Genomic DNA, 57,671 nt, shown 5'->3' on the forward strand with positions numbered 1-57,671 from the left:
GATCGTGTCGGCCACGTACAGGTCGATGGACATGGGATGCAGCAGGCGCGACAGCGTGGCCGTGCGCAGGGTCGCAGCCGGCGCGCCCTGCGCCGCGTGGGCCGCGTTCAGGCACAGCAGGTCACTGTCCGAAAAGGACAGGAACACGATATCCGCCGGGGCATGTCCTAGGTCTTCCGCCTGTTCGCCGTCTTCCAGCGTGCGGACCTCACGCGCAAGCAGGTGCATGGTGGCTGCCCGTTTCCCTCAGTCGCCCGCCGCTAGGCCTGCGCCAGCGTGGCAGTGATGGCGGACTGGTCCATGCCCTTCTGGCCAATGACCACAAGGCTACCCGTGCGCGGCGCGTCAGGGGGCAGGGCGCGGTCGAACTGATGGCGGAACCGGCTGCCGACCCCCTGCACCGCAAGGCGCATCGCCTTGCCGCGTACCGTGGCGTAGCCCTTCATGCGCAGGATGTCGTGCTGTCCGGCCAGTGTTTTCAGGCGGGCGATGAAGCCCTCCACACTGTCCTGTTCAGGGATGGGGGCGACGAAGCTTTCAAAATCATCATGCTCGTGCTCGCCGCCTTCGGCGTCGTGGTGGGACGGGCGGGCTTCAAGGTCGTCTTCCGCCGCTGCGTCAAGGCCCAGCAGGATGGCGGGGTCCACCTGTCCGTCGGTCGCGCGCACCACCTTGACCACGCGCGGGATCTCGGCGCGGATGGACGCTTCCACCGCATCGGCCTGCGCCGGGGTCATGAGGTCGGTCTTGTTCAGCACCACCAGATCGGCGGACAGCAACTGGTCCTCGTACACTTCCGCCAGTGGGTTGTCGTGGTCCAGCGACGGGTCGGCGGCCTGCTGGCGGGCGACTTCGTCGGGGTCATCGGCAAAGCGGCCGGCGGCGACGGCGGGACCGTCCACGACCGTGACCACGCCGTCCACCGTCATGCGGGTGCGGATGGTGGGCCAGCCAAATGCCTTGAGCAGCGGCTTGGGCAGCGCCAGCCCCGATGTCTCGATCACGATATGGTCGGGTGGTGCCTCACGGTCCAGCAGGGCTTCCATCGTGGGCAGGAAGTCATCGGCCACCGTGCAGCACAGGCAGCCATTGGTCAGTTCCACGATATCCTCGTCACGGCACCCTTCCACGCCGCAGGCGCGCAGCGTGTCGCCATCAATGCCCAGCGTGCCGAATTCATTGACCACGATGGCGATGCGCCGACCTTTCGCATTGGCCAGCACGTGGCGCAGCAGCGTGGTCTTGCCCGCCCCCAGGAAGCCGGTGATGACAGTGACGGGTACCCTGGCGCGGGCCGTGGCGGATGGGGTCATGGCGATCAGGCTCCTGAAAAAAGGGATGCGGGGAAACGGCCGCGCACCATGTCCGACAGGCTGGCGGGGCGGCGGGATGGCATGACGGTGCCGCTGCGGGATGCGCCGTAGGCGGCGACATAGGTCATGAGGTCCGCTGCCTTTTCAGGGCCAAGTCTGGCCAGCAGCCAGCCCCATTTGCCCGGCATGGCCACAACGGCGGTGCAGCCGTCATTGCACGCGGCAAGGCAGTTGACTTCATGCACCACGACCTGCGGGTTGCCTGATGCCAGCGCCTGCATGGCATCAAACAGCTGGCGTCCGGGCGGGTTGTCGGAAGCGGGCAGGCCACGGCGGCAGGTCACGCAGACATGCAGGTGAACGGGACCGGCTTCCGAGGGTGCGGGTAGTGGGGGAGTGCTCATGACGGTGCGTGCCCTTTCGCGGCGTTGCTGCGCGCGGGCAGCGGTGGGCGGGGTGCGCGGTCAATGGCTTTGCGCGCTGCGCATGGGCAGGGCGGGCGCCTGTCGCGTGCCGGGCACCCCGCCGGCCATGCGATCGAATTCGGTCCTGTTATGTCCGCCTGCGGGCGGACATGATGGCAGGTCTCCTGGCTTGTGGCGGAGGGTGCTGGGGTCAGCACCCTCGATCCCGGCGGCCTTCCCGGTCCCGATCATGGGAACCAGTGGCGCATGTCGGCCCGCAGGACGCGGACCGGGCCGGGAGACAGCCACCTACAGTTGCGGGGGCAGCGACGGAATTGCCGGTATGGCGCACCGTCTTCCCTATTCTCCCCCACAAGGGGGAACCATCAGCGGCGGATTTAGACGATCGATCCCCGCACTGTCAAAGAAACCCGGCATGCGGGCGCATGTCATGCGGTCATGGCAGCGGTGCGCCACTGACAGCCACGCGCCATGCTGCATGACGGGTCAGGCATGTACGGGTCAGGGGCGCGATATCCAGTCGCGACAGCATGGCGGCCGTTCCGCCAAGGGCGGCGACCATGATCGCCCGGACAACCGTGGCGTCGGCCACCACCGTAACCCGTGCGGGCGTGGGGGACAGGGTTTCAAGCCAGCGCGCCACGCGGTGCAGGTGTGCGGTCCGGCTTTCCCCGCCCGGCGGGGCGAAACCGGCATCGGCGATCCAGCGCGCAAGGTCGGCGGGGGACAGGTCTTTCAACGACTGTCCGGCCCATGTTCCCATGCCGGGCGCGCGCAGGGCGGGTTCGGGCATGGCGTGGCGCGCGCCGAAGGCCGGCATGGTGGGGGGGAACAGGACCTGCCCGGCATCCACGACATGCCGGGCAAGGCTGGCGGGCAGGGGGCATGTTTCGCCATGCATCGGGAAAACGCCACGGCGCACGCAGTCGGGGGCAGGCAGCGCGAGACAGGTCAGGGTCTGGTTCATGCCCTGCTGCCCTGCGTGTGGGGGAGACGTGGGGTCTGCAAGGGAATGATTGACCTTCCGTGTCAATTTTGAAAACATGGACCCAGATCCGGTTATGGGAAGGACGGCCCGATATGGTGTGTCCCCTGCATGCTGCTCCGGGTCGCACGTGATCCATGGAGTTACCAGTATGAGCCAAGATACATCCGTTCTGTCCAGCGCCGCTGTCGCCGCACCGCAGGTTTCCATCCCGGTCCGCGACCTGCTGCCGTGGGGTGTGTTCGGGCTCGTCCTGGCGTCGCTGCTGATCTATTTCGTGGGTGCCGAGCAGGGTGCGACCTCCCTCATTTCCGGCCATTACGTGCATGAATTCGTGCATGATGGCCGTCACCTGCTGGGTTTCCCCTGCCACTGAATCAGGGCTGCGTGCCCGCTATGGCGCGACGGTGAATGAAGGACGGCATGCCCCGGTGGGCGTGCCGTTTTTTATTGTGCGTGTTGAAAGACCATTTCCTGAAATGCGGTCAGGAAACGCCGCCTTTTTTCAAAAAGGCGGCGCCCAAGGACTTTTGTTTATTTTCAATAACTTGATTTCAGACGGTTTCTGAAATCCAGTCCTGAAACGGTCTGTAAATCATAAGAAAGTTTTTGGTGAAGCTGTTTTCAGAAAGCTTCGGAAATTGCGATCCCGGTGCAGGAAGGGCGGCATCTCAGACCATATTGATGACGGTCCGCCCCCGGATATGACCGGCAAGGATACGCGGCGCGATCGCGATGGCGTCGGCCAGGCGGGCGTCATGCAGCATGCTGTCCAGTCGCGCGGGATCGATATCGCGCGCAAGGCGGGTCCATGCGGTCATGCGGCGCGGACGCGGGCACATCACGCTGTCGATTCCCTGCAGGCGTATGCCGCGCAGGATGAAGGGCGCCACCGTCAGCGGCAGCGCCAGCCCCCCCGCCAGCCCGCAGGCCGCCACCGTGCCCCCGTACTGGACAGAAGCGCACATGGTGGCCAGCGTCTCGCCCCCCACCACGTCGATTCCCCCCGCCCAGCGTGCGGTTTCCAGCACCTTTCCGGTGGGGCTGAGGGTATCGCGCGGCAGCACTTCCGTCGCTCCCAGCCCGGTCAGGTAGGTATGGAGCTGTGGCCGCCCTGTCACCGCCGCCACCTGATAGCCCAGCTGCGCCAGCAGCATGATGGCCATGCCCCCCACGCCGCCGCCCGCACCATTGACGACGATGGGGCCACTGGTGGGGGTCACGCCGCCTTCCTCCAGGCTCATGACACACAGCATGGCGGTAAAGCCCGCCGTGCCGATTCCCATGGCCTGCCGCGCGCTCAGGCCGGCGGGCTGTGGCAGCAGCCAGCGTCCCGGCAGGCGCGCCATGCGGGCCAGGCCACCCCAGTGGCGTTCGCCCAGGCCCCAGCCGGTGGCCAGCACCTGGTCGCCGGGGCGGTGGACCGGGTCATCGGAATGCAGCACGCGTCCGGCCAGGTCGATGCCGGGGATCATGGGAAACTGGCGCACCACCGGCGCGCCACGGGTCATGGCCAGCGCGTCCTTGTAATTCAGGCTGGAATGATCGATTTCCACCGTCACGTCCCCTTCGGGCAGGGCCGTGGGATCGACCTGCTCCAGCCGGGTCGTGACCACGCCATCCGCGCGGCTGATCATGAGGGCATCGAACATGCTGGCAGTCTTCCGTGATGATGAAGGGAAAAAGGAACGCGGGACCACGTTCAATGCATCCTTCATGCCCGAATTAGGTGCATCTTCCTATGTACAGCCGCGTGATTTCGCATGATCGTGAAGCGGCGCGGTCCGGAAAATTGTTGATTATACAAAAGGATTTTAAAACGGGTTGCGGTCGGGTTCCAGATCGCCCCTGTCATCCTGGTCCCTGATGCGGGCTGGCATGAAAAAGTGCAGGTCTGGTGTGACCTTCCCACGCTTCCCGCAGGGGGGACGGTGTGGTGTGCTGCTTTTTCAGCCACTATTGCACAGGCAGGAGGCATGCCGATGTCCGACGTCACAGTTTCTTCCTTTCCCGCCCTGTCTTCCATGAACGCGTTGTGGCAGGCGCGCTATGGCATCCGCCCGCCCGCCGGCGCCCTGCCCGAAAGCCCGGTGGCGCGCAGCCTCATGACCCATCGTTCCGTTCGCGCCTTCAGCCCGGCGCCATTGCCCGATGGTGTGGTGGAAGCGGCGGTGGCGGCGGCGCAGTCGGCCTCGACGTCATGCAACCTGCAGGCATGGAGCGTGATCGCCGTGCGTGACCCCGCCCGCCGCGCCCGGCTGGCAAAAATCGCGGGGGACCAGGATTTCATTGCACAGGCGCCACTGTTCCTTGCGTGGATTGCCGACCTGTCGCGGCTGGAACATGTGGGACAGGCGCAGGGTCGCGCACTGCCGGGAGCAGACTGTCTGGATACCTTTCTTGGCGCGGTGATGGATACCGCGTTCGCCGCGCAGAACGCGGCGGCCACGTTCGAATCCTACGGTCTGGGAATCGTGTATGTGGGCGGGGTGCGCAACCAGCCCGAAGCCATCGCCACGGAACTGGGCCTGCCTGCGCGCACATTTGCGGTATTCGGCATGAGCGTGGGCTACCCCGACCGCAAGAAGCCGACCGCCATCCGCCCCCGCCTGCCGCAGCATGCCGTCCTGCATGCCGAGCAGTACGATCCCGCCGCCGCCAATGACCGCGCCACCATTGCCGCCTATGACGAACGCCTGCGCGCCGCGCGTGCGGCACAGGGGCAGCCCGCGCTGGGATGGAGCGAAAGCGTGGTGGCAAGGCTGGGTGACATCAAGGCGCTGCATGGTCGTGAACACCTGCCGCAGGTGCTGCGGACCCTTGGCTTCATGCTGGGCGAGGCATGAAAAGCAGGGGTCATGCGCATGGGCCGGGGTTGACCGGCACAATGTTCTGGTGAACTTCTGCTCATATTGCCCGCGTCTGTTGGCGGGCAGGGGGCGCGCCTTATGTATCGCGCCAGCGCCATGATGAGAGAGAAACAACGGCTATGGACTGCGCCACTTCCCTTCCCTTTACGCTTTCCCCCAGCACATCACCGGTTTCGCCGCAGCGGCGGGCGGAGATCCTGGCCAATCCCGGTTTCGGGCGTGTCTTTACCGACAATATGGTCGTGATCCGTTATGTGGAAGGCAGGGGATGGCATGATGCCCGCGTACAGCCCTATGCACCGATTTCGCTGAACCCGGCGGCGGCCGTGTTGCACTATGCGCAGGAAATTTTCGAGGGGATGAAAGCCTATCGCACGGCCGAAGGCGGCATCACCCTGTTCCGCCCCTATGCCAACGCGGCCCGTTTCCGCAAGTCGGCCGAACGTCTGGCGATGGCCGACCTGCCTGATGAAGTGTTTGTCGAGGCGGTGCGCCAGCTGGTGCGCATCGACCACGCATGGGTGCCCGGCAACCCCGATGAAAGTCTGTACATCCGCCCCTACATGATCGCGAGCGAGACGTTCCTGGGCGTGAAGCCCGCGTCGGAATACATGTTCATGGTCATCGCATCGCCCGTGGGCGCCTATTTTGGCGCGGAGGCGGTCAGCGTGTGGGTGTCCGATTTCTGCCGCGCCGCCCCCGGCGGCACGGGGGAAGCCAAGTGCGGTGGCAATTACGCCGCAAGCCTGCTGGCGCAGCAGGAAGCCAAGGGCCATGGCTGTGCGCAGGTCCTGTTCCTTGACGCGGTGGAACGCCGCTGGATCGAGGAAATGGGCGGCATGAACGTGTTCTTCGTCTTTGATGACGGCACGCTTGCCACCCCGCCGCTGACCGGCACGATCCTGCGTGGCATCACGCGCGACTCGCTGCTGACCCTGGCGCGTGAGATGGGCCTGACCGTGCGTGAGGAACCCTATGCCATCGACCAGCTTTATGCCGATGCCGCGTCCGGACGCCTGAAGGAAGTGTTCGCCTGTGGCACGGCGGCGGTCGTGTCCCCCATCGGGCGTTTCCGCAGCCACAAGGGCGAAGTGGTGATCGGTGATGGCAAGGGTATTGGCCCCGTGACCGAAAAGCTGCGCAATGCCCTGATCGGCATCCAGCGCGGCACGGCGCCCGACACCCATGGCTGGGTGGAAAAGGTTATCTGATTTTTCGCTCATGGATCGGGTGTCCCGCATGCCCGGCCATGATGGATGATCATCATTCAGGGGCGGCCCATGCTGTTGCAGCGTGGGCCGCCCCGTTTGCATCCGTGCGGATAATGGAAAAGTTTTTGGTGAAGCTTTTTAAAAAAGCTTCAGAAAACGCTGATTTTCAAAAAACAGCACCCGGAACTTCTGGAATTTTTATCGTTACAGGGAAAGAACAGGATCGATGAGCGAGAAGACACTGGATGTGACAGGACAGTGGGACGGGCAGTTCAGCTATCCCCACACGCTGACACCCGAGTTTTTCTCTGCCTCGCTGTTCGAGAATGGTGGCCATGTGGGCGGCACGGTGACGGAACGCGCCACGTCGGGGGCCAATGCCGGTGAATGCTTCATCGCCACGGCGCGGGGGGAGCGGAGCGGGACGCGGGTACGTTTTACGAAAACGTACGAAGACGGCGTGCGCCAGCATGCCGTGCTGTACACGGGCACACTGAACGCGGATGGCAACGAGCTCGAGGGGGAATGGCGGATTGCCGGTTCCTGGTCGGGGCCGTTCCTTATGATCCGCCGCGCGGGGGGGCGTGCCGTCGCGCGGGACAGGGTAGCCGAAGCGCCGGTGTCCGATGCGGACTGCGTTACCATTTTCCGCTAGAAGATTACTTCAGGGGACAGAAGTTTTTGGGTGCCGCCTTTTTTCAAAAAGGCGGCGTTCCCTGAAGTTTTTTGAAAAAAGCTTCACCAAGAACTTCTGTATGTCTGGTGGTGGCAGGCTGCGTCTTATTGCGCAGGTGTTGCCGCTTCATCCACCGGCACATAGATCCGGTTGCCGTTGCTGCGGAATTCCTCCTTTTTCTGTTCCAGCCCCGCCTGCCGTGCGGCATTGGCCTTCAGGTCGTGGCTTATGCGCATGGAACAGAATTTGGGGCCGCACATGGAACAGAAATGCGCGTTCTTGTGCGCTTCGCGCGGCAGCGTTTCATCATGATAGGAACACGCCGTATCCGGGTCGAGCGACAGCTTGAACTGGTCATTCCAGCGGAAGTCGAAGCGCGCGCGGCTGATCGCGTCGTCACGGATGCGCGCCGCCGGGTGCCCCTTGGCCAGATCGGCGGCATGGGCGGCGATGCGGTAGGTCACGACGCCAACCTTCACGTCATTGCGGTCGGGCAGGCCAAGATGTTCCTTCGGCGTGACGTAACACAGCATGGCCGTGCCAAACCACCCGATCATGGCGGCGCCAATGCCCGACGTGATGTGGTCGTAACCCGGCGCGATATCGGTCGTGAGCGGACCAAGCGTGTAGAACGGCGCTTCGCCACATTCACGCAGCTGCTTTTCCACGTTGACCCTGATCTTGTGCATGGGCACGTGGCCCGGCCCTTCGATCATGACCTGGCAGCCTTTGGCCCATGCGATTTTCGTCAGTTCGCCCAGGGTTTCCAGTTCGGCGAACTGGGCCGCGTCATTCGCATCGGCAATGGAACCGGGGCGCAGTCCGTCCCCCAGCGAGAACGAGACATCATAGCGGCGCATGATGTCGCAGATTTCCTCGAAATGCTCATACAGGAAGCTCTCGCGGTGGTGGTGCAGGCACCATCCCGCCATGATCGACCCGCCGCGTGATACGATGCCCGTCACGCGGTCGACCGTCAGCGGCACATGCCGCAGCCGCACGCCGGCGTGGATTGTGAAGTAGTCCACGCCCTGTTCCGCCTGTTCGACCAGCGTGTCGCGGAAGATTTCCCATGTCAGGTCCTCCGGCACGCCGCCGACCTTTTCCAGTGCCTGGTACAGCGGCACCGTGCCGATGGGCACCGGCGCGTTGCGCAGGATCCAGTCGCGGATGTTGTGGATATTGCGCCCCGTGGACAGGTCCATGACCGTATCCGCGCCCCAGCGGATGGACCAGACCATCTTCTCCACTTCTTCCGCAACCGATGATGTGACGGCCGAATTGCCGATATTGGCGTTGACCTTCACCAGGAAGTTGCGACCGATCACCATGGGTTCCAGTTCGGGGTGATTGATGTTGGCGGGCAGAATGGCGCGGCCCGCCGCAATTTCGGACCGCACGAATTCCGGGGTGACGAAGGCGGGAATGTCGGCCCCGAAATCCTCGCCATCCGCGCGGCGGGCCTCGGCCCCTTCGTCCATGGTGGCGCGGCCAAGGTTTTCGCGGTGGGCGGCGTAGATCATTTCCTCGGTAATGATACCCGCACGGGCGAATTCGTACTGCGTGACCATTTGTCCCGGCTGGCCTTCATGCACCGCATGGGGCGCAGGGCAGGCGGGGACCAGGTTTTCACCCCTGGCAAAGCCATTGTCCTCGGGGCGCACGGTGCGTGGCGTGACCGTGGGCAGGTTGCGGGCCGCGATCCAGGGCGCGCGGATCGGCTCCAGCCCCGCGCGTACGTCGATCCGCACGGTCGGGTCGGTATAGGGGCCGGAGGTGTCATAGACCCGCACCGGCGGTTCGTTGGCGCTGGGTTCAAGGGCGATTTCGCGGAAGGGCACGCGGATATGCGCATGCCCTTCAGGCGTGGACCAGACCTTGGTGGACCCCATGATGGGGCCGGTGGTGACATGGTCGGGAGATGAAGGCGAAGCAACGGTGGTCATGACAATGCTCCTCGTTTTCTCTCCGACAGGGGGTGTGGGGAGAAAACCGGAACGCCACATGGGGATCATGTGCGCAGTGTCGTCAGATCTGACGCATCGTGCCGATTGTCTGCACCAGTCCCTCCGCCGGTATGAGCCGGATCAGGTTCCCCGGAACGCACGATGCGCCCGGAAGGGTCCCCGCGCGCATGGTCGGCCCATGCCAGCGGTATCTCAGCCCCTTGCCGGGACTCCCCTTGGTCATTTCAGGATCATGAAACGCCCGGCACTTGTCAACATTGTTGGAAGGGGTACGAACGGGCGGGATGAAAAAGAATTCGTGTGCCGATTTGCCAGCCGCACGGTTGTGATAGAGTGCGGGAAACATCCATCTTTTGTGGGGAAGCAGGGCAGCATGGCAGGTAGCGTGATTTCCGATCGGATTGCACAGGGCAGCGGACGGGTGGCGGCGGACACCGTGATCCGCAATGTCCGCCTGTTCGATCTGGTGACGGGCGAACTGCTGCCGACCGACATCGCCATATGTGGTGACACCATTGTCGGCACGCTGGATCATTACGAGGGCGCGACCGTGATCGACGGGCATGGCCGCATTGCCGTGCCGGGCTTCATCGACACGCACCTGCATGTCGAATCCTCGCTGATCACCCCGTTTGAATTCGACCGCTGCGTGCTGCCCCATGGTGTGACCACCGCCATATGCGACCCGCATGAAATGGCCAACGTGCTGGGCCGTCCGGCGCTGGACTATTTTACCGAAGCGGCCATGCGCACGGTCATGGACCTGCGGGTGAACCTGTCCAGCTGTGTGCCGTCCACCGCCCTTGAGACATCGGGTGCGACGCTGGGGGCTGCCGACCTGCTGCCGTATCGCGACCACCCCAAGGTCATTGGCCTGGCCGAGTTCATGAACATTCCCGGCGTCCTGAATGGCGACCCGGTATGCATGGAAAAGCTGGAGGCGTTCGCGGGGGGGCATATTGACGGCCATGCGCCGTTGCTGCGCGGGCGCAGGCTCAATGGTTACCTGTCCGCCGGCATCACCACCGACCATGAGGCCACGACGGCGGAAGAGGCGTTGGAAAAGGTGCGCAAGGGCATGATGGTGCTGATCCGCGAGGGGTCGGTGTGCAAGGACCTGCGTGCGCTGGTGCCGCTGCTCAATCCGGTTACGTCACCGTTCTTCGCCTTCTGCACCGATGATCGCAACCCGCTGGAAATCGCGCATGAAGGGCATCTGGATTACCTGATCCGCCTTGCCATCTCGCTGGGGGTGGAACCGCTGGCGGCGTATCGCAGCGCCTCGCTCAGTGCGGCCAACGCGTTCGGCCTGCGCGACCGGGGCATGATCGCGCCGGGCCGGCGGGCGGATATCGTGCTGCTTGATGACCTGCGCGAATGCCGGGTATCGGACGTGATCAGCGCTGGGCGGCTGGTGAATGACGCACTGTTTGCCGCGCGTGACATCATACCCCCCGTCGGCACCGACAGCATCAGCCTGCCCGCGCCCGTCAGTGCGCAGGACATGCAGATCAAGGGCAGCGGCACGCAGCGCCCGGTGATCGGTCTGCTGCCCGGCCAGATCATCACGCCTTTCCTGCATGCCGACCTGCCGGTGGTCGATGGTATTGTCCAGCCCGACCCGGCGCAGGATATCGCGCGTATCTGCGTGGTGGCGCGGCATGGGCACAACGATAATATCGGGCGCGGGTTTGTCAGGGGATTCGGCCTGTCGGGCGGGGCGCTGGCGTCCTCGGTCGGGCATGACAGCCACAATATCTGCGTGGTGGGCATGAATGACGCGGACATGGCGGTTGCGGTCAACCATCTGGAAAAGACCGGCGGCGGCTTTGTCGTGGTGCGCGACGGAATGGTTGTTGCGGACATGCCGCTGCCGGTCGCGGGCCTTATGAGTGACGCCCCGTTCGAGACCGTGCGTGACCAGCTGGAGGTCCTGCGCGCCGCCGCCCGCGCGCTGGGCTGCCAGCTTGATGAGCCGTTCCTGCAGCTGGCCTTCCTGCCACTGCCGGTTATCCCGCACCTCAAGATTACGGATTTCGGCATGGTGGATGTCAACCGGATGGAACTGGTCTGACACGGTCACGATACAGGAGCAGCCCATGACAGGGGCCAGTGATGTCGCCGCCCCCCCCGCGCGCGAGGCCGTGGCCACCCTGCGTGCCTATCGTGCGGACTGGGTGCATTTCACCAACTGGTGCGGGGTCCATGCCGTTTCTCCCATTCCCGCCACGGCGCAGGTCGTGGCGACCTATCTGCGCAGCCTGACGGAATTCGCGCCCGCCACCATCCGGCGCAGGCTGGCCGCGATTGGCAAGATGCACCGTTTTAACGGCATGGCGTGGAATGTGACCGACCCCGTTCTTCGCACGGCGGTGGCAGACATGACCGAACGTGCCAGCCGGCCGGCCGCGCCGCCTGCGGTGGTGACGCCGGACATGCTGCGCGCCATGGTTGAATGTTGTACGGACGGATCCCCACGGGGCCTGCGGGACCGTTGCCTGCTGCTGTTCGGTTTCGCGGGGGCGCTGCGGCGCTCGGAACTGGTTGGACTGCAGGTGGAAGACGTGCGCGTTGAACGGACACAGGTCGTGCTGGACATTCGGGAGGAAGGCGCGGCACAGCCGGTCGGCCTGCCCCTGTCGTCTGACGGCGCGATGTGTCCCGCCGCGGCGTTTGCCGCGTGGCAGCAGGTGGCGCACCGGCAGACCGGGCCGCTGTTCCGTGCCATTTCCAAGGGCGAACGCGTGGGCGGACGGGCGCTGACCCCATATGCCGTGACCCGTATCCTGCAACGCCGCGCGCTGATGGCGGAAGTTCCGCCGGATATCGCCGCGACGTTAAGCGCCCATGCCCTGCGCTCGGGCTATATTGTCGCGGCATTGCGGCAGGGCATGGAAACCGAATCCCTGTGCCAGCATACCCGTTATCGTGACCCGCGCGCCCTGCGCCCGTATGAACGCCTGCTGGCCCATGACTGAAAACCTGCGCCTGCCCTGGGCCGACCTGCCCCCTGCCACCGCACGGGAGGAGGAAGCCGCCGAGGCCACGCGCCGTGCGCCGGGACGGCGGGGGCGGCGTCCGCTTTCCGCATGGCCGCAGCCTGCCGAACCCTCGCCATGGCAGTGGTGGCACCTGCTGGTCTACGGGCCGGATACGGGCATGGACGCCTTCGTGGTCGAGGCCGCCGGTCCCGGCCTGATCCCATGGCCGTTTGATGCCGAACGGGTGGAGGAAGACATGTTCGCGCTGGCGATCGGCGCCAATTCCCCCGCGCGCGGTCGGGCCGGGCTGTCCATTGATGGTTGCCGGATTCTGGCGCGCCAGTTCCGCGCGGCGGCGGAGGCCCGTCACGCCCGTCTGGGCCTGCGGGCGGAAAAGGCCTGCCCGCTGGATTTCCACCAGATTGTCCCGGTGCCGGAACGGATTCTCCAGCTTGGCGCCACCCATCCCGATGCACGGGCCTGGCTGCGCGATAACTGGGGCCTGACCGAAGCGCCGCGGCAGGTGCGCCACCTGCCGGGCCGCAAGGCTGGCCGCCGCCTGCCGCGTGACCACCGGGCCATGGTGTATGGCTTCTTTACCCGCATGGGCACGCCCGCGCCCGTGATCCGCCGGATGGAGGAACATTACCCCACCCTGACATTCCGCCTGTCGGAACGGTCGCTGGCATGACAGGGCAGGCCGACCTGTTCAGCGGAAAGCTGCCCGATGGCGAACCGGTCATTGTACTCGACATCTACCACGGTGGCCTGTCGCACCTGCTGCAACTGGTGCATGCGCGGGAAATCGATCTGGCACGGCTGGATATCGTCACCCTGATTGACCAGCTGGCCGAAGCGGCGCGCACGCATACGTCCCTGCCGCTGGGGATCAAGGCGCAGTGGGCGGTCATGGCGTCGGGGCTGCTGCTGCTGCGTTCGCGCCTCATGCTGCCAGCGGATGACCCGCGCCAGCAGCAGGCGACACAGGAAGCGGTGGACCTGCGCACGCGCCTGATGGCGGCGGAGGATGCCGTCCGCCTTGCAGGCTGGCTTGCAGTGCGCGAACAACTTGGCCGTGATGTTCACGCCTTTGGTGGCGCGGTCGCACCGGAAGGGGACGAATCGGCGCAGTGGGAAGTGGACCGGATCGAATTCCTGTGGGGGTGCCTTGCGGTATTCGATGGCAACTGGGGCGTCATGCCGGTGGAGACACCGTTCTACGCCCCCGTGCAGCTTGACCTGTTTTCCGTGGAGGACGCCCGCACGCGCGTGCGCACATGCCTGGCGCGGGCCCGTGACGAGCCGGTGCCGCTGGACCGGATGCTGCCCGATTCCGTGCGCATGGGACCGGCTGCCGACCTGTCATCGGGACAGCGGCGTTCGGCATGGAGCAGTACGTTCGCCGCCTGTCTGGAAATGGTGAAGCAGGGGGAGGCGCTGGCCCATCAGGCCGCACCGGAAACGCTGCCCCGTTTCAGTGGCGTGTCGGCCCGGACGGGGCGGGACGGGAGCTGATTCATTTCACCTGAAAATACAGTGAAATGAATTTATCGTTGCAGCTTATATTTGCCAACTGCTAATTTGTATCGAAATGACAACGTTTTGTGGGAAAACAGGCCATTCCTGCGGGAATGACAGATTTTTTTCCCTCATTTTTTAACAGTTTGCTTGACTGGGATTTTTTTTTGATCAAGCTGGCAGGCAAGAGTTTTTTACTGGCCTGCCGGACACTGACAGGGGCTGTTTCATAAGGCGTTCCGCGCCATGGGCCATGATGTGTCGGGCAGGACGTTCATACCGAGATTATTTCATACAAGATCAGGGTTGATTTCGAGATGTTAATAATGTTTATGGATAAAGCGTGATGAATGAGTGGCTTGGCCTGTCAGGGCAGGGTGCATGCAATGCCCATGCATTGGCATATGCACTGCCGGAGGTGGCGATGGTCGTGCCTTTCCGTTCCGCCGGAAAGGGGGGGTGTCGTGCTTCAGGGTTGAGCCGGGGAGAACAAGGCGGATCGCATCAGTCGTTTCGTAGAAATCTGGTCATACTCCCGTAGTAAAATTGGTGAAATCAGAACATCCAGAACAAATTCTGTAATAATTCCTTCCTAAAACTATGCCGTTCTGAGTGAGGTATGGGTATGACGTATGCGGAACAGAGTGATAATAGACTACAAAAGGTAATCGTTTTCGCGCTTGTCCTGGTGTTTGAAGGGCTGCTGGTGCTGGCGCTCCTGTTCGGGCTCAGTTCCCCGCCGGATGCACCCAAGGAACCGCCGCGGCCGCCGGTGCAGGTCCACATGATCAAGGAACCGCCACCGCCACCGCCGCCGCCGCCACCACCGCCGCCGCCGCCGGAAATTACGCAGCCGCCGCCGCCGTATATTCCGCCGCCGAAGATTCAGGTGCCGACACCGCCGCCGCCGATGAAGGTGACCCACACGAAGCCGCCGAAGGCAATGCCGCCCGCAAAGGCGACCCCGCCGGCTGATGCGCCCGTGTCCAACGCCCCGCCGGTGCCCGATCACATGGCCGGCACGTCGCCGCTGAACCATGTCGTTCCGGAATATCCGGAAGAAATGTCGGAAGAAGGCCGTGAAGGCGTCGTGTCCGTGGCATGTGACGTGGAACCCAGCGGTGTCACCAGCAACTGCCAGGTGGTCAACGTAAAGGGCGGTCAGGCATTCGCTGATGCCGCGCTGAAGGCAGTCCGCCGTTCGCGTTATGCACCGGCTGTCAAAAATGGTGTGCCCGTCAAGGAGTTCCACCATCTCTATACGATCACGTTCAGTCTGAATGACTGAGCCTGAATGTTAGGTCAGGCACGGCGGGGGCCGGCAGCACCCCGCCGCCTCGGAAAAAACATCCTGCTCCAGAGGATTTTGGTTAAATGATCAGACTGCATCGTAAACACACTCTTGTTGCCTCGGCTGCTTTCGCTGCCATGCTGTGCGCGGCTTCCCCGCTTGCCGCGCTGGCCCAGGATGCCGCCCCGGCCGCTAGCGATGCGGCCACGGCACCGGCGGTTTCCGCCCCCGCAACCGATGGCAGCGGCGCTGCCGCCACCCCGGCGCCCGGCGCGGATGCACCGGCCCCGCAGGCAGCCGCCCCGGCAGACGCCGCCCCGGCGCCTGCGCCCGCTGCTGAAGCCCCGCCGGCCGACGCCCCCCCCAAGGCGCCCGAGGGCAACCCGTACGGCCTTGGCGCGCTGTGGGCCAATGGTGACTTCATTGCCCGTGGCGTCCTGCTGATCATGGTCTTCATGTCGCTTGGCACATGGTACATCATGATCACCAAGTTCTTTGAGCAGGCGCGTGTCATGAACGCCGCCAAGCAGGTCATGAGCGACTTCTGGACCAAGGGTTCCATCAAGGACGGCGCCGCCGCCCTGCCCGCGAACTCCCCGTTCCGCTACATCGCCGATACCGGCGTCAAGGCCGCCGAACACCACGAAGGCACGATGCAGGAATCCATCGACCTGCATTCCTGGACCACCATGTCCATCCAGCGTTCGGTTGACGTGATCCAGACCAAGCTGCAGGGCGGCCTTGCCTTCCTCGGCACCGTGGGTTCGACCTCGCCGTTCGTGGGTCTGTTCGGCACGGTCTGGGGTATCTACCACGCCCTGACGGCCATCGGCATCGCGGGCCAGGCCTCGATCGACAAGGTTGCCGGTCCGGTTGGTGAATCGCTGATCATGACCGCCATCGGCCTGGGCACTGCCGTGCCTGCGGTGCTGGGCTACAACCTGCTGGTCCGCCGCAACAAGGGTGCGATGGACAAGATCCGCAACTTCGCCGCTGACGTGCAGTCGATCCTGATGGGTGGTTATCGCCATGGTGCGGAAATCACCATTCATCCGGACAACTCCCCGACCACGACGACTATCGATAACCGGGTGGCCTGATCATGGGTATGCAAGTTGGAGGTGGCAGCGATGAAGACGAGGTGGTGTCCGCCATCAACACCACACCGCTTGTCGATGTCATGCTGGTGCTGCTGATCATCTTCCTGATCACCATCCCCGTCGCGACACATACCATCAAGGTTAGCCTCCCCATGGATGCTAACCAGCCCACCCGGACGATGATGAACAACATCGTCATCGCGGTGACCCCGCAGGGGCAGGCATACTGGAACGAAACGCCGCTTACCAGTTATGCCGACCTGGAATCCCACCTGGAGCACGTGGCGGCGGAAAACCCACAGCCACAGATCCAGATCCGTGGTGACCAGGCGGCGAAATACGAAGGTGTGGGCAAGGTGATTGCAGCCTGTCAGCAGGCCGGTATCATCCACATCGACTTCATTACCGAGCAGCCGCACGGCTGATATCCATTCCCGGCCGGGGCCTGTGTGCCCCGGCCAATTTCGGGAGAGTAGACCATGGGCATGAATATCGGCTCAGACAGCACGACCGAGGACGAAGGTATTGTCGATATCAATACCACGCCCCTGATTGACGTCATGCTGGTGCTGTTGATCATGCTGATCATCACCATTCCGCTCCAGACGCATTCAGTCTCGATCGATCTGCCGCAGGGTAATCCCCCGCCGTCCTCCGCTCCGGATCCGGTTGTGGATACGGTGGCGATCGATTTTGACAACACCATCACATGGAATGGCGAACCCGTTGCCGATGACGCGGACCTGCAGGCCCGTTTCAGGGATGCGGCGGCCCAGCCGGTCCAGCCGGAAATGCACATCCATCCCGATCGCCTGGCCAGCTACAAGGTCGTGGCGAAGGTGCTGGCGGATGCGCAGCGCCTGGGTGTGAGCAAGCTGGGTATCATGGGCAGCGACCAGTTCATGGATGCACAGTAAGCCAGCCTGTTCCTGATTACTGTAGATCGGCCAGCACAACGGTCCTTCCTTCGGGAAGGGCCGTTTTTTCATGTCCGGTCCCGGCGGGAAGAAATGCCGTTTTTTAGGGCATTCTGGTGATCGGGCCTGTGGTATCAAAGACACACAGGCCACATTGTTCCGCCTGTTCCAGCCGTGCCTGGCGTTTCCGGCAAATCAGAAAAAACGCAAGAATCGTTGTATTTTCGGGGGATACAGTCCGATACCCGGTGCGGTGGCCATGCCGTGGTCAGATAGATAAACAGCGTGTTGCATTTTTTAAACTTTGCCTGCGCATGTGTATTTCATAAGTCAACAAACAGGCGGAATATTCAGTTTCCGTAATTACTTCAGCATGACCGGACGGGACGGGGGCTGTGGACAGGAAGGCAGACGGGGATAGCTGCCACTGGAAACCGTATGGCTGCCCGTAAAAGCGGACGCCACATATATTTGCGGGGGAATACATGAAGACGGGCCGGGATATCTATAGCGCAGTAAAACGTCAGGTACGGATCGCGGGGGGGCGTCCCGGACTTGCCGGTCTGCGGATGCCGGGACTGAAGACACGGCTGCGTGCCATGTCCTGCCTGGTGGGGACCGTCTGTATCGCCACGGGGGCGGATGCGTGGGCACAGACGGCGACCTCAACACCGGCACAGCACCATCATGTCACGCCCAGGCACGTTGCGGCGGCACAGCCGAAGACTGCCGCCCCGGCGCAGCCCACGGGTATCGTGGACCATCAGGGGCCGGAAATGATCCGCGTCGCCTCGTCCCGTCAGGCGCGTGATGGCGGCGGCGGCATGATGCGGCTGGAAACGGCGCCGCATGCGGTCCAGACCGTGGGCAAGCAGTTCATTGACATGCGCAGCCCGACCAGCACGGCGCTCGATCTGGTCAAGAACCTGCCCAGCATGAATGTCACCACCCCGGATTCCTCGGGCATGGAGGGTGGCCAGATCCAGACCCGCGGCCTGACCGATCTGGACATGGGCCTGATGGTTGACGGCGCGCCTGCCGCGGCGGCCAAATACATGGCGGAAGACATTGATTCCGAAAACCTCGACAGTGTCGAGGTGACACCGGGCACGGCGGGCACCGACCTGCCGGTCATGTCCGCCGCCGGTGGCGTGATGAACGAACATTCGCACACGGCATCGCACAAATTCGGCGGCATGACGGACTTTTCCTACGGGACGAACAACCTGTCGCGTGAATTCATCCGCCTTGAATCGGGTGATATCGGCAAGACCGGCATCCGTGGCTACTTCTCGTTCTCCAACACGCATGCACGTTCGTGGATGGGTTCGGGCATCAACCAGCGCAAGCATATCGATTTCGGCCTGCAGAAAGACTGGGAAAACGGTTCGAACGCACGGCTGTTCCTGTCATGGAACTCCGAAGATTTCACCATTGATGCCTATCCCGACAGCACGGCGTTCTATGACTACAAGCACACGGGCACGGGTTACGGCCGTAACTCCGACCCGACCAGTGACAACTACTGGAAGAACAACAACGATCACTGGAACCAGATCTTCCTGACGGCGCCGGTGCATGTCGTGCTGCCTGCGAAATTCGCATTCGACCTGCAGCCCTATTTCAGCTTTGGTCAGGGGTGGGATGCCTCGCCGGGTAACGGCACGCCCTATGTTTCGGCGTCGGGCACCAATGCGAATGGTCCGTACTGGGATGTAAAGCAGGCCCAGAACCAGACCTCTTACTTCCTTGAAAACGAAGCTCGGCAGGTCGGTGTGGTGGCCAAGGTCGGTTATGATATCGACAGGCATAACCACCTGTCGTTTGGCTACTGGTATGAAAACAACCAGACCATCCAGAACTATCCCACCAGCAACACCATGGCGAATGGTGAAGGGCCCAGCCCGAACTGGCCTGCCTATCAGGTCACGTCGTTTGGCACCACGGGTGTGAACGCGGGCTATGAACTGCATGCCCTGTTCATTCAGGACACGGCAAAATATTTCAATGACAAGCTGCAGATCCATGCGGGCTTCAAGTTTGTCATGTCCGATGCGTGGGACAAGGGATGGACATCCAATCCCAACACGGGGTCATGGGTTTACGGCAAGAACGGTTCCGCTACCGGCCGGATGGGGGCCAACACGACGGAACCCCTGCCGCAGCTTTCCGTCAGCTACACCATCAACGATCATCACCAGGTTTATTTCAACGCAGAGGGTGATTACCGCGAACCGAGCGCCACCGACCTGGGCTGGCTGGATCCGGAATATGCCAAGATGCTGAAGAACCAGTATTCCATCAAGGAAGAACTGGGGTACCGGTATCACGACAAATATGTCATGTTTGATCTGTCACTGTTCAATTACAACGTGACCAATCGCCTGATGGATACCTATATCGGGGCCAACCAGTATGTGCCGATCGAGGCGGGCAACCAGACCATGCGCGGCTTTGACGCCATGATCGCCAGCCGCCCGATCCATGGTTTCAGCCCGTATGCATCATTCGAGTACCTGCATGCGACACAGGATTCCAACGTCACGGACCCCAATACCGGCACGACCTATGCCGCCAAGGGACAGCAGGCGATCATGGCGCCGCGCATCATGGCGAACTTTGGCCTGACGTATAAGTACCGTGGCTTCTTCGCCAACGCGGCGGTGCACTATACCGGCCCGCAGTCGGTCGCGCTGGACAACAGCGAACGCATTCCGGGTTATGTGACCGATACCCTGTCGCTTGGCTATCACTTCAAGCCGTTCATGTATGCCAAGTCCCCAACCTTCAAGCTCAACTTCACCAACCTGACCGGGTCGATCGTCCGGACCGGGGCAATGGGCGCGATCTACCATGCTGGCGCGCAGAGCAATGGTGGGGCTGGCTATCCCGTCTTTTATGGCGCCAGCAATGGTCGCTATGCGGATGGCAATTCCTTCATGGTCGAGCCGCGCTTCAGCATGACCGGCACGATCTCCACTTCCTTCTGATCGTCACCACGCACGGCAAACCCCGCCTTTTGTAAAAAAGGCGGGGTTCTTTGTGTCAATGCTGTCCCGCCGTCGCGAAAACGCGGGGGCAGTCAGCCCGGGAAATGGATTGTGAAAACAGGCCCAGTACACCCCGTTGATGAAATGCTGCCCGCAGGCATGCTGTTTGCCTTTGGCCTGCAGCATGCACTGGTCATGTACGCCGGTACGGTCGCCGTGCCGCTGGTCTTTGCTGCCGCCATGCACCTGTCACCTGCACAGACCGTGCTGCTGATCAATTGCGGGCTGATGACATCGGGCATCGCCACGATCATACAGAGCATCGGGATCGGCCGGTTCGGCTCCCGCCTGCCCATCGTGCAGGGGTCATCCTTCGCCATGCTGGCGTCCATGCTGCTGATCGGCCAGATATACGGGGTGCGCTCGGTCTTTGGCGCGGTCATTGGCGCGGGGCTGGCGATGGTGGTGCTGGCGCCGGTCATGGCGCGGCTCATGCGGTTTTTCCCGCCCGTGGTGATCGGGTGCCTGATCACCATCATCGGCCTGACGCTGGTGCCGGTGGCGGGGCGATGGATTGGCGGCGGCACACCCGGCGCGCCCGGTTTTGGCAGTATTGCAAACCTGGGCCTGGCGTTTGTCACCATCCTCATCACCGTGGGGGTGCAGGCATGGGGCAGGGGGTTCGTGGCCAATATCAGCGTTCTGGTGGGGCTGATCGCGGGCAGTATCCTCGCGGCCCTGTGCGGCATGGGGCATTATGGCATGGTGGCCGATGCCCCGTGGTTTGCCGTCAGCATGCCCTTTGCATTCGGCCTGCCGGAATTCCATGTCATGCCGGTTGTCATCATGCTGCTGAGCATGGTCATCATCGTGGCCGAAACCACTGGCAACTGCCTGGCCATTGGCCGCGTGGTTGATGTGCCGGTGACTGACGCCACCATTGCGGGCGCATTGCGGGCCGATGGCCTGTCCACCATGCTGGGCGGCCTGTTCAACAGTTTTCCCTACAACGCCTTTACGCAGAATACCGGGCTGATCGCCATAACCGATATCCGCAGCCGCTTTGTCGTCGCCGCCGCCGGTGTGGTCATGATCGGGTTGGGACTGTTTCCCAAGCTGGGTGCGCTGATCGCGGCCCTGCCGCCGCCGGTGCTGGGGGGATGTGGACTGGTCATGTTCGGCATGACCACCATTGGGGGCATACGCGAACTGCTGCATGTCCGTTTCGAGGGGACGCGCAATGGCCTGATCGCCGCCGTGTCCATTGGTCTGGGCGTATTGCCCATGGCGTGCCCGGACCTGTTTACCCACCTGGACGGGCTGGCGCGGCTGCTGCTGGGTAATGGCGTGCTGCTGTGTATCCTGTCGGGCGTGCTGATGAACCTGATTGTGGGGAAAAGCGCGCCGGATGTTGAAAGCGTGGTGGACAGGGTGGACGAACGCGCTGCCTCCTGAGGCTATGTGAAAAAGTTTTTGGTGAAGCTTTTTTCAAAAAGCGTCAAAAAACGCCGCCATTTTGAAACAAGGCGGCATCCAAAAAACTTTTATTTTTATAAATTTATTATTTAAGACAGTTAGTTAGGAAGTTTTTTCTGCCGCACGGCGGCTGATCAGCCGGGTGGCGCTGCACAACATGCCGATGAAGGCGACAGCCGACCCGAAGCCAAGACAGCTGCGTTCCGCGTCATGCGCGATCAGGCCAAAGGCCATGGCCACGCACATGGCCCCCGTGGCCTGCCCGCACTGGCGCGCGATCTGCACCATGCCCGACGCGCTGCCCGAACGGCCTGGTGGTGCGGTAATCATCATGATGCGGTTGTTGGGGGGCTGGAAAACACCAAACCCCATGCCCGCGATCGTGATGCGCCATGCAATGTCGTACCATGCCGGATGGGGCGGCAGGAAATAGAGCGCCAGGAACCCCATTGAGGTCATGAACAGCCCGACCGAGGACAGGATGGCGGCCGGAACCCGGTCCGTCAGCCGGCTTAGGACGGGGGCGACGGCCATGATGCCGACCGGCCACGGCGTCATGAGCAGCCCCACGATGGATGGCGGGTAATGAAACATGGACTGCAGCGTGAACGGAAACGAGATCATGAACAGGTTCGAGGATACAAAGGCGACGAACCCGATCAGCGTCCCGCTGCGAAATGCCGGAATCCGCAGCATGTCCACCGGGAACATGGGGTGCGCGCGTCCACGCTGGCGGCGCACCAGCAGCCAGCCCGCGACAATCCCGGTCAGCAGCAGCATGATGACCTGTGGCATGCCCGCATGGTGCGCCACCGAATCCCCCGCCATGATCAGCGCGCCAAAAGCCAGCACGTTCAGGATGGCGCTGACCCCATCGAACGTACCCGCGCTGATGGGCGTGCGCGGCAGGGAAACCAGCGCCAGCACAAGAGCCGTCAGCCCCAGCGGAATGTTGATCAGGAACAGCCACGGCCACGTGGCGACCGTCAGGATGATGGAGGCCACCGTCGGCCCGCCCCCCACGCCCAGTGCCACCATCACGCCATTCAGCGCAATGCCGCGACCAAGGATGGCATGGGGATAGATGAAGCGGATCAGCGCGATGCTGACACTCATGATGCAGGCGCCACCCACGCCCTGCACCGCACGCGCCAGTGACAGCATGAGCAGCGAATGCGACAGCGCGCAGAACAGTGACGCTACCGTCAGCAGCGCCAGCCCGATCTGGCACAGCCGCGCAAAGCCGATACGCGAACCCAGTGCCGCCATGGGCAGGAGCGAGACCACGCTGGCCAACTGGTAGGCATTGACGATCCACACCGCCGATGCGGGCGAGACATGGATATCCTGCGCAATGGTGGGGAGTGCGACGTTGGCGATGGCGTAGTCCAGCAGCGCCAGCAGCACCGACAGCGCCACGGCGGTCACCGCGCGGACACGGGCCGCGCCATGCAGGCCTTCGCCTTCAGTCAGGACAGGGGTGGATCGGGGGGGCATGGCAGCGGCTTTTCAGGCGGAAACGTATGTTGCAATACTGCAACGGAATGCAGGTCTGCCGCAACAGCCACGCCATCCGTCCGGATGCCGGGACGCCTGCGGCAGGACCGTGTCGGCTCAGCCCTGCGCGTTGAGCGCGCGCAGGCCGATGTCGTGGCGGTAAATGCCATCGGGCCAGTCAATGACCTTCACCGCCTCATACGCCCGGTCCCGCGCCTGCTGCAGCGTGTCCCCCGTGGCGCAGACGGCCAGAACGCGCCCACCTGCCGCCACCAGTTCGCCCGCTGCATCCCGTTTCGTGCCTGCCTGGAATACATGCACGTCCGGCATGGCCTCGGCCACCGCGATATCGCGGATCACGCCGCCGGTCACCGGCGTGCCGGGATAGCCACGCGCGGCCATGACCACGCTTATCGAGGACTGGCTGGAAAAGCGGATATCGGTGTGTTCCAGCTTGCCCTGCGCCACGGCGGCAAGGGCGGCCAGCAGGTCGCTTTCCAGACGGATCAGCAGGGCCTGCGCCTCCGGGTCGCCAAGGCGGACATTGTATTCGATCAGTTGCGGGCCGGTCCGGGTCAGCATGAGGCCCGCGAAAATGATGCCGGTGAACGGCGTGCCACGACGCGCCATTTCACGCAGCATGGGCCGCACCAGCAGGTCCAGGGCGGCTTCCTGCTGCGCGCGACCAAACCCGGTGGGGGGCGAAACCGCGCCCATGCCGCCGGTATTGGGACCGGTATCCCCATCGCCAATGCGCTTGTGGTCCTGTGCCGCGCCAATCAGCACGGCGGTCTCGCCGGCGCAGAAGGCGAACAGGGAAACCTCATCCCCCATCAGGCAGTCCTCGATCACCACGCTGTGGCCCGCCTGCCCCAGCGTGCCATCGGTCATCATGTCGGTAATCGCCTGCTCGGCTTCGGCCACGTCCTGCGCCACGACCACGCCCTTGCCTGCGGCAAGCCCATCGGCCTTCACCACGACCGGCGCGCCATGGCGGCGCACGTACTCCAGCGCGGGGGCGGCCGCGTCAAAGCGTTCCCACCGCGCGGTGGGAATGCCCGCCGCGTCACAGACTTCCTTGGTGAAGGTCTTGCTGCCTTCCAGTGCGGCGGCAGCCTGCGTGGGACCGGCGCAGGCGATGCCCGCCTTGGCGCAGGCATCGGCAATGCCCGCCACCAGCGGCGCTTCGGGACCGGGCACGACCAGGTCGATGCGCTCACGCTGCGCCAGCGCGATCAGGCCAGGCACGTCGTCGGCGCGGACGGGGCAGTTCGTGCCCAGCGCTGCCGTGCCGGGATTGCCCGGCGCAATGAACAGGGCATCAAGCAACGGCGACCGCGCAATGGCAGCGGCCATGGCATGTTCCCGTCCGCCTGATCCAACCAGCAGCACCCGCATCACTCGTTTCTCCCGTTTTTCATCTCTGCCCTTTCGGGGTGGCCGTCTCTATCATACCTTGCGCGGATGGATGAACAGTTTCCCGACTCCGGCCGCGCCATGGGCGGCAATACCCCGGAATTTTCGGTTGCCGAGATTTCAGGGGCCATCCGCCGGGTGCTTGAAGGCACGTTCGGCCGCATTCGCGTGCGTGGTGAAATCACGGAATTCATGCGTGCCCGGTCCGGGCACCTGTATTTTGCGCTCAAGGATGAAGGGGGCAAGCTTTCCTCCGTCGTCTGGCGGGGGACGGTGCCCCGGCTGGGGCTGAAGCCGGAAAACGGGGTGGAGGTCATCGCCACGGGCCGGATTTCCGCCTACGGCGAGCGGTCTTCCTACCAGATGGTGATCGACCGGCTGGAATACGCGGGCGAGGGCGCGCTGCTGGCCCGGATCGAACGCCTGCGCCTGCGCCTTGCGGCGGAAGGCCTGTTCGATGCGGAGCGCAAGCAGCCACTTCCCTTCCTGCCGCGCGTGATCGGGGTGGTCACATCACCACAGGGCGCGGTGCTGCATGATATCCGCACCACGATTGCCCGCCGCTTTCCCCACCCCGTGCTGGTCTGGCCGGTGGCGGTGCAGGGGGACGGGGCGGCCGAACAGATCGCCCATGCCATCACGGGTTTTGACGCGATTGCGGCGGGCGGCAGGGTGCCGCGCCCTGATGTGCTGATCGTCGCGCGCGGCGGCGGGTCGCTGGAAGACCTCATGGCCTTCAATGACGAAGCGGTGCTGCGCGCGGTGGCGGCGTGCCGCATTCCGGTCATTTCCGCCGTGGGGCATGAAACGGATACGACCCTGGTTGATTTCGTGTCTGACCGCCGCGCGCCCACGCCCACGGCGGCGGCCGAAATGGCGGTGCCGGTGCGTGCCGAACTGGAGGCGGACCTTGCGCAGCGTGACGCGCGCCTGCGCGGTGGCCTCGGGCGCGCGCTGCAACTGGCGCGCGCGCGTCTGGACCGGGCGGCGGCGGGACTGCCGGATCTGCCCGCCGTGGTGGAAAATGCCCGGCGGCGGCTGGATGACCGGGCATACCGGCTGGACCTGGCGTTGCCGACACGCATGGAACAGCTGCGCAGCCGCCTGCGCAATGCATCCGACCGGCTGCCCGCGCCGCAGATGGTCCTTGCCCTGCGGCGCGCCGATCTGGCGCGGGTTGATGCCGCGTGCCAGCAGGCGATGGCCGGTTTCCTGCACCGCCGCGTTTCCACATTGCGGGGGCTGCGCGTGCCGCCCGCCATGCTGGTGGCGCAACTGCGCGCCAGCGCCAGCCGCCTTGCCGGGGCGGCGGGACAGCTGGCTTCTCTTTCCCCGCAGGCCGTACTGGAACGTGGCTATGTGCTGGTGACCGACAGCGCGGGCAGACCGCTGGCGCACGCGGCGCAGGCGCGCCGGGCGAAACAGGTGACCCTGACCTTTGCCGATGGGCAGGTTACGGCCCGTCCCGTCGGGGCGGGGGACAGGCAGCAGGGGCATCTGGATCTGTAATGCACATACGGGCACGAAACATGACGATAACGACACGATTCCGCGCCATGGGCGCCGCCCTGCTGCTGGCGGGGTGCGCGGGGCATGCGGCGCATCAGCCAGCGCCCCGTCCCACCGTGGGGCAGGCCGCAACGCCGGGGCGCATCCCGCCACAGGATTTCGCCCCTGGCCTGACGGGGGAAGAAGGGGCGCCGCCACAGGGCGCCATCCTGACCAATGATCCCTCAGCCCCTGCGGACACGCCGCTATGTGGCCATGCCGCGCGGGAGGCGAACAGCATCGGCGCCACCGTCCACCCCGACATTACCCCCACCATCAGCAGTTGCGCCGCCAATGCGTGTTTCGATGCGCAGACCGGTACCTATATCGCCGCCGATGGCAGCCGGCGGGTCTGCCGCTAGCGCCCGGCTCGCAACACGTTGCATGGGTCATATGTCGCGGGCGGGCAGGCAGGGGCCATATTCCGATTGACTTGGTCCGGATGGATGGTTGACCCTTTGGGGCATCATGAGCCTCCCCCCATCATCCGATAGCGTAGGCGATCCGCAGGCGACAGTGCACATGTTCCCCCTCAAGCGCATGCTGTCGGTGCGCGAGGCGGCGGAGTATGTGGGCATCACGCTGCTGCGGCTGCGCAGCCTGCGTCTGGTGAATGCGGGGCCGCACGCCGCCATGCGCAACAAGAGCGGGGTCATGTTCCGGATCGAGGATCTGGATGAATACGTGGACAGCCTCTATCGCCGCGCCAACATCTCCCATACCGAGCAGGCGCGGCACCGCAACGAATGGCGCGGCAGGCTGGCGGCCCTGCCGGAAGAGGCGCGCGGCGGCATATCCGATTCCTTCATGCAGATACTCACCCGTGACGAACTTCTGGAAAAAGGGGCCAATCGCGGGTTCCGTGTCCTGTTCCTTGGCGGCCTGTGCCTGATTTTCCTGTCGCATACACCGTTGATCTGGCGGCTGTAAGGGTATGACGCGGGGCGCATTTCGGGGAAAATGCGTTTTTTGGGCTGTGCGGGTATGTTCATTCGACATACGATCCGCTACGCAGAAACCACGATAGCGGAACAATAATGGATCGGATAATGACAGGTATGCGCAGCAGCATTATGGCCCGGACCGGATACGCGCGGCTATGTGGCGCGCTTTGTGGGGCGGCGCTTGCCCTGACCCCTGTCCTTGCCATGGCGCAGGATGCCGGTGGCGGTCAGCAGCAGACACCCATTCTGCCCATGCCGCCCGTGCCGGAATTCAAGCCGCTGCCCCCGGGCACGAAGCCTGCGGCCCCTGTCATTGGCATTTTCAATACCCAGCAGATCATGGCGCAGTCCACCGCCGTGCAGAAGCTGCAGACCGAACTGGGCACCCGGCGCGAGGCACTGGTGCGTGATGTCCGGGCCGAGGATGGACAGCTTCAGGCCCTGCGCCAGTCCATCATCAAGGCCGGCAAGGCCCCCACGCCGGAACAGCAGCAGGAACTGCAGAAGCGCGTGAACGCCGACCGCACCAAATTCGGCAACCGGAACCGGATACTGGAAGAAGATGCGCAGGTTGCCCTGAACCAGGTGCAGCGTGAAATGCAGCAGATCGTCAGCGCCATTGCCAGCGCGCGCGGCATGACCATGGTGCTGCAGGCCGGCACCGCTGCCCTGCATGACAACAGCCTTGATATCAGTGATCAGGTCGTGACCTACCTGAACCAGGCTTTGCCGTCGGTATATCTGCCCAGTGCTACGGAAGATCCCGAAGAAATCGCCAAGAGCGGCAAATACCCGGTCATGCCGTTCCAGCCCGCCGATAACGGCGGCGAATGATCGCCAGATAAAAAATAAAAGTTTCTGGGTGCCGCCTTTTTTTAAAAAAGGCGGCATTCTTTTTGAAGCTTTATGAAAACAGCTTCCCCGGCAATGTCTTGATAATTTTCAGGCCAGCAGGTCGGCTGTGACTGCCCCGGTGGCCGATATGGCGTCTGCGGCCGCCAGGCGGACCAGATAGCCCCGTTTCCCCCCGTTGATGACAACATAGGGCTGTGCCAGTGCTTCCTGCGCCAGGGCGGTCCGTACGCGTTTGCGCTGCCCGAACGGGCTGATGCCGCCCACGCGGAAGCCCGTGCTGCGTTCGGCGTCCGGAGGGGGCATCATTTCGGCTGATTTGCCGCCGAAGGCGGCCGCGACCTTCTTCATGCCCAGTGTTGCCGCCACGGGCACCACGACACAGGCGGGGCGTCCGTCCACCATCACCATCAGGGTCTTGAATACCCGCGCGGGATCTTCCCCGATGGATGCGGCGGCGTGGTTGCCTGTCTGTCCGGCATTGGGGTCATAGTCATATTCAATGACGCTGAATGGAACGCCTGCCTTTTCCAGCGCCGCCGTGGCGGGTGTCGCCCTGCTCATATGGTTTCCTTCGCCCTGAAGATATTCTGAAAATCATAAAGGGTTTTTGGTGAAGCCTTTTGCAAAAAACTTCAGGAAACGCCGCCTTTTTGAAAGAAGGCGGCGCCCAAAAAACTTTTATTTTTTATCAACAGGTTCCATTCCGAACCGCACATAAGTCCCCTGTGGCTGGGGACCGGGCAGGCACAGGCTGACGATCCGGGGTGCTACTGCCTCGGGCGGGGTCAGGCTATCCATGTCCAGTGCGGGCATGGCCAGCCGGCGCAGCCGGGTCGCGACCATGCCGGGTTCAAACAGGTTGATGCGCAGCGGGCTGCCCTGTGGCAGTTCACTGATCCATGTCCTGACGATGGCGTCCTGGGCGGCGCGGGTGGCGGCCACCAGTCCCCAGAAGGGCGCGGGCGTCTGGCCATGCGGGTCGGTCAGGAAGACGGCGCGCCCGGCCGGGCTGCGTTCCAGCAGGGGGGCCAGCGTGCGGATCAGCCGCCATGTAGTCAGGGGACCGGCCTGCATGCCCCGTTCCCACTCCTTGGGCTGCATGTGGGACAGCGGGGACAGGATACCCAGTTCCCCCGCGCAATGAACCACGCAGTCCAGCCTGCCGAACCGGGTTGCGATGGAAGGCCCGAGCGTATCCAGCTTTTCACCATCCAGCAGGTCCAGCGGCAGCAGGGTGGCGTTGTGCCCCGTATGCTGACGGATCAGGTCATCCGTCTGCTCAAGCCCACCCTGCGCGCGTGCGGTCAGGATGCAGTGCGCGCCAGCCTGTGCCAGTGCTACGGCAGCCGCGCGCCCGATGCCCCGGCTGGCGCCGGTGACCAGCGCGACCCGCCCGGTCAGGTCGGCAAGAGAACCCGTCATGCGGGTTCGGGGTGATGTTCGGCCTCGTAATCCACCAGTTCGATCGGGTAGTCGCCGGTAAAGCAGGCATCGCAGTAGCGGTTGGCGGCACTCTTGCGGTCCTTGTAGCCCAGCGCGCGGTACAGCCCGTCGAACGAGATGAAGGCCAGGCTGTCCACGCCGATCAGCCTGGCCATTTCCGCGACATCATGCTGTGCGGCAAGAAGCTGGCTGCGCTCGGGCGTGTCGATGCCGTAGAAGCATGAATGCGTGGTCGGCGGGGAGGAGATGCGCATGTGCACCTCCTTGGCGCCCGCTGCCCGCACCATGTCCACGATCTTGCGCGATGTGGTGCCACGCACGATGGAATCATCCACCAGCACCACGCGCTTGCCATCCAGCACGGGACGGTTGGTGGAATGCTTCATCTTCACGCCCAGATTTCGGATCTGGTCGGTCGGTTCGATGAAGGTGCGGCCCACGTAATGGTTGCGGATGATGCCCAGTTCGAACGGAATGCCGCTTTCGGCGGCGAATCCCATGGCCGAGGGCACGCCGGAATCGGGCACCGGCACGATCACGTCGGCCTCGACCGCGCTTTCACGCGCCAGTTCCACGCCGATCTGCTTGCGGGTGTCATACACGGCCTTGCCGTCCATGACGGAATCGGGCCGGGCGAAATAGATGTATTCAAACACGCAGAAGCGCGACTGCTTGCTGTCGAACGGCTTGAGGGAACGGATGCCATCATCGTTGATGATCACGATCTCGCCCGGTTCCACGTCGCGCACGAACTCCGCACCGACAATGTCCAGCGCACAGGTCTCGCTGGCCAGGACCCATTTTCCTTCCGAACCGTCTTCTTCCCGCAGGCGACCCAGGATCAGCGGACGCACGCCCAGCGGGTCGCGCACGCCGATCAGTTCATTACGTGACAGCACGATCAGGGAATACGCCCCCAGCACCTGCTTGAGCGCATCGATCAGCCGGTCCACCACATTGGAATACAGTGATATGGCGATCAGGTGGATGAACACCTCGCTATCGGTCGTGGACTGGAATATGCAGCCCCGCCGCACCAGCGCCTTGCGCAGGGTTTCGGCATTGGTCAGGTTGCCGTTATGGGCCACCGCCAGGCCACCGAATTCAAAATCGGCAAACAGCGGCTGCACGTTGCGGATCAGCGTCGCCCCCGTGGTGGCGTAACGGTTGTGACCCACCGCGCAGTTGCCCGGCAGGGTGGCCATGACGCGGGCGTCGCCAAATACCTCGCCCACCAGACCAAGCCCCTTGTGGGTGTGGAAGCGTTCGCCGTCAAAGGACACGATGCCGCTGGCTTCCTGCCCGCGATGCTGCAGCGCGTGCAGGCCAAGCGCCGTCAGGGCGGCGGCATCCTTGGTGTTCCATACGCCAAAAACCCCGCATTCCTCATGCGGCTTGTCATCATCATGCCGCCACTGGGCGGCGAGATCATCGCGTTCATGCTGTGTTGTCGGATTGCCGGAAACAGCATGGAAGGTGGTGCGGGACATGGTCAGCAATCTTTCCTTGACGGACGGGTGCGGGGGGTACCGACAGAAGGTTCAGATGGGCGCGTCATGCCGCGTCCCGGCGGGTTGCGCAAGGTGCGCGTGAAAGTTATCGGGCGTATAGGCGTTCAGATACGTCACACTGTCGCCAACAAGGGGGACGATACGGCTCGATCGCATGACATCGGGCCATTCGGCTGCGGGAATGAGGGCGGTGATGCCCGTGTACAGCAGTACAAGGCAGACATACCCGCGCGCCAGCCCGAAGATCAGGCCCAGCATACGGTCGATCCCGGCCAGGATGGACCCCTGTACCGCCTGACCTGACAGATGGGCAGTCGTGGTGAAAATGACAAGGAGCACAAGGAACAGCACGGCAAAGGACGCAAGGGACGCCAGCGTGTGGTTGCTGATCCATTGCGTGGCATAGGGCATGAGGGCGCCATACCACGCCACGGCCATGATGATGGCCATGACCCAGGCGGCAAGGCCCAGTACTTCGCGTGAAAAGCCGCGGACCGCACCAACCACAGCCGACAGGGCGACAATGGCGATGCCTGTTGCGTCAATCCAGTTCATGCGTGCCGGACCGGGGGAGTGCCCGCCGGCAGGTAACAGGCATGGACCTGGTCCATCTATCGCGACATTTCCTGCTGTTCCGCCTGCGGCCAGCTTATGCCACCGGCGTGCGGCAACGCATAGGCCAAAAATGGTCCGTTTCGATTTCGTACCCATCAGGCATGGGAACAGGGCGGCCTGTCAGGGCAGCTTGGTGGTGCGGATTTTCCATGGCCGCCTGCGCGCGGCGGTGGAGACGGACGTACGTTCGGCCATGTTCAGCGCCAGCAGCAGGTTGCCCATGCGGGTGCGGCGGTCAAGTTCGATCCACACGTCCTCGGGGTCGATGCCATCGGCGGCCCAGATTTCCAGCAGGTGGGTCAGCACATCGGCGCTGTGTTCGATCAGGCCCGCGCGGTCATGGGTCATGAGGTCCATCACGCACTGTTCGGCGGCACAGGTGAAGGCCCGCCCGGCCACGCGCGTGACACGGGTGTTGCGCGGCCTGTCATCAGGGGAACGGGCCGCGTCCAGACGCGCCTGCAGCCGGCCAAGCGCATGGTCGGCGCCGGGCCGGTCTGGTGGCGGGGAAGGCGTGGGGCGGGAACGGGACATGGGGTGATGATGGACATTATTTCGCCCACCGGTCAACAAATCCCGCCGTATGGCCCCGATGCGTTTTTCAGATCGAGAAATACTTCGCGTGCGGGTTGAAAATCACCAGCGCCGAAGTGGACTGTTCGGGGTGCAACTGGAAGCCATCGGTCAGGGATACCCCGATTTTCTGCGCATCCAGCAGTTTCAGGATCGGCTCCTGCTCCTCCAGCCGGGGACAGGCGGGATAGCCGAAGGAATAGCGTGACCCGCGATAGCCCTGCTGCAGCAGTTTCGCCATGTCGCGGTCATCCTCGGCGGCGAAGCCCATTTCGGCGCGCATGCGCTTGTGGGTGTATTCCGCCATGGCTTCCGCCATCTCCACCGACAGGCCATGCAGGTAGAGGTAATCCTTGTACCGGTCCGCCTCGAACCATTCACGCGCGCGGTCGGATGCATCCTGCCCCACGGTCACGACCTGCAGGCCGATCACGTCGCGCCGTGCATCATCGATATCGCGCACGAAATCGGCAATGCAGGCCCCGTCCGCACGCGGCTGGCGGGGCAGGGTGAAGCGGGCGACCTCGGTCGCGCCATCCTCGCCAAACAGCACCAGGTCATTGCCTTCGCCCGCCGCCTTCCAGTAGCCGTAGCTTGCCTTGGGGTGCAGGATGTCCTGCTCCGCGCACAGCGCCAGCATGTGGCGCAGCACGGGACGCAGTTCCTTGCGCGCCCAGACCATGAAGTCGTCCAGCGAGCGGCCCTGTTTGCGGAAACCCCACTGGAACTGGTACAGCGAACGTTCATTGAGGAACGGCAGCACCGCCTCCGGCGTCGCCTCCAGCACGCGCGGCCCCCAGAAGGGCGGCGTCAGCACGGGTTCATCCGCCGTCAGTTTTTCACGCCGCGCCCGGGCCGCAACCTTGTCCACGGGGCCGAAGCCACGGGTGGCTGCATCCTCGATATCCTGCGTGCGATTGCTGCGGCTGGCCTTGCCCGCGCGGCGCGACTGGATGGCGGCAAGGTAGGTGTCGAATTCACCCTGCACCACCTTGTCCATAAGCGACAGGCCATCGAATGCGTCACGGGCGTACGCAACCCGGCCCGCTTCGCCATAGGCCGCGGTGCAGTCCTCTTCCACGTAATTGCGCGTCAGCGCGGCACCGCCCAGCATGACGGGCACATCAAGGCCCTGACGCTGCATTTCCTCAAGGTTTTCGCGCATGATGACGGTGGACTTGACCAGCAGGCCGGACATGCCGATGGCGTCCGCCCTGTGCTCGCGCGCGGCCGCGATCATGTCGGCCACCGGCACCTTGATGCCGAGGTTGATGACCTGATAGCCATTATTGGTCAGGATGATGTCGACCAGGTTCTTGCCGATGTCATGCACGTCGCCCTTCACGGTGGCCAGCACCATGGTGCCACGGGCCTGCCCTTCGGTGCGTTCCATGTGGGGTTCCAGCCAGGCCACGGCGGCCTTCATCGTCTCGGCGGACTGCAGCACGAAGGGCAGTTGCATCTTGCCCGCGCCAAACAGTTCGCCCACCACCTTCATGCCATCGAGCAGCACGGTGTTGATGATGTCCAGCGGGGCCATGTCGCGCATGGCTTCGGCCAGGTCGTCTTCCAGCCCCTTGCGGTCGCCATCGACAATCCGGTCCTTCAGGCGTTCGGGCGCGGTTTCGGCCCGGGTTTTCTTCACCGCGTCGGCGGCCTTGCGGTCGGCAAAGATTTCAAGGATGCGCTGCAGCGGGTCGTAGCCTTCGGCGCGACGGTCGAAGATCAGGTCCTCGGCCACCTTGACCTCATCGGCGGGGATCAGGTGCAGCGGGCGGATCTTGGACACATGCACGATCGCCGCCGTCATGCCCGCGCGCACCGCATGGTCAAGGAAGACCGAGTTCAGCACCGCGCGCGCCGCCGGGTTCAGCCCGAACGAGATGTTGGACAGCCCCAGCACGATCTGGATATCGGGGAAGCGTTCGCGGATCAGGCGGATGCCCTCCAGCGTCCATTCACCCAGCTTGCGGTCATCCTCGGTCCCGGTGCCGATGGTAAACGTCAGCGGGTCGATCATCAGGTCGGACTGCGGCAGGCCATGCTTTTCACATGCGAATTCGACCAGCCTTGTCGCGATGCGCAGCTTGTCTTCCGCCGTCTTGGCCATGCCCACTTCATCAATGGTCAGCGCAATGACGGAGGCACCGAACTTGCGCGCCAGCAGCATGCGTTCGTTGGCGATCGCCTCCCCATCCTCGAAATTGATGGAGTTGATGATCGGCTTGCCGCCATGCAGTTTCAGGGCGGCCTCGATGACCGGGGTTTCGGTGGAATCAATGACCAGCGGCGCGTTGACCGAGGACGTGAAGCGGGTGACGACCGCGTTCATTTCGCGCATTTCATCACGGCCGACAAAGGCGGTGCAGATATCAAGCGCGTTCGATCCCTCGGCCACCTGTTCGCGGCCAAGGGCCACGCAGCCATCCCAGTCGCCGGCTTCCTGCAACTGCCGCCATTTTTTCGACCCGTTGGCGTTGCAGCGCTCACCGATCGAGAAATAGCTGTTTTCCTGCCGCAGCGGCACCTGCGAATACAGGCTGGCAACCGACGGGATCCATACCGGTTTGCGCGGCACGGGGGCGGGGCGGATGCGGCCCGTGCCCTCGGCGCGCTTTCGCAGCATCTGGTCCAGCGCCTGCGTATGCGGCGTGGAGGTGCCGCAGCACCCGCCGATCAGGTTCAGCCCGTCCTCTGTAATGAAACGTTCGACCCAGCTTGCCATTTCGGCGGGCGTCAGCGGATAATGCGTGGTGCCATTGACCAGTTCGGGCAGGCCCGCATTGGGCTGGACCGAAATCAGGCCGGGCCAGTTTTCGGACAGCCAGCGCACGTGCTCGGCCATTTCCTGCGGGCCGGTGGCGCAGTTCAGGCCCATCAGCGGCACGTCCAGCGCGTTGATGACGGTGGCGGCGGCGGCAATGTCGGGGCCGACCAGCAGCGTGCCGGTGGTTTCCACCGTGACCTGCACGAAAATCGGGGTGTCCACGCCCATCTCGGCGCGCGCGATCTTGGCGCCGTTGACGGCGGCCTTGATCTGCAGCGTGTCCTGGCACGTCTCGATCAGGAAGCAGTCAACGCCGCCTTCGATCAGGCCACGGCACTGTTCGGTCAGGCCCGCTTCCAGCGTGTCGTAATCGATATTGCCCAGCGAAGGCAGCTTGGTCCCCGGCCCGATGGAGCCGACCACGTAGCGGTGGCGGCCATCGGCAAAGGTCTCGGCGGCTTCGCGCGCCAGATGGCCCGCCGTGCGGTTGATTTCCCGCGCGCGGTCCGCCAGCCCGAATTCGGCCAGCGTTATGGGCGAGCCGCCAAAGCTGTTGGTTTCCACCATGTCGGCCCCGGCCTCGAAATACCCGCGGTGGATTTCGCGCACCAGTTCGGGACGGGACAGGTTCAGGATTTCGGTGCAGTTTTCCTGACCCCAGTAATCACGCTCGACCTCAAGGTCCAGAAGCTGTACGCGCGAACCCATGCCGCCGTCACACAGCAGGACCTGATCGCGAAGGGCATCGAGAAGATGGGGACGAGTGGTCATTGTTATCCTGATGTCTCATGAAGGGGACACGGCGCGGACTGGCGTTCCGCCGCCAGGTATCCGGTAGCTGTCTTGCATAAAGTTATGTCCGGTGCCCTTTATTCCCTTAACTTTCGGCTGGTGTCCAGCGTCATTGCCCAAATGGGGAAGGCGCGCGCCCATATGGATGAATGGAGAATGTCATGACCCGTGACGGGCGTATTGCGCTGGAATTCCTGACCGATCGCGCCGCCATCCATCCGCGCGCCGATACCCTGCTGGTGGTGGGCGCGGGGAATGCCCCGGCACAGGCGGCATCGTGGGCCGGGGTCGTCACGGTGGACCGGCCCGCCGCGTCGCCGTTCATGCACGCGACGGGGTGCGCGTGCTGCACGGGGCGCGGCGGGGGACTGGCGGCGGTGCTGGGCGATGTTTTCCGCAGGCGCGCCACGGGCGACCTGAAATGGTTCGACCGCGTGGCCGTGCTGCCGCCCGGTGGGCAGGCGGCCGCCTGGCGGGCTGCGCTGTCAGGCGACGTTCTGGTCAGCGCGCGCTTTGCCGTGCGGTAGCTTCCACGGCAAAAACGGTCCCGTTAAGGAACCCTTTGCTTTCTGCCCCTAGTCTGGACCGCGTGAATGGACAGAGCGTGCAAAGCAAAAGGGGTGCCGTGGGCCATACAGACCAATCAGCGGACCCGGACGGACGCGGGCAGGCGGATACCCGCCACGCGCCGGAACTGATCCGCCTGCAGGCGGTGCTGCGTGCGGCCCGTTTCCATGGCATTGACCTTGACGTGCGTGATTTCGCCGGCGAGGCCGGGCAGACCGTGCCCACCATCCCCGCCCTTGCGCGGTGGGTGGAGGAAAACGGTGGCAGCGCGCAGGGCATGCACCTGCAATGGCGTGAAATCGTGCGCCTGCGCGACGTGCCGCCGGTTGTCCTCATGTTCATGGACGGGTCGGCGGGCCTGATGGTCGGCGCGGACGCGGCCCGTGGCGTCGTCTGGCTGGCCGATCCCTTCGCCGGTCCAGACACGTCCCCCGTGGCGGTGGATGCATTGCGGCTGGAAGGGGTGTGGAGTGGCGACGTGCTGCTGGTCCGTGGCGGGCAGGACGGCGCACGCAGGGAAGACGCGGTCAATTTCGCATGGCTGCGGCGCATGGTGCTGGGGGAACGCCGGCTACTGCGTGACGTGGTCATCGCCTCCATGGTCATAAGCGTGCTGGCGATCTTTCCGCCGCTGATCGTCATGCAGGTCATTGACCGGGTGGTGAACTTCCATTCCATGTCCACGCTGGTTTCCCTGACCGGGCTGGTGGGGGTGATGTCCTTTTATGAAATCCTGCTGACCTATGCCCGGCGCGAGATCACGCTGGTGCTGACCACGCGGCTGGATACGCGCATATCGCTGGCGGTGTTCGACCGCCTGCTGGCCCTGCCGCTGGAATTCTTCGAACGCGAGCAGGCGGGCAACGTGATCGGCCGCGTCAGCGCGATCTACAAGGTGCGGCAGTTCATGACCGGGCGGCTGCTGGGCACGTTCCTGGACCTGTTCACCCTGCTGGTCGTCATGCCCTTCCTGTTCTGGCTCAGCACCACGCTGGCCTGCCTGACGGTGGTTGCCGCCGCGCTGATCGGGGTGGTCATCCTGCTGGCCATGCCAGCCGTGGGGCGCCTCATGGGGCGGCAGGTCCGTGCCGAGATGGAGCGCAGCGGCGCGCTGTATGAAACGGTTGCCGGCATCCGCACCATCAAGACAATGGCCCTGGAGCCCGTGCGGCGCGAAGTCTGGGATGAAAAGACCGCCAATGTGGTGACCGCATCCCTTGACGCGGGGCGCATGGGCAACTGTGTCGCGACGGCGGTCATGCCGCTGGACCTGTTCATCAATCGCGGCATCATCCTGATCGGGGCGTATCTGGCCATTACCTCCACCACATCGGGGATGGAGGCCGGGGCGCTGATGGCGTTCACCATGCTGGGTGGCCGGGTCGCGGCCCCGCTGGTGGGCATGGCGCGGCTGATTGACGACCTGAACGAAGTGCGCAGCGCGCTGGCGGAAGCGGGGTCCGTCCTCAACCGTCCGACGGAAACCCGGGCGCTGACCACCGGCCTGCGCCCGCCCATCCATGGCGCGCTGGCGTTTTCGGATGTGTGCTTCACCTATCCCGGCGCGTCCACGCCCGCGCTGTCGGATGTCACGTTCAGCGTGCCCGCGGGCACCATGCTGGGGCTGGTCGGGCGCAGCGGGTCGGGCAAGTCCACCATCACGCGCCTGCTGCAGGGTGTCAGCCGCAGCTATACCGGACACCTGCGGCTGGATGGCATCGACCTGCGTGAAATCAACCTGACCTACCTGCGCCGGTCCTGCGGGGTGGTGCTGCAGGACAATTTCCTGTTTCGCGGCACCATCCGCGACAACATCATCGCAGGCCGCCCCGGCCTGACGCTGGAAGACGTGGTGCGCGCCGCCCGCCTGGCGGGGGCGGAAGAATTCATCGAACGCATGCCGGCAGGCTTCGATACGTGGATCGAGGAAGGGTCCACCAACATATCCGGTGGCCAGCGCCAGCGCCTCGCCATCGCGCGCGCCGTGATTTCCGACCCCAGGCTCATGATCCTTGATGAAGCGACATCCGCCCTCGACCCGGAAAGCGAGGCGGTGGTCAACGCCAACCTGCGCCATCTTGCGCGCGGACGCACGATGGTCATCGTCTCGCACCGCCTGGCCTCGCTGGTGGCATGCCACCAGATCTGCGTCATGGACCATGGGCAGGTGGTCGATATCGGCACGCATGACGAACTGCTGTCGCGCTGCACCATCTACCGTACGTTGTGGATGCAGCAGAACCATCCCGATGACTGCGGTAATGGGGAGGGGCCGCCTGCCGTCTCCCATATGCACGGTGACGCGGCATGAGCGGCCATGACCTTGTGCCCCCCACGCCCGAGGCAGCGGAGGAATCCGGCATGCTGTCGGTCCTGCCGCCACCCGCGGCGGATGTGCCCACCGACCTGCCCCCCGCGCTGCTGGCGTTCTATTCCCCTTCCGCCGCGCTGATTGACCTGCCGCCATCCGATGCGGCGCGCTATGTCATCTGGCTGGTCGCGGCACTGGCCGGGGCGGGGCTGGCGGCCATGACGTTCTTCCCGCTGGACCGCGTGGTCAGCGTGAATGGCCGCCTGACGCCGTTTGACAATACGATGGTGCTGCAGCCGCTGGAAACCTCCATCATCCGCACGGTGGAGGTGCATGAGGGCGATACCGTGCACAAGGGGCAGGTGCTGGCCCGGCTGGACCCCACGGTGACGGATGCGGATGTCACCAACATGCGCCGCCAGGTCGCGGCCTACCGGGCGGAAGTCGCCCGCCGCACGGCCGAAGCCGAGGGCCGCCCCTATACGGCGGACATGAACGATCCGGCATCCGTGCAGGAAGCTGCCGCCTATCTGCGCCGTCAGGCGGAATACACCGCCCAGATGTCCAATTACGACCGGCAGGTCGCCGGGCTGGAAAGTGAACTGCAGGGATATGAGGCCAGCGCGGCGATGTATGCCGCCCGCGCCCGTGTCGCGCGTGATGTGCAGGACATGCGCGTGCGCCTGCAGCATGAACAGGTGGGCAGCAGGCTGTCCACGCTGGCGGCGCAGGATACGCTTATGGAGGTCACGCGCTCGCAGGTGTCGGCGCGCCATTCCGCCGACAGCACCCGCGCCCGGCTGGAGGCGATGAAGGCCCAGCGCGATGGTTACGCCAGCAACTGGCACGCCACGGTGTACCAGGACCTTGCGCTTGCGCAGCACCGTCTGGCGGATGCCGATGGCAGCTATAGCAAGGCGGTGCTGCATCATGACCTGATTGTCATGCGGGCCGACCGTGACGCGGTGGTGCTGAGTATCGCGCATCTGTCGGCGGGGTCGGTCATTCAGGCCGCGACCCCGCTCCTGACGCTGGTGCCGACGGGGGGCCATCTGGATGTGGTGGCCACGCTGCGCGGGGTGGATGCGGGCTATGTGCGGGCCGGGGATCCGGCGCTGCTGAAATTCGCGGCTTTCCCCTATACCCAGTATGGCGGAGGGGAAGCGACGGTGCGCGTCATAAGCCCCGATTCCTTTACCACCTCCGGCGGAAGGCCTGGCGCCAGCGCCGAACAGGGAGGGGATACGGGCGATACGATGAGCGCCTATTATCGTGTGCGCCTGTCGATCGACCGGTACACGCTGCATGGTGTGCCGCCCTTCTTCCGTCCCCAGCCGGGCATGCCGGTCGAGGCGGATATCCATGTCGGGCGACGCACCATCATGCAGTACCTGCTCAACCGCCTGCTGCCTGCCGTGACCGACGGCATGCGCGAACCCTGATCGGGGGACGGCGTTGGTGCGCAAGTTGCTGTCCGGCCTGCTGGGCGGGATCACGCCTGCGGCCCGTTTTCGCCATGCGTGCCGCCTTCTGGAACATGAAGGCCGTTCGGCACAGGGATTCGCCCTGCTGGGACGCCTTGCGCGCGGCGGCATGGTGGCGGCGCAGTATCAGGTGGCGCGTGCCTACCTTGATGGCAATGGCGTTCCGCGCAGTCCGGTCGAGGGCGTGCGCTGGATGCACGTGGCCGCGCGCGCCGGGCATGTCGAGGCCTGCTTTTCCCTTGCCCTGATGCTGCTGGTCGATCCACCAGGGCGAGGCGGGGATCACAGGGGGGCCGATGGCCTGCTGCCCGTGGCATGGCCGGAGGGCATCGACCAATGGCCCGACCCGGCAGCCGCAACCGGCTGGGCACGGCAGGCCGCGGAAGGGGGACTGCCTGATGCGCAGGCCCTGTACGGGTACCTGCTGGCGACCGGCCCGCAATCCGTACGCGACCCGCAGGCCGCGCGGATGTGGTGCGAACGTGCGGCACAGGCCGGTTGCCCGCAGGGAGACCTTGGGCTGGCGGTCACCCATTTTGCGGCATCAGGCCAGATGCCGGGCAGCGATCCCGATGCCGTGGCGGCCCTGATCCGCGCGGCGGATAGCGGGTTGCCGACCGCGCAGTACATGCTGGGCCTGCTGCATGACCGGGGCTGGGGCCTGCCGCTGGATATGGCGCAGGCCGAACAGTGGTATGCCCGCGCCGCCGTGCAGGGCGTGCGCCCGGCACAGGCGCGTTATGGTGCGCTGCTGCTGAAGGATGGGGACGGCAGGCCACGCAACGCCATGACGGCGGAGACATGGCTGCGCCGTGCCGCCCTTGCCGGTGACCGGGAGGCGGCGGCCCTGCTGGGGGACCTGCATGTGCATGGGGAAGCCGCCCTTCCCGGCGACCATGAAGCGATGATCTGGTACCGCCGCGCGGCGGCGCAGGATCATGCGGTGGCGTGCCGCATGCTGGCGCTGCTGTACACGCACGGGCGCGGGGCCGCCGCTGATCCCGTGCAGGCCCGCCACTGGCTGGAACGCGCGGCTGAACTGGGTGATGTCGCGGCCATGACGGACCTTGCCGCATCACTGGTGGCGCAGGGACGCGAAGCATGTTCCGCGCCGGATGCGCGCCTGCCCGATTTCATGCCGGCGGCACGGGCGGGGGATCCGGTTGCGGCCTTCAACCTTGCTGTCTGCCTGCATGACGGGGTGGGCGGCGTGACGGATCCGGTGCAGGCCGCGTCATGGATGGAACGGGCCGCCCGCGCGGGGGTGGTCAATGCCGAATACTGGTACGGGCGCATGCTGCTGAAAGGGGACGGGGTTACGGCTGATCCCGATCAGGCCCGCCGCTGGCTGGAACGCGCCGCCGGGCATGGACTGGCCGAGGCCTGTGTGGCCGCCGCACAGTTGCGGCTGGAAGGGCTTGGCGGCCCGCGTGACCATGCGGGCGCGCTGGCGCTGTATCATCGCGCGGCACGGATGGGCCGGGTTGAAGCCATGTTTTCCCTTGGCGCGATGTATGGCGGTGGCCACGACCTGCCGCCGGACCGGACGCAGGCATTGCACTGGTTCACGCAGGGTGCCGAAGGGGGCAACGCCCTGTCGCAGTTCATGCTGGGCCGGTACCTGGCCAGGGGGCTGGCTGGTCCCGTGGACCGTGCGCGTGCGCGCTACTGGCTGGAACAGGCGGCTGCAGGCGGCGTGCGCGCGGCACGTGATGAACTGGATCACATGACGCATGCGGACGAACATGCCCCATAGTGAAGCAGGCGGCACGACAGGACCGGGCGCGGATGTCGTGGGGGCCATGCGGCATGCGCGCCATCTGGCTGAACAGGGACAGCACGGGCTGGCGCTGGCATGGATGGAACGCGCGGCGCGGCTGGCCCCGACGGACAGGGGCGTGCTGTACGCGCTGGCGGCCGCCCGGCTGGGTGCGGGTGATGGGGGTGGCGCGGCCCGCGCGATTGAAACGGTCATGGCGGGGGGGGAATTCCGCGCGGGCCTGCGCCTGCACATATTGGCGCAGTGCATGATCCGCGCCTGGCCGCAGGCGGCCCGGCTGCTGGGGCGTTTTTTCACCTGCTATGGCTTTGACCCGGCCCTGTGTCTCCCGGCGGGACTGGTGTGTCGCCATATGGCGTTGCGGGGCTGGTGCGCGCTGGATCCTGATGGCGTGCTGCACTGGGGCGCCCTGCCGGAAGGCCACGCGCCGGAAGTAATGCTGGACGGGCAGGGATGGGTGCCCCGGCAGCATGACGGGCAGTGCGTGATGCTGCCCCGGTACTGGCGGCAGGCCCATGATATCGTGGTGCAGTATGAGGGCACGCCCCTGCTTGGCGCGCGGCCGGACCGGGCGGCGCTGTTGCATGTGACCGGGGCGGTGATGGCCGATGGACAGGGCATGACGGGCTGGGCCTTCATGCCCGCGCGACCGGATCAACCGCCCGGACTGTCCATATCCGATGATGCCCATGGCCGGCGCGCGCCTGTCCTGTCGCGGCAATGGGGGACCGGATGGGATGATATCGCGGGTCCGGGCGTGCCGGTATGGGGTTTTGGCATGGCGTGGGCCGATCTCGCGCCACAGGGCATGGTGCATGTGACCCTGTCTGACGGGCGGCAGCTGACCGGCTCCCCGCTGCCGGTGTGCCTGCCCCGTGCGCGGCAGGTGTTCCCCAACATGCGGCGACGGGTGCGCATCCCCGCCAACCTGCCCGGGCGTGCGGCGCGCTGCCGGGTGGTGATCCCGGTTTATGCCGACCGGGTGCGTACGCTGGCCTGTCTGGACAGCATGTTCGACACGCTGGCCCGGCGATCGGATGGCACGGCCACGGAAATCATGGTGGTGGATGATGCGACGCCGGATCCCGCACTGGCGCTGGCGCTGGACAATCTGGCGGGGGCGGGGCGGATCAGCCTGCGGCGGCATGATGCCAATCAGGGTTATCCGGCAGCGGTCAATACCGCGTTGTCCGATGCTGATGGCATGGATGTCGTGCTGCTGAACAGCGACACGCTGCTGGCCCCCGGCTGGCTGGATGAAATGCTGCGTGTGGCCTATGCGCGGGTTGATACGGGCACGGTTTCGCCCCTGTCCAATGATGCCTCCATCCTGACATGGCCCGACCCGGACCCGCAGGTGCCCCGTCCCTGTGACAGGGAAGATGTCCGTCACCTCATGGCGGCCAGCCTGCGGGCCAATGGGGGGCTGGATGTGGAAATTCCCACCGCGCACGGCTTCTGCATGCTGATCCGCCATGACTGCCTGCGCCAGACGGGTCTGTTCCGTCCCGAACTGTATGGAAGGGGATATGGGGAGGAAAATGATTTTTCCATGCGCGCCCGGCTGGCGGGCTGGCGGCATCGGGCGGCGGTGGGCGTATTCGTGGGGCATGTGGGCGGCGTGTCGTTTGGCGCGCAGCGCAGGGCGTTGCAGCAGCGCAACCTGTGGATCCTGAACCGGCTGTTTCCCGGTTATGACGCACTGGTGCAGGCGCATGTCGCGGCGGACCCGCTGGCAGCGTCCCGCCAGCGCCTGTCGCTGCTGGTGTGGCATCGCGGCGCGCGCAAGGCTGGGTATGAGGGCGCGGTCCTGCTGGTGACCCATGCCGGGACGGGGGGCGTGGCCCGCGTGGTGGCCCATCGCGCACGGCAGTGGGCGGCGGCGGGCTGTCGTCCGCTTGTACTGGAACCGGCCGCAGATGGGTTCACGCTGCGTGACGGCCGGCCGGAAGGGTCGTATCCGGCATTGCATTTTGCATGGCCGGAACAGGGGGATGCACTGGTGGCGCTGCTGCGCGCGCTCGGCCTGCGTCTGGTCGAGGTGCATCATCACCTGGGTCACGGCATGCGGGTGCGCGACCTGTGCGCGCGGCTGGGCGTGCCCTATGACCGGCATGTGCATGATTATGCCGGTATCTGCCCGCGCATTACACTGGTGGGGCCTGCCGGGCGTTACTGCGGGGAACCCGATCTGGCGGGCTGCCGGGCCTGTGTCCACGCGCTGGGTTCGCTGGTGGATGAGGAAGATGTGGACCGCCTGCGTCACGCCACGGCGTGTGAACTGGCCGGCGCGAGGCGGGTGATCGTGCCATCGGCGGATGTCGCCCGCAGGCTGGCGCGCTACGTCCCGGATGTTTCCTGTGAAACATCAGCGCTGGAAAATGACAGTCCCGCCCTGTCGCTACGCCAGTTCGCCGCCGCCTGTGCGGACCAGCCCGCATCCGGCCTGCCGCCGCGTAATGACCGCTACCGGGTCGTGGTGGCGGGCGGCATCGGGCCGGACAAGGGATGCGCGATCATGCTTGCGGCGGCACGTGATGCGCGCGCGCGTGACCTGCCGCTGGAATTCATCGTGGTGGGGCATACATCCGATGACGCGGCCCTGCTGGAAACCGGGCGGGTGTTCATTACCGGACGGTACGAAGGGGAAGAAGCGGTGTCCCTGCTGCGCGGGGCGATGGGGGATGTGGGGTTCGTGCCCTCCATCTGTCCCGAGACATGGTGCTTCACCCTGACCCAGCTATGGCGTGCAGGATTGCGTTGCGTGGCGTTTGACCTTGGCGCGGTTGCGGCCCGTATCCATGCGACAGGGCGGGGGAGATGCGTGCCGCCGGGGCTGCCCGTTCACCAATTGAATACGTTTTTGCTGTCTTATGCCCGGGCCGGGCATCCCGCCACGGCCAGAGTCCATCCATGATTTGAGCGAAAGAGGCCCGTCTTGATCGTTATTGCCCCAGCCCCTGCGCGTATGGTGTTGTGCCTTTCCGTGGCGGGATGCCGATAATGGAGGCCACGCGCCCCGCCGCGCAGGCGGGTGATATCCATGCCAGCGCACAGCTTATGCGGCTGGAGGGTGGCACGTACTGCATTTTCCACGCTTCGGCCCCGGCAGGCGCGGGGTTTGGCGCGTTATCCGGCATGCGCGTGACCACGCCACCCGGCATGGACGCGGTGCGGGTCAGCACGTTTGCCGCGGATGGCTGGATGGGCGCGCAGGGCGGGGCCGCCCTTGTACGCATGCCTGATGGGGGCGGCGCGGTGCTGGTCACCACCTATCGTGATCCGGTGCGTGACGGCGCTGCCCTGCCGGGGTTGCAGGTGGTCAGGTTGTCCGGCCCGTCGGTGGCGCCCGGCGCTGCTGCGCCCGCCCCGTCACCAGCGGTGGAGGCAGCCGGGGAAATCGGTGCAGGCAGCATGATTGCCCATATTCAGGGCCGGGGTGATATCAGCGCCCCGCTCGGGACGTGGATGGGCACGGGGGGCAGCGGGCAGTGGATGGAAGGCTTCGCCATCCAGCCCGCGTCCGGCCTTGGTGCGGATGACGTGGAATATCAGGCCATTCTGGGCGAGGACTGGTTTTCGCCGTGGGTGCGTGGTGGCGACTATTGTGGCAGCCGGGGCATGGCGTTGCCCCTGCTGGGCCTGCGGGTCCGGCTGAAGGGGGACGCCGCGCGGCAGTTTACCTGCCATATCGAGGCCTGCTTTACCGATGGCACCCGCTTGGGCCCGCTGGCGGACACGTCGGTCATGGCGCCTTCGCATGCCCCGCTGGAAGCCTTCCGGGTTGATATCCAGTCCCGGCAGGCTGCTCCGCCGCCATCCACATCCCATGATGGCGGGGCGGAAGAGGCATTGCTGGCGACCGTGCCCCATGACGAAACCAGACCCGATCCTGTCCCCCGCGTGCGGCGGGGCAGGCGTGCCCTGCCCGCGCGTGCGTCCATGCGTGAGCCCGAGGCGCCTGAAAACAGATCGGGCCAGCCCGTGCCATGGTGGCACCGCAGGTCCGGAAAGAACGCCGCGCCATCCACCGCCACGCCGCGCGACCGACGCCGCAAGGCGGGGCGGCGGCCACGCACCATGGCGGAGCCGTGAGCATTTACGGCCCGCCAGCATGTCCGGTTTGGAAACAGTCGGCATGCGGGGGAAAAAACCGGGGCGACGGGGCATGAAATACCTGTTCGTACACCAGAATTTTCCTGCCCAGTTCGTGCATCTGCTGCGTGACCTGCGGGCGCAGGGCGGCAATGAAATCGTTTTCATAAGTGAAACGGGACAGGGGCACATGCCCGGTGTGCGGCGGGTGTCCTATCGCCTGCCGCCGCCCGTGCGGGTGGCGGCCCCGGCCCCGGTGGCCGAACTGGCCCGCGCCATGCAGCGCGCGGCCGAGGTGGCGCGGGCTGCGCGCACCCTGCGGGGGCTGGGGTATGTACCTGACATCATCATCGGCCACCATGGCTGGGGCGAGATGCTGGAACTGGCTGATGTCTACCCCGATGTGCCGATGCTGGGCTATTATGAATTCTTTTATCATCCCACCGGGCTGGATGTGGGCTTTGATCCGGAATTTGCTCCCGCCGCTGGCGCGGCCCCCCTGGTCCGGGCGCGCAATACCCTGAACCTGCTGGCCCTTGCCGGGTCGGGCTGGGGGCATTCCCCCACCCGTTTCCAGCGCGATACCTATCCCGACTGGGCACGGCCACGCATAACACTCCTGCCCGAAGGGGTGGATCTGGAGCGATGCGCGCCCGATCCGCAGGCGACTGCACGCCCCTTTGCATTGGGGGATATTCACGTGGCGCCGGGTGAAAAACTGCTCACCTACGTTGCCCGTGACCTGGAGCCCTATCGCGGGTTTCACGTCTTCATGCGTGCCCTGCCGCATATCCTGCGCGAACGCGGCGACGTGCGGGTGATTGTGGTGGGGGGCGATGGTGTCAGCTATGGCGGTCGTGCGCCGGGTGGCCGGACATGGCGACAGCACATGCTGGCGGAACTGGGCACCACGCTGGATGCGGGGCGCGTCCATTTCGCGGGAAAGGTCGGCTATGGTGATTTCTGCCGCCTGCTGCAGCGATCGGACGCGCATGTCTACCTGACATACCCGTTCGTGGTGTCATGGTCGCTACGTGAAGCGATGGCCTGTGGCTGCGCCATCGTGGGGAGCCGGACACCGCCGGTCGAGGAATTCCTGCGCGATGGCAGGACAGCGCGTCTGGTGCCGTTTCATGAACCGCGGCGGATTGCCGCAGGCGTGCTGGAACTGCTGGAAGACAGGCGTCTGGCGCGCAGGCTGCGGGCCAATGTCCGTGCGCAGGCGGAGCGCACGCTGGACATGCACGCCTACATGGCGCGCTATCACCGGCTGATCGGCCAGCTTGCCGGAAGCGGGGCGCGCACCGTGCCGACCGATGCCGTTGCGTGACCGCCGGGCCGCATGGCCCGGCAGCCCGCAGGGCGTGGCTTACTTGCCCGCCACGGCCTTGACGGATTCAAGGATCACTTCGCCGGCGACCTTCTTGTCGGCCCAGCCTGCGACCTTGACCCACTTGCCCTTTTCCAGGTCCTTGTAGCGGGTGAAGAAATGTTCGATTTCCTTCAGCACGATCTCGGGCAGGTCTTCCAGCTTCTCCACCTTGGAGTAGTAGGGATGCACCTTGTCATGCGGCACGCAGATGATCTTTTCATCCTGCCCGCTTTCGTCTTCCATGCGCAGCACGCCAATGGGGCGCGCGCGCACCACCACACCCGGCACCACGGCGGCGGGCATCAGCACCAGCGCATCGGTCGGGTCGCCATCGGCGGCCAGCGTGTTGGGAATGAAGCCATAGGCTGCGGGATAGACCATGGGCGTGAACAGGATGCGGTCCACCACCAGCGCGCCGCTGTCCTTGTCGATCTCGTACTTGACGCCTGAACCCTGCGGGATTTCGATCACGACGTTGATGTCGTTGGGTACGTCCTTGCCGGGGGAAATCTTCGATACGTCCATTGCTGTTCAGGCCTCCTGCCGCCTGTATGTGCGTTAAGAGCCGCCCCAGAGTGTTGCGGCATGAATTAACGGGGGATGACGGTATATCTCTCCCCGTTTCCTGTGCAAGTCATGTTCCGTGGCAGAATGCCCGGCCATGAGCCAGATCATGAAGTTGTTTTTTTTATGGCGATGTGGCCATCTGAATGGAAAAAATTACGCGGAAAAAGGCACGTGGATCTTGCCAAATCCCTCCACATGCGCGAGATCAGGGGCTGCCTGCGCGCCCGTAGCTCAATTGGTTAGAGCGGGCCGCTCATAACGGCTTGGTTGCGGGTTCAAGTCCTGCCGGGCGCAGGCTTTTTAGCATGCAGCACAGCGGTCATGGCTCCGTGCCAGTCCGGCCGTGCGGGTGACTTGCCATTTTTCTTCAGTTTATCAGGAGCCGACCGTCATGGCCGCCACGCAATATGTCTATGTGATGAAGGACCTGACCAAGGCGTATCCGGGTGGGCGTGAGGTCTTCAAGGGGATTACCCTGTCCTTCCTGCCCGGCGTCAAGATCGGCGTGCTGGGCGTCAACGGCGCCGGTAAATCCACGCTGCTCAAGATCATGGCGGGCGTGGAAAAGGAATTCGGCGGCGAGGCATGGGCGGCCGAAGGCGCGCGCGTGGGTTACCTGGAACAGGAACCCAAGCTGGATGAAAGCCTGACGGTCGGTGAAAATGTGGCGCTGGGCTTTGGCGAACTGAAAAAGGCCGTGGACCGCTTCAACGAGATTTCGATGAAGTTCGCCGAACCCATGTCCGATGATGAAATGAACACCCTGCTGGCCGAACAGGCCGAACTGCAGGAAGTGATCGACGCGGGCGATGGCTGGGAACTGGACCGCAAGCTGGAAATTGCCCTTGAGGCCCTGCGCTGCCCGCCTGCCGACAGTCCCGTGGACAAGCTGTCGGGTGGTGAACGCCGTCGCGTGGCCCTGTGCCGCCTGCTGCTGGAAAAGCCCGACCTGCTGCTGCTTGATGAGCCGACCAACCATCTGGATGCGGAAAGCGTGTCGTGGCTGGAAAAGACGCTGCGTGATTATGAAGGCACCGTGATGGTCATTACCCATGACCGTTACTTCCTTGATAACGTCACCAACTGGATTCTCGAACTTGAGCGTGGTCGTGGCTACCCGTTCGAAGGCAACTATTCCTCCTGGCTGGAACAGAAGCGCAAGCGCCTGGCGCAGGAAGAAAAGGAAGAAAGCGCCCGCCAGCGCGCCCTTGCGGCCGAACAGGAATGGATCGGTTCCTCGCCCAAGGCCCGTCAGGCCAAGAGCAAGTCGCGTATCGCGCGCTATGAGGAAATGCTGGCCCAGAATAACGAGAAGGGCGGCGGCGTCGCCGACATCATCATTCCGCCCGGCCCCCGCCTTGGTGGCACGGTGATCGAGGCCGAGGACCTGCGCAAGGGCTTCGGCAACCGCCTGCTGATCGATGACCTCAGCTTCAAGCTGCCGCCGGGTGGCATCGTGGGTGTGATCGGGCCGAACGGCGCGGGCAAGTCCACCCTGTTCAAGATGATCATGGGGCAGGAAACGCCTGATAGTGGCACGCTGACCATCGGTGAAACGGTGAAGCTGGGTTATGTGGACCAGTCGCGCTTCAGCCTTGATGACAACAAGACCGTGTGGGAGGAAATCTCCGGCGGGACGGATGTCATCTATCTGGGCAAGCGGGCCGTGCCGTCACGCGCCTATGTCGGTGCCTTCAACTTCAAGGGGCCGGACCAGCAGAAGAAGGTGGGCGTCCTGTCGGGTGGTGAACGTAACCGCGTTCATCTGGCCAAGATGCTGCGGCAGGAAAGCAATGTCATCCTGCTCGATGAGCCGACCAACGACCTTGACGTTGATACCCTGCGCGCACTGGAGGAGGCCCTGGCCGAATTCGCGGGCTGTGCGGTGATCATCAGCCATGACCGCTGGTTCCTTGATCGTCTGGCGACCCATATCCTCGCCTTTGAGGGGGACAGCCACGTCGAGTGGTTCGAGGGCAACTTCCAGGCCTATGAGGAAGACAAGCGCCGCCGCCTCGGCCCGGATGCGACCGAGCCGAGCCGTATCAAGTATCGCCCCATCGAACGCTGATTCCATTTGCCATCGGCAACATTATCTGCCTTCAATACTGGTCAGGTGCACGCACCTGCCACGATGGAGGCAGTCATGGGATGTCGATACCACATACAGACCGGCCACCTGCAGCTTGATCCGGTCTCCTGGACCGATCTGGAAGATATTGTCCGGCTCAAGGCCAGCGCCGGTGTGACCGGGCGTCTGGCCGGTGGCGTGTGCAGCCGTGTCCTGAGTGAACAGGACATGATGACCGACCTCATGACATGGGGGCGTGAAGGCGTGGGGATGTTTGCCGTGCGCCAGCAGGACCGTTTTATCGGCCTTGCAGGCGTGCAGCCTTCCTCCACCACGCCGGATTGCCATGAACTGCAGTTCGCCATCGTGCCCCATGCACGCGATACGGCCCTGTCACGACAGGCCACCAGCATGGCGCTGGCCTTTGCCCATCAGGCTGGGGTGGGGCGTGTCATTTCCTATGTCCGTGAAAATGATATTGTCGCCCGGCAGGTTTTTGGCGGGGCAGGCATGAGCCTGTGTACCGACCAGCCGGAAAACTGTGGGCCGGATATCCTGCTGTATCACAGCCTGCGCGGGGTGCAGGCCGGCAACGCCGTGCATTGACCGGCGGTTTCTGACACCGTATGTCTGCTATATCATCACAATAATGCCTGATCCCTTCAGGAACGGATTGCCCATTCCATGGGAGCACGAAGCATCAGTATTCATTGCAGAACTGCGCTGCGGGTTTGAATGTTTACTGCATGCCTGACCGTGGCCTACGCGTAGTGTCTATTGATGTTCTTTTGTAAAAAACGAAATTGTCAATAGACCCGTCCGGACTATAATTTTTCCATTCACGTGCGGCTTGGGGATCTTGCAACAACAGCTTCAGGCCATTGAAATCATGAGAAATAACGGTATGGCGACGCCAGTTGGTATCAACAATGATAACGTCAGGTCTATGGGACAGATCCGTCAGTAACTGCTGTTGCGCCAATGTGACCGCCCTTCTGTTTCCCTGAGCGGCGGCGGGCAGAAACCAGTAACTACTGGCTGTTCCTGTAAAATCTATCTTATGTTCCATGGCGATGACGGCGGTGGGAAATGCCGGATAAGGATGCACGCCAATGACCGAAAAGCTGTGGGCACCTTCTTCCTGAAGTTTTTTCAGAAAAAGCGGGGATTGAGCGGCCTTCTTTTCACTGTCGATATACCACAGGTGGGCAGGCTTGATCTGCGGAATGGATGTAAGCAGCAGCAGTAACCATGCAATCAGCCTGAATGAGATTTTCCCTGAACATATAACGGCGACCGATCCCAGTACCATATAACCGCATGTGGGCAGGAACTGGTAGGAATAGAATTTCATTTGCGCAATGGCGGCAATATCAAAGCCTATTGTTGCCAGTGCGAATGCCAGCGCAAGACCATTGCGCATTTTCCAGGCGACCAGCCAGAGCATGATGGCAAGAACGCTGGGTCGTAGGGCGACATGAAACAGATCGGATGGCCGGTTGAATGCACCATACACTTTGGTTGTAAGTGGAAGCAGATGGAACAGGAAAGTCGGAAAGAAGAGAGGCAGGGAAACAGCATACAAAGCCCCTGTTGCCATTAAGGCCAGTTGTTCAGGCCTGAACGGTCTGCGATTAATTTCTATTAGGATCCACGGGATAAGGAAAAAGGGTTTAACGGCAAATCCGATCCCTGCCATTACGCCCGTTACGATTGCACGCCATCCCTGCCGTTGGTCAGGCACGATATAAGGGAAGACAAGGAGCATGACCAGTTCTTCCCTTTGTGCAAACTCACGCGGCCAACTGAATCCGATAAAAAAGGCCAGTACGCTGAACAGGGGAAGGCGTGTCTGCGTCGGAACATCATGCCAGGAAAGCGTGATGACGGCGGCTGTCAGCAATAGGACATATGTGTTGATGGCCTGTGTAAAGGACATGAAATAGGAAAGGCCGATGGCAGGCGCATAGAGCATATAGCCCAGTGGGAAATTCGGATCCGTCAGATCTCGACCAATAACCGCGCCATTCAGCCAGGCCCGTGCGCCCCAGGCGAACCATGCGACATCATGGTTGGGCAGGGCATGCAGGTGAAACAGGCCGCCAAGAAACAGAATAATAAAAGGAAACAACATCATTATTCTGTGTTCGGATCTGCTTTGGTGGCGCATAAGTATTTAAAATTTCTGCTTATAAATTAAAATTTATTTTCTGTATTGTTTTTCTGCTGTTCAACATGGATATGCCTTCTGTCAGGGCCAGAAGGAAGGAAATCTGAGATAAGCAAGCCTTTTTGCTTCCCGCCGTCCGGTTGCGATCATATCCATTATCAGTCCGCAGGTAACGGACAGGGCAGACAGAATTATTAATCCGGCTGCAAGAATGGCTGTGGGGAAACGTGGAACCAGTCCGGTCTGGAAGTAATCAAGGATTACAGGGCCGCCGAGGAAAAGCGCCATGCAGAAAAACATGGCTGATATTATGAAGAAGCATAGGAGTGGCCGCTCCAGTTTCGCAAGATTGATAATGGTTATTAAAATACGGAAACCATCGCGGTAGGTGTGTAATTTTGAAACAGAACCAGTTGGGCGTTCAACATAGCGTGTTGTGACTTCACCAATGGGCATGGCCAGTTCAAGCGCATGCACCGAAAGAAAAGTTTCGACTTCAAAACCTTTTGAAATGATTGGGAAAGATTTTACATACCGTCTGGATAATACACGATAGCCGGACAGCAGATCGGAAATCTGATTGCCAAATACCGTCGTGACGCATCGCGTCAGCATGCGGTTGCCCAGAACATGACCCGGTCGGTACGCGGCCTTCTGGTCGGTCACCCGGACGCCGGTGACCATATCAAGCCCGTTTTCACGGGCCAGAGTAACCATTAGCGGGGCGGCGGCGGCTTCATATGTTGCATCGCCATCCACCAGCACATAGAAATCAGCCTCTATGTCAGCAAACATACGGCTGACAACATAGCCTTTTCCCTGCAACGTAACACGACGGAGGATCGCGCCAGCCTGGCGCGCCAGTAAAACCGTATCATCTGTTGAATTATTATCAAATACATAAATATCAGCATCAGGTAACGCTGCTTTAAATGACTTGATAACGTCACCTATGGTCGCGGATTCATTGTAGCATGGTATCAATACGGCAACAGGTGACATAGTAATTTTAACCAATTTCTACAAATGGCACGATTTTCCAAGGCATGAGTGCCGCCAAAAACCAGCACGAGTGCTGGTTTTTTATACCACCTGATCCAGCGTGATAGAATGGGCGGTTTTAGTGATGGTTGGCGATCTGCTTGTCGAGTGCATGAAGCAGGGCATCCACATTGCCGCCATTGCGTGCGATGAAGGAGCCATAATCCTGCCGCTGGGTCAGGCGCAGGCTCGCCCCTTCGCCCACCACGTCCACGACCTTCGGGCTGCCGCTGGTGGTGCTGATGATCCACTGGGTATCGGCGCCGGGCTGACCGGGGCGGTTGATGACGGTGGACACGGCCGTGTCCTCACCTGCGGGCGCGCTGGAACCGACCACGAAGGTCACGCCACGATAATCGCCGATCTTGTCGGTAATGGCGTTGACCAGCACCTGATGGAACAGCTTGATGTAGCGCGTCTGCTGTTCCGGTGTGGCAGTGCGCCAGTAGCGGCCAAGGCAGTAGCGGCCGATGGCGTCCACATCCACATACTGTTCCAGAAGGGGCAGGATGTCCTGCTTCTTCTTTTCCAGCGAGATATCGCTGTTGACCACGCCCACCAGCTTGTTGCCGAACATGGTGACGAAGGAACGGGCCTGCGCGCCGGCATCAACCGCCCATGCTGAAGCAGCAGGCATGGCGGCGGCGGTCGCTGCCAGCAGAGCCAGTGCATGGCGACGGGGGATGGATGTCTGCATCGCTGTGTCCCTTTTATCTGTTGTGGTACCAGTCGGGCACGGTGGCCCGGTGGTCGTTCTTTATGTTTTCCGCCATTGCCTTGCGCTGCTGCTGGTAGGCACTGCGGATGGTGGCGTAGGGATCAAGCGAATCCTTCATGACCTGGTCCAGCGCGTCGACATTGGTCGCCATGCCGTTGATGGTGCCCATGATGTTATAGGCCCAGTTGAAGGTCAGCAGCCCATAGCCGCGGGGCACGTAGTTCCACGGTGACAGGCCGACGTCGATGCCATAGCCGACCCCGTCACGGAACGAGGACGGACCCAGCACCGGCAGGAACAGGTAGGGACCCGATGGTACGCCCCACGTGGCCAGTGTCAGGCCGGCGTCGTTGTCGTGGTGCTTGTAGCCGGCGTAATTGGCCACGTCGATCAGGCCGCCAATGCCGACCGTCATGTTGATGCACCACCGCACGAAGGCGTCACCCGCGCGACGTGGCTTGCCCGCGCCCACGTCGTTAAAGAACACGACCGGTTCGTTCATGGTCTGGTACAGGCCACCGATCGAATTGCGCAGCGGGCGCGGCACGGCCCAGATATAGGCCTTTGCCACCGGGCGCAGGGTGTATTTGTTGGCCCACATGGTCAGGTCGAAATTCTTGCGGTTCAGCTTTTCGTACTTGTCGTTGGCTTCCTTGTATTCAGCCAGCGCGTCCGGGTCCTTGGGCGGCGGGGTTGCACATGAGGCAAGCCCGATCAGCCCAAGTGCCATCCCGGCCACGCGAAGCGACGAGCGACGCGGGGACGGGCGGGACGACCAAGAATTCGATCCTGTCTCTGCGCGCATACTCGTTTCCGCTTCCCTCTGTATTCGCTTGCCCACCATGCTGGCATGACGGGATGGCCCAATGCGTTTGCAAGAATCCCGAACCGGGCAATGACACCCCATTCTTGCGTCACTCTCTAGCATGGGATCGCTGTTGTGCAATCCGCTTGCCACAGGATGAAGGCATATTGTGTCTGCCCTGCATGGGGAACATGGGGCAAAGCCAGCCCTGAAGCGACCATGGGACGGGAGAAGCTGGCAGAATTGCCGCGCTGAGTGTGACGTAAAATCCACAATGCTTTCAACGCCACGATATTGGCGCGGTGGCATGTTATCACGTTTTTTTGAAAAGAGTGTGCCCTCAGCGTGCAAGCCTCGGCGCGATTTCGGGGAACATTTCCGCCAGTTCCCGGATCTCGCGCTTTGACAGGCCCGCCTGCGCCGGATCGACGGGCTGGCCGCCCATGGCCGCGCGCAGCACCTTCAGCGCAGGGCCGGACAGCAGGACCGCGTCACGCATGTAATCGGTAAAGGCCTCGTATGTCAGCGGCGCCCATTTCTGCACGATCTGCAGGATGGCGTCGGCATAGGCGCGGATTTCATACTGTGCGTGGCTGTCCGCGCGCAGGCGCAGGAAGTGCAGCAGGTTCCACAGGTTAATCTGCCAGTAGAACTGCGTCATGATATTGACCGGCAGGTTCATGCGCGCAAGTTCACGTGCGATGGCCGGACGGTCCGGGTCGCGCTTTTCGCCGTTTTCGTCCTCGTTGAGCAGGTCGAGGTAATGGTCATAGCAACGCGATGCATCGTCACGCAGGATATCAAGCACCTGCTGCGCCTGTTCGGGCGGTAGCGTATCGGCCCGGCCCTGCTTGTTGTTCGTGGACTGGGCGGCGATGTCTTCGGGGCGGGGGAAATAGAATTCCTTTTCCAGCACCGAATAGCGGGCCGAATATTCGTTGATGCTGGCGGTGCGGTGGCGGAACCACTGCCGGGTGACGAAAATGGGCGCGCGCACATGCAGTTTCAGCACAGCCAGTTCGAACGGGCTGGTGTGGCGGTGGCGCATGAGGTAGCGGATCAGCCCCCGGTCATCGGACGTGCTGCGCGTGCCCTTGCCGTAGGATACGCGCGCACCCTGCACGATTCCGCTATCGCCACCCATGTAGTCCACCGCGCGGACAAAGCCGGTTTCCAGCACGGGAATGGGGGAATACAGCACGTCTTCCATTGCGGGAACGACCAGGCGGCGCGTCTGCGCCCATCCGGCGCGGGCTGCCTCGATTGCCGATTTCTGCTCACTGGAAAACATGTGTCGCCCCGTCCCGTCTGTGTCGATCATAGCAAAGGACGCGGGCCATACCATAGGGGCCATGCCATATCCAAGATGCTAACCCGTACAGGCCGCCCGCGTGGCCCGCGCCGGCCGTGTGGCTGTGACCCGTCTTTGCGGCGGCATGATGGCGCGCGGCGGACGTGCAGGGCCAGCGGTTTCTTCATGAAAAATCATGGCCTGTGACCGCCAGCCGGCACCATGACGGGAAGCCGCACGGGACGCGTTTCCCACGCCCTGCCGGAAAGGGTCCGCAACCGGCATGGGCAGAAAAATATCCGCACCTGCCACGGGTGACGGGAATGCGGTTCCATGCACCGGCACCCGTCCCGCGGCCCCTTGCCAGATGCACGGCCAATCCCTATATCCGGAAGTGCCGGAGGGGCTTGCCTCTTGGCTATGGCGATAAACGGCGCGTGGAATAAGTGTTGTGGACCCGGGGGCGGTACCCGGCGTCTCCACCAATTTCCCCCACGACTTGGGGGGCATGGGGACGAAACAGGCTCGACACGCATGGTAAAGACCCGCCTTTTGCCCGGCATTGTACCACCGTTATCGGGCTAAATTACAAGTGCCAATGATAACTCTGAGGTGCTCGCTGTCGCTGCATAAGCGATAAGCGCGGTTCGGGAGGGCACCGGGCAACAGAAGCCCTCCCACCTTGTCTCCTGTTCATGTTAGGTTGATGGCGCGGTATCCGCTTCGTGAAGGGATGCCCGACCCCAGTGGCTTGCCACGCCATGAAGTTTGACGCACAGCTTGAAGCTGTGGCACGGCGTGGCCTGAACCCGCATGTCTGCAAAAATCCGGTCCGGCGGGGAAACCGTCCGGGCGGATGTACGGAGAAGTCCGATAATGTCCGATGATCATGACGAGGAAAACGGTTTTGACACCGCCATTCCCGACAGCCTCATGCCCTATGATTCCTGGATCGAGGATGCCTACCGGCAGGTCATGCTGCGCGCGCTCGAATATGCGGCGGCGCAGGGACTGCCGGGTGATCATCACTTCTATCTGACATTCAGGACCGACTGGCCGGGTGTTGAAATGCCCGACCGCCTGCGCGCCCAGTATCCGCACGAAATCACCATCGTCCTTCAGCACCAGTTCTGGGACCTGAAGGTTGACCGCGTGCACCAGATCATATCGGTCGGGCTGTCATTCGGGGGGATCCCCTCCACGCTGGTGATTCCGGTGGCGGCCGTATCCGCCTTTGCCGACCCGCATATCCGCCTTGCCCTGCGCTTTACCGTGCCCGAACAGCCACCCGTGACTGCCGCGGCACCCAACGTGGTGCCGGTGCAGCCCGCGCCGGTGGACACGGCGCAGGCCACTCCCGCCGCCGATACGGCAGCGGGCGGCGCGGATGCGGACAAGGGTGAAGGGTCGCAGGTCGTCAGCCTTGCCGCCTTCCGCAAGAAGGGGCCCGGGGGACCGGGCTGAGCCACATTTTCCATCCGGGCGCGCCGGATGCGCCGGGCGCGCCCTGAACCTGAACGCCGCCACCTGGAACCAATCCGGGGGAAAAAAGGCAGGAGACCGTCCGTTGAATGTATCCGCACCCACGCGCAAGCCATTTGTCTATGGCCCGCTGTTTCCGCTGCATGATGATGACACACCGTGGAAGAAACTGGAGATCGAGGGGATTACCACCTCGGTCCTTGGTGGCCGCACGGTGGTCCATGTCCGCCCCGAGG

Annotated in this window: 51 protein-coding genes, 1 tRNA gene, 1 other RNA gene and 1 riboswitch (2 of these 54 cut by a window edge); of the genes, 33 read left to right on the plus strand and 20 right to left on the minus strand. The window is 63.6% G+C overall.

Annotated features, from left to right (window positions below; translation table 11 throughout):
* The 4 genes from cobN to S101446_RS12325 all read right to left on the minus strand — a co-directional run.
* Positions 1-228, minus strand: the 5' end (the start) of a protein-coding gene (cobN, locus tag S101446_RS12310) for a cobaltochelatase subunit CobN (RefSeq protein WP_087608467.1). It extends 3,144 nt beyond the left edge of the window; 228 of the gene's 3,372 nt are visible here — the first part of the coding sequence; its start codon is at positions 226-228; its stop codon lies beyond the left edge, outside the window.
* 32 nt (positions 229-260) lie between these two features.
* Entirely contained in the window at positions 261-1,313 is a 1,053-nt protein-coding gene (cobW, locus tag S101446_RS12315; protein WP_087608468.1) for a cobalamin biosynthesis protein CobW, read from the minus strand.
* Between the two features lie 5 nt (positions 1,314-1,318).
* A complete protein-coding gene (locus S101446_RS12320; RefSeq protein ID WP_048852038.1) occupies positions 1,319-1,717 on the minus strand; it encodes a DUF1636 domain-containing protein in 399 nt (132 codons plus the stop codon).
* A gap of 158 nt (positions 1,718-1,875) precedes the next feature.
* A riboswitch (cobalamin riboswitch) is annotated at positions 1,876-2,120 on the minus strand.
* 54 nt (positions 2,121-2,174) lie between these two features.
* Positions 2,175-2,705: a histidine phosphatase family protein gene (locus S101446_RS12325; RefSeq protein ID WP_087608469.1), complete on the minus strand. Its 531-nt coding sequence runs from the start codon at positions 2,703-2,705 to the stop codon at positions 2,175-2,177.
* Positions 2,706-2,874: 169 nt separating this feature from the next.
* Between S101446_RS12325 and S101446_RS12330 the strand changes: the two genes are divergently transcribed.
* Both S101446_RS12330 and S101446_RS17750 read left to right on the plus strand, forming a co-directional pair.
* Positions 2,875-3,099, plus strand: coding sequence for a CbtB domain-containing protein (locus tag S101446_RS12330; RefSeq protein WP_010508212.1), 225 nt, complete (start codon positions 2,875-2,877; stop codon positions 3,097-3,099).
* Positions 3,062-3,292, plus strand: a complete 231-nt coding sequence (locus S101446_RS17750; RefSeq protein ID WP_157684850.1) for a hypothetical protein — start codon at positions 3,062-3,064, stop codon at positions 3,290-3,292. The genes S101446_RS12330 and S101446_RS17750 overlap by 38 nt, the downstream gene beginning before the upstream one ends.
* A 102-nt stretch (positions 3,293-3,394) precedes the next feature.
* Here the strand turns inward: S101446_RS17750 and acuI are convergent, their stop codons facing one another.
* Positions 3,395-4,375 (minus strand): acrylyl-CoA reductase (NADPH), encoded by a 981-nt coding sequence (gene acuI, locus S101446_RS12335; RefSeq protein ID WP_010508213.1) that lies wholly within the window; start codon positions 4,373-4,375, stop codon positions 3,395-3,397.
* A gap of 330 nt (positions 4,376-4,705) precedes the next feature.
* On the opposite strand from acuI, the gene S101446_RS12340 reads away from it, so the two are divergent.
* The 4 genes from S101446_RS12340 (at position 4,706) to S101446_RS12350 (ending at position 7,459) form a co-directional block, all read left to right on the plus strand.
* Positions 4,706-5,569 carry a nitroreductase family protein gene (locus tag S101446_RS12340; protein ID WP_010508215.1) on the plus strand — a complete coding sequence of 288 codons (864 nt, stop codon included), beginning with the start codon at positions 4,706-4,708 and terminating at the stop codon, positions 5,567-5,569.
* A gap of 143 nt (positions 5,570-5,712) precedes the next feature.
* Complete coding sequence (locus tag S101446_RS12345; protein ID WP_010508216.1) at positions 5,713-6,804, plus strand: branched-chain amino acid aminotransferase; 1,092 nt, start codon at positions 5,713-5,715, stop codon at positions 6,802-6,804.
* 38 nt (positions 6,805-6,842) lie between these two features.
* Complete coding sequence (locus S101446_RS17755; protein ID WP_157684851.1) at positions 6,843-7,034, plus strand: hypothetical protein; 192 nt, start codon at positions 6,843-6,845, stop codon at positions 7,032-7,034.
* Positions 7,031-7,459 carry a hypothetical protein gene (locus S101446_RS12350; protein WP_087608470.1) on the plus strand — a complete coding sequence of 143 codons (429 nt, stop codon included), beginning with the start codon at positions 7,031-7,033 and terminating at the stop codon, positions 7,457-7,459. Before S101446_RS17755 ends, S101446_RS12350 begins: the two co-directional genes overlap by 4 nt.
* 125 nt (positions 7,460-7,584) lie before the next feature.
* On the opposite strand, the gene thiC is transcribed toward S101446_RS12350, so the two are convergent.
* Positions 7,585-9,426, minus strand: a complete 1,842-nt coding sequence (thiC, locus tag S101446_RS12355; RefSeq protein WP_087608471.1) for a phosphomethylpyrimidine synthase ThiC — start codon at positions 9,424-9,426, stop codon at positions 7,585-7,587.
* 394 nt (positions 9,427-9,820) lie between these two features.
* On the opposite strand from thiC, the gene ade reads away from it, so the two are divergent.
* The 10 genes from ade (at position 9,821) to S101446_RS12405 (ending at position 21,699) form a co-directional block, all read left to right on the plus strand.
* Positions 9,821-11,521 carry an adenine deaminase gene (ade, locus tag S101446_RS12360; RefSeq protein WP_087608885.1) on the plus strand — a complete coding sequence of 567 codons (1,701 nt, stop codon included), beginning with the start codon at positions 9,821-9,823 and terminating at the stop codon, positions 11,519-11,521.
* A gap of 25 nt (positions 11,522-11,546) precedes the next feature.
* Entirely contained in the window at positions 11,547-12,425 is an 879-nt protein-coding gene (locus tag S101446_RS12365; RefSeq protein ID WP_087608472.1) for a tyrosine-type recombinase/integrase, read from the plus strand.
* Complete coding sequence (locus S101446_RS12370) at positions 12,418-13,119, plus strand: hypothetical protein (RefSeq protein ID WP_087608886.1); 702 nt, start codon at positions 12,418-12,420, stop codon at positions 13,117-13,119. The genes S101446_RS12365 and S101446_RS12370 overlap by 8 nt, the downstream gene beginning before the upstream one ends.
* Positions 13,116-13,943 (plus strand): hypothetical protein, encoded by an 828-nt coding sequence (locus S101446_RS12375; protein ID WP_087608473.1) that lies wholly within the window; start codon positions 13,116-13,118, stop codon positions 13,941-13,943. Before S101446_RS12370 ends, S101446_RS12375 begins: the two co-directional genes overlap by 4 nt.
* Before the next feature lie 622 nt (positions 13,944-14,565).
* On the plus strand, positions 14,566-15,234 hold the full coding sequence (locus tag S101446_RS12380; RefSeq protein WP_019085681.1) for an energy transducer TonB: 669 nt from the start codon (positions 14,566-14,568) through the stop codon (positions 15,232-15,234).
* A gap of 86 nt (positions 15,235-15,320) precedes the next feature.
* On the plus strand, positions 15,321-16,337 hold the full coding sequence (locus S101446_RS12385) for a MotA/TolQ/ExbB proton channel family protein (RefSeq protein WP_010508228.1): 1,017 nt from the start codon (positions 15,321-15,323) through the stop codon (positions 16,335-16,337).
* 2 nt (positions 16,338-16,339) lie between these two features.
* On the plus strand, positions 16,340-16,762 hold the full coding sequence (locus S101446_RS12390; RefSeq protein ID WP_010508229.1) for an ExbD/TolR family protein: 423 nt from the start codon (positions 16,340-16,342) through the stop codon (positions 16,760-16,762).
* Positions 16,763-16,816: 54 nt separating this feature from the next.
* Positions 16,817-17,254 carry an ExbD/TolR family protein gene (locus S101446_RS12395; protein ID WP_010508230.1) on the plus strand — a complete coding sequence of 146 codons (438 nt, stop codon included), beginning with the start codon at positions 16,817-16,819 and terminating at the stop codon, positions 17,252-17,254.
* A 485-nt stretch (positions 17,255-17,739) separates the two neighbouring features.
* The gene (locus tag S101446_RS12400; protein ID WP_010508231.1) at positions 17,740-20,244 is read left to right on the plus strand and encodes a TonB-dependent receptor; all 2,505 of its coding nucleotides are present in this window, start codon (positions 17,740-17,742) and stop codon (positions 20,242-20,244) included.
* A 111-nt stretch (positions 20,245-20,355) separates the two neighbouring features.
* The gene (locus tag S101446_RS12405; RefSeq protein ID WP_238321907.1) at positions 20,356-21,699 is read left to right on the plus strand and encodes a nucleobase:cation symporter-2 family protein; all 1,344 of its coding nucleotides are present in this window, start codon (positions 20,356-20,358) and stop codon (positions 21,697-21,699) included.
* Between the two features lie 123 nt (positions 21,700-21,822).
* On the opposite strand, the gene S101446_RS12410 is transcribed toward S101446_RS12405, so the two are convergent.
* Both S101446_RS12410 and purD read right to left on the minus strand, forming a co-directional pair.
* Entirely contained in the window at positions 21,823-23,217 is a 1,395-nt protein-coding gene (locus S101446_RS12410) for an MFS transporter (protein WP_048850483.1), read from the minus strand.
* Between the two features lie 117 nt (positions 23,218-23,334).
* Positions 23,335-24,615: a phosphoribosylamine--glycine ligase gene (gene purD / locus S101446_RS12415; protein ID WP_010508234.1), complete on the minus strand. Its 1,281-nt coding sequence runs from the start codon at positions 24,613-24,615 to the stop codon at positions 23,335-23,337.
* 66 nt (positions 24,616-24,681) lie between these two features.
* Here purD and xseA point away from each other — a divergent pair, with 66 nt between their 5' ends.
* From xseA to S101446_RS12435, 4 genes are all read left to right on the plus strand, one after another.
* Complete coding sequence (gene xseA, locus S101446_RS12420) at positions 24,682-26,142, plus strand: exodeoxyribonuclease VII large subunit (protein WP_010508235.1); 1,461 nt, start codon at positions 24,682-24,684, stop codon at positions 26,140-26,142.
* Between the two features lie 47 nt (positions 26,143-26,189).
* Positions 26,190-26,543 (plus strand): BA14K family protein, encoded by a 354-nt coding sequence (locus S101446_RS12425; protein WP_087608474.1) that lies wholly within the window; start codon positions 26,190-26,192, stop codon positions 26,541-26,543.
* A gap of 160 nt (positions 26,544-26,703) precedes the next feature.
* The gene (locus S101446_RS12430) at positions 26,704-27,111 is read left to right on the plus strand and encodes a hypothetical protein (protein WP_010508239.1); all 408 of its coding nucleotides are present in this window, start codon (positions 26,704-26,706) and stop codon (positions 27,109-27,111) included.
* A 128-nt stretch (positions 27,112-27,239) separates the two neighbouring features.
* Positions 27,240-27,959 carry an OmpH family outer membrane protein gene (locus S101446_RS12435; RefSeq protein ID WP_010508240.1) on the plus strand — a complete coding sequence of 240 codons (720 nt, stop codon included), beginning with the start codon at positions 27,240-27,242 and terminating at the stop codon, positions 27,957-27,959.
* Between the two features lie 108 nt (positions 27,960-28,067).
* Here S101446_RS12435 and ybaK read toward each other — a convergent pair whose 3' ends face one another.
* From ybaK to metH, 6 genes are all read right to left on the minus strand, one after another.
* Complete coding sequence (gene ybaK / locus S101446_RS12440; protein ID WP_019085671.1) at positions 28,068-28,541, minus strand: Cys-tRNA(Pro) deacylase; 474 nt, start codon at positions 28,539-28,541, stop codon at positions 28,068-28,070.
* Positions 28,542-28,658: 117 nt separating this feature from the next.
* On the minus strand, positions 28,659-29,402 hold the full coding sequence (locus S101446_RS12445) for an SDR family NAD(P)-dependent oxidoreductase (protein WP_087608475.1): 744 nt from the start codon (positions 29,400-29,402) through the stop codon (positions 28,659-28,661).
* Positions 29,399-30,913 (minus strand): amidophosphoribosyltransferase, encoded by a 1,515-nt coding sequence (purF, locus tag S101446_RS12450; RefSeq protein WP_010508244.1) that lies wholly within the window; start codon positions 30,911-30,913, stop codon positions 29,399-29,401. The genes S101446_RS12445 and purF overlap by 4 nt, the downstream gene beginning before the upstream one ends.
* 51 nt (positions 30,914-30,964) lie before the next feature.
* Entirely contained in the window at positions 30,965-31,489 is a 525-nt protein-coding gene (locus S101446_RS12455) for a CvpA family protein (protein ID WP_019085668.1), read from the minus strand.
* Positions 31,490-31,669: 180 nt separating this feature from the next.
* Positions 31,670-32,083, minus strand: a complete 414-nt coding sequence (locus S101446_RS12460) for a phosphoribosyl-ATP pyrophosphatase (protein ID WP_010508246.1) — start codon at positions 32,081-32,083, stop codon at positions 31,670-31,672.
* Between the two features lie 67 nt (positions 32,084-32,150).
* Complete coding sequence (gene metH / locus S101446_RS12465; RefSeq protein ID WP_087608476.1) at positions 32,151-35,660, minus strand: methionine synthase; 3,510 nt, start codon at positions 35,658-35,660, stop codon at positions 32,151-32,153.
* Between the two features lie 182 nt (positions 35,661-35,842).
* Here metH and S101446_RS12470 point away from each other — a divergent pair, with 182 nt between their 5' ends.
* The 7 genes from S101446_RS12470 to S101446_RS12500 all read left to right on the plus strand — a co-directional run bounded on the left by S101446_RS12470 (position 35,843) and on the right by S101446_RS12500 (position 47,248).
* Positions 35,843-36,208, plus strand: a complete 366-nt coding sequence (locus S101446_RS12470; RefSeq protein ID WP_042719149.1) for a hypothetical protein — start codon at positions 35,843-35,845, stop codon at positions 36,206-36,208.
* Positions 36,209-36,306: 98 nt separating this feature from the next.
* Positions 36,307-38,559 carry a peptidase domain-containing ABC transporter gene (locus S101446_RS12475; protein ID WP_042710814.1) on the plus strand — a complete coding sequence of 751 codons (2,253 nt, stop codon included), beginning with the start codon at positions 36,307-36,309 and terminating at the stop codon, positions 38,557-38,559.
* Entirely contained in the window at positions 38,556-40,001 is a 1,446-nt protein-coding gene (locus S101446_RS12480) for an HlyD family type I secretion periplasmic adaptor subunit (RefSeq protein WP_087608477.1), read from the plus strand. The genes S101446_RS12475 and S101446_RS12480 overlap by 4 nt, the downstream gene beginning before the upstream one ends.
* A 13-nt stretch (positions 40,002-40,014) precedes the next feature.
* The gene (locus S101446_RS12485) at positions 40,015-41,799 is read left to right on the plus strand and encodes a tetratricopeptide repeat protein (RefSeq protein WP_087608478.1); all 1,785 of its coding nucleotides are present in this window, start codon (positions 40,015-40,017) and stop codon (positions 41,797-41,799) included.
* Complete coding sequence (locus S101446_RS12490; RefSeq protein WP_244184231.1) at positions 41,777-44,740, plus strand: glycosyltransferase; 2,964 nt, start codon at positions 41,777-41,779, stop codon at positions 44,738-44,740. The genes S101446_RS12485 and S101446_RS12490 overlap by 23 nt, the downstream gene beginning before the upstream one ends.
* An 86-nt stretch (positions 44,741-44,826) precedes the next feature.
* Positions 44,827-45,918: a hypothetical protein gene (locus tag S101446_RS12495; RefSeq protein WP_087608480.1), complete on the plus strand. Its 1,092-nt coding sequence runs from the start codon at positions 44,827-44,829 to the stop codon at positions 45,916-45,918.
* 73 nt (positions 45,919-45,991) lie between these two features.
* Entirely contained in the window at positions 45,992-47,248 is a 1,257-nt protein-coding gene (locus S101446_RS12500) for a glycosyltransferase (protein ID WP_087608481.1), read from the plus strand.
* 39 nt (positions 47,249-47,287) lie between these two features.
* Here S101446_RS12500 and ppa read toward each other — a convergent pair whose 3' ends face one another.
* Entirely contained in the window at positions 47,288-47,815 is a 528-nt protein-coding gene (gene ppa, locus S101446_RS12505) for an inorganic diphosphatase (RefSeq protein ID WP_010508257.1), read from the minus strand.
* Between the two features lie 262 nt (positions 47,816-48,077).
* Here ppa and S101446_RS12510 point away from each other — a divergent pair.
* The 3 genes from S101446_RS12510 (at position 48,078) to S101446_RS12520 (ending at position 50,534) form a co-directional block, all read left to right on the plus strand.
* Positions 48,078-48,151: transfer RNA gene (locus S101446_RS12510), tRNA-Ile, on the plus strand.
* A 97-nt stretch (positions 48,152-48,248) separates the two neighbouring features.
* Positions 48,249-49,928 (plus strand): energy-dependent translational throttle protein EttA, encoded by a 1,680-nt coding sequence (gene ettA, locus S101446_RS12515; RefSeq protein WP_087608482.1) that lies wholly within the window; start codon positions 48,249-48,251, stop codon positions 49,926-49,928.
* Between the two features lie 63 nt (positions 49,929-49,991).
* Positions 49,992-50,534 carry a GNAT family N-acetyltransferase gene (locus S101446_RS12520; RefSeq protein WP_087608483.1) on the plus strand — a complete coding sequence of 181 codons (543 nt, stop codon included), beginning with the start codon at positions 49,992-49,994 and terminating at the stop codon, positions 50,532-50,534.
* A gap of 133 nt (positions 50,535-50,667) precedes the next feature.
* Here S101446_RS12520 and S101446_RS12525 read toward each other — a convergent pair whose 3' ends face one another.
* From S101446_RS12525 to thyX, 5 genes are all read right to left on the minus strand, one after another.
* Entirely contained in the window at positions 50,668-52,065 is a 1,398-nt protein-coding gene (locus S101446_RS12525) for a hypothetical protein (RefSeq protein ID WP_087608484.1), read from the minus strand.
* A gap of 114 nt (positions 52,066-52,179) precedes the next feature.
* Positions 52,180-53,100 (minus strand): glycosyltransferase family 2 protein, encoded by a 921-nt coding sequence (locus tag S101446_RS12530; RefSeq protein WP_087608485.1) that lies wholly within the window; start codon positions 53,098-53,100, stop codon positions 52,180-52,182.
* Between the two features lie 118 nt (positions 53,101-53,218).
* Positions 53,219-53,836: an MlaC/ttg2D family ABC transporter substrate-binding protein gene (locus S101446_RS12535; RefSeq protein WP_087608486.1), complete on the minus strand. Its 618-nt coding sequence runs from the start codon at positions 53,834-53,836 to the stop codon at positions 53,219-53,221.
* Between the two features lie 13 nt (positions 53,837-53,849).
* A complete protein-coding gene (locus S101446_RS12540; protein ID WP_010508262.1) occupies positions 53,850-54,587 on the minus strand; it encodes an MlaA family lipoprotein in 738 nt (245 codons plus the stop codon).
* 415 nt (positions 54,588-55,002) lie between these two features.
* Positions 55,003-55,953, minus strand: a complete 951-nt coding sequence (gene thyX / locus S101446_RS12545; RefSeq protein WP_026018590.1) for an FAD-dependent thymidylate synthase — start codon at positions 55,951-55,953, stop codon at positions 55,003-55,005.
* A 356-nt stretch (positions 55,954-56,309) separates the two neighbouring features.
* Here thyX and ssrA point away from each other — a divergent pair.
* The 3 genes from ssrA to S101446_RS12565 form a co-directional block, all read left to right on the plus strand.
* Positions 56,310-56,633: a transfer-messenger RNA gene (gene ssrA / locus S101446_RS12555) on the plus strand.
* A gap of 196 nt (positions 56,634-56,829) precedes the next feature.
* Positions 56,830-57,417, plus strand: coding sequence for an SspB family protein (locus S101446_RS12560; protein ID WP_087608487.1), 588 nt, complete (start codon positions 56,830-56,832; stop codon positions 57,415-57,417).
* Between the two features lie 103 nt (positions 57,418-57,520).
* Positions 57,521-57,671, plus strand: partial view of a fumarate hydratase gene (locus S101446_RS12565; RefSeq protein ID WP_019090804.1) — the start only. It continues 1,502 nt past the right edge of the window; only the first 151 of its 1,653 coding nucleotides appear in the window; it begins with the start codon at positions 57,521-57,523; its stop codon lies beyond the right edge, outside the window.

Origin of the sequence: Komagataeibacter europaeus, assembly GCF_002173515.1 — a bacterium.
Lineage (GTDB): Bacteria > Pseudomonadota > Alphaproteobacteria > Acetobacterales > Acetobacteraceae > Komagataeibacter > Komagataeibacter europaeus.

Excerpts from the sequence above, each read along its gene's own strand:
- cobW (WP_087608468.1), bottom strand. The coding sequence starts at position 1,313 with ATGACCCCATCCGCCACGGCCCGCGCCAGGGTACCCGTCACTGTCATC.
- S101446_RS12320 (WP_048852038.1), bottom strand. The coding sequence starts at position 1,717 with ATGAGCACTCCCCCACTACCCGCACCCTCGGAAGCCGGTCCCGTTCAC.
- S101446_RS12325 (WP_087608469.1), bottom strand. The coding sequence starts at position 2,705 with ATGAACCAGACCCTGACCTGTCTCGCGCTGCCTGCCCCCGACTGCGTG.
- S101446_RS12330 (WP_010508212.1), top strand. The coding sequence starts at position 2,875 with ATGAGCCAAGATACATCCGTTCTGTCCAGCGCCGCTGTCGCCGCACCG.
- S101446_RS17750 (WP_157684850.1), top strand. The coding sequence starts at position 3,062 with ATGATGGCCGTCACCTGCTGGGTTTCCCCTGCCACTGAATCAGGGCTG.
- acuI (WP_010508213.1), bottom strand. The coding sequence starts at position 4,375 with ATGTTCGATGCCCTCATGATCAGCCGCGCGGATGGCGTGGTCACGACC.
- S101446_RS12340 (WP_010508215.1), top strand. The coding sequence starts at position 4,706 with ATGTCCGACGTCACAGTTTCTTCCTTTCCCGCCCTGTCTTCCATGAAC.
- S101446_RS12345 (WP_010508216.1), top strand. The coding sequence starts at position 5,713 with ATGGACTGCGCCACTTCCCTTCCCTTTACGCTTTCCCCCAGCACATCA.
- S101446_RS17755 (WP_157684851.1), top strand. The coding sequence starts at position 6,843 with ATGATGGATGATCATCATTCAGGGGCGGCCCATGCTGTTGCAGCGTGG.
- S101446_RS12350 (WP_087608470.1), top strand. The coding sequence starts at position 7,031 with ATGAGCGAGAAGACACTGGATGTGACAGGACAGTGGGACGGGCAGTTC.
- thiC (WP_087608471.1), bottom strand. The coding sequence starts at position 9,426 with ATGACCACCGTTGCTTCGCCTTCATCTCCCGACCATGTCACCACCGGC.
- ade (WP_087608885.1), top strand. The coding sequence starts at position 9,821 with ATGGCAGGTAGCGTGATTTCCGATCGGATTGCACAGGGCAGCGGACGG.
- S101446_RS12365 (WP_087608472.1), top strand. The coding sequence starts at position 11,547 with ATGACAGGGGCCAGTGATGTCGCCGCCCCCCCCGCGCGCGAGGCCGTG.
- S101446_RS12370 (WP_087608886.1), top strand. The coding sequence starts at position 12,418 with ATGACTGAAAACCTGCGCCTGCCCTGGGCCGACCTGCCCCCTGCCACC.
- S101446_RS12375 (WP_087608473.1), top strand. The coding sequence starts at position 13,116 with ATGACAGGGCAGGCCGACCTGTTCAGCGGAAAGCTGCCCGATGGCGAA.
- S101446_RS12380 (WP_019085681.1), top strand. The coding sequence starts at position 14,566 with ATGGGTATGACGTATGCGGAACAGAGTGATAATAGACTACAAAAGGTA.
- S101446_RS12385 (WP_010508228.1), top strand. The coding sequence starts at position 15,321 with ATGATCAGACTGCATCGTAAACACACTCTTGTTGCCTCGGCTGCTTTC.
- S101446_RS12390 (WP_010508229.1), top strand. The coding sequence starts at position 16,340 with ATGGGTATGCAAGTTGGAGGTGGCAGCGATGAAGACGAGGTGGTGTCC.
- S101446_RS12395 (WP_010508230.1), top strand. The coding sequence starts at position 16,817 with ATGGGCATGAATATCGGCTCAGACAGCACGACCGAGGACGAAGGTATT.
- S101446_RS12400 (WP_010508231.1), top strand. The coding sequence starts at position 17,740 with ATGAAGACGGGCCGGGATATCTATAGCGCAGTAAAACGTCAGGTACGG.
- S101446_RS12410 (WP_048850483.1), bottom strand. The coding sequence starts at position 23,217 with ATGCCCCCCCGATCCACCCCTGTCCTGACTGAAGGCGAAGGCCTGCAT.
- purD (WP_010508234.1), bottom strand. The coding sequence starts at position 24,615 with ATGCGGGTGCTGCTGGTTGGATCAGGCGGACGGGAACATGCCATGGCC.
- xseA (WP_010508235.1), top strand. The coding sequence starts at position 24,682 with ATGGATGAACAGTTTCCCGACTCCGGCCGCGCCATGGGCGGCAATACC.
- S101446_RS12425 (WP_087608474.1), top strand. The coding sequence starts at position 26,190 with ATGGGCGCCGCCCTGCTGCTGGCGGGGTGCGCGGGGCATGCGGCGCAT.
- S101446_RS12430 (WP_010508239.1), top strand. The coding sequence starts at position 26,704 with ATGTTCCCCCTCAAGCGCATGCTGTCGGTGCGCGAGGCGGCGGAGTAT.
- S101446_RS12435 (WP_010508240.1), top strand. The coding sequence starts at position 27,240 with ATGCGCAGCAGCATTATGGCCCGGACCGGATACGCGCGGCTATGTGGC.
- ybaK (WP_019085671.1), bottom strand. The coding sequence starts at position 28,541 with ATGAGCAGGGCGACACCCGCCACGGCGGCGCTGGAAAAGGCAGGCGTT.
- S101446_RS12445 (WP_087608475.1), bottom strand. The coding sequence starts at position 29,402 with ATGACGGGTTCTCTTGCCGACCTGACCGGGCGGGTCGCGCTGGTCACC.
- purF (WP_010508244.1), bottom strand. The coding sequence starts at position 30,913 with ATGTCCCGCACCACCTTCCATGCTGTTTCCGGCAATCCGACAACACAG.
- S101446_RS12455 (WP_019085668.1), bottom strand. The coding sequence starts at position 31,489 with ATGAACTGGATTGACGCAACAGGCATCGCCATTGTCGCCCTGTCGGCT.
- S101446_RS12460 (WP_010508246.1), bottom strand. The coding sequence starts at position 32,083 with ATGTCCCGTTCCCGCCCCACGCCTTCCCCGCCACCAGACCGGCCCGGC.
- metH (WP_087608476.1), bottom strand. The coding sequence starts at position 35,660 with ATGACCACTCGTCCCCATCTTCTCGATGCCCTTCGCGATCAGGTCCTG.
- S101446_RS12470 (WP_042719149.1), top strand. The coding sequence starts at position 35,843 with ATGACCCGTGACGGGCGTATTGCGCTGGAATTCCTGACCGATCGCGCC.
- S101446_RS12480 (WP_087608477.1), top strand. The coding sequence starts at position 38,556 with ATGAGCGGCCATGACCTTGTGCCCCCCACGCCCGAGGCAGCGGAGGAA.
- S101446_RS12490 (WP_244184231.1), top strand. The coding sequence starts at position 41,777 with ATGCGGACGAACATGCCCCATAGTGAAGCAGGCGGCACGACAGGACCG.
- S101446_RS12495 (WP_087608480.1), top strand. The coding sequence starts at position 44,827 with ATGGAGGCCACGCGCCCCGCCGCGCAGGCGGGTGATATCCATGCCAGC.
- S101446_RS12500 (WP_087608481.1), top strand. The coding sequence starts at position 45,992 with ATGAAATACCTGTTCGTACACCAGAATTTTCCTGCCCAGTTCGTGCAT.
- ppa (WP_010508257.1), bottom strand. The coding sequence starts at position 47,815 with ATGGACGTATCGAAGATTTCCCCCGGCAAGGACGTACCCAACGACATC.
- ettA (WP_087608482.1), top strand. The coding sequence starts at position 48,249 with ATGGCCGCCACGCAATATGTCTATGTGATGAAGGACCTGACCAAGGCG.
- S101446_RS12520 (WP_087608483.1), top strand. The coding sequence starts at position 49,992 with ATGGAGGCAGTCATGGGATGTCGATACCACATACAGACCGGCCACCTG.
- S101446_RS12525 (WP_087608484.1), bottom strand. The coding sequence starts at position 52,065 with ATGATGTTGTTTCCTTTTATTATTCTGTTTCTTGGCGGCCTGTTTCAC.
- S101446_RS12530 (WP_087608485.1), bottom strand. The coding sequence starts at position 53,100 with ATGTCACCTGTTGCCGTATTGATACCATGCTACAATGAATCCGCGACC.
- S101446_RS12535 (WP_087608486.1), bottom strand. The coding sequence starts at position 53,836 with ATGCAGACATCCATCCCCCGTCGCCATGCACTGGCTCTGCTGGCAGCG.
- S101446_RS12540 (WP_010508262.1), bottom strand. The coding sequence starts at position 54,587 with ATGGCACTTGGGCTGATCGGGCTTGCCTCATGTGCAACCCCGCCGCCC.
- thyX (WP_026018590.1), bottom strand. The coding sequence starts at position 55,953 with ATGTTTTCCAGTGAGCAGAAATCGGCAATCGAGGCAGCCCGCGCCGGA.
- S101446_RS12560 (WP_087608487.1), top strand. The coding sequence starts at position 56,830 with ATGTCCGATGATCATGACGAGGAAAACGGTTTTGACACCGCCATTCCC.